Raw genomic sequence first — 55,109 nt, 5'->3', positions numbered from 1 at the left:
GTGCGGCGGGCGAGGGGTGAACCGCAGCTGCCAGCGCATCTCCTGCGGCGTGCGGTCGCTCTTCACGTTGTTGCAGCGCAGGCAGCAGGCCACGAGGTTCTCCCACGAGTCGGCGCCGCCGCGTGAGCGCGGGAGCACGTGGTCGATGGTGGATGCCGCCTTGCCGCAGTAGCCGCAGCGGTGGTTATCGCGGCGGAGCACGCCTCTCCTCGTCACCGGCACCCGTCTGCTCGTCGGCACCCGCACGTACCGCGAGAGGATGATGACCGCCGGGCGGTCGTACACGCCGTGGCTCCCCCAGACGGGGTCGTCTTCCACGCGTTCGATCACCGTCGCCTTGTCGTTCATCACGAGCACGAGCGCTCTTTTGAACGACACGATCGCCAACGGCTCGTATCCGGCATTCAGGACCAGTGTGCGCATTCGTCATCCTCTCGATCCGCCGGGACGGCTTCCCGGCACTCTCGACTCACACGAGGTCGTGCAGGCGGCAGAGCGTTCGCAGGGACGAAAAAAGGCGCTGTCTAAAGACAGCGCCTTTCGCGCACGGCAACGCCGTGGCATCCCTGCGGGCTATGCAGGAGGACGTGACGACCGAGGGCATCCATGGTTCGGATGCTCGATATTCGCTCCATCTGCCTCTCCCGCCAGTACGACAACGGGTTCAGGCTAACCCATCCAGCTGGATGGGAGGCGAAACGCCAGGTGAACGGACGGAAGCGTGTCCCGCGGATCAGCCGGCGTTCGCCGCGAGCCAGGAGTACGGCTCGACGATTCCGCCGTTGATCCACACCTCGAAGTGGAGGTGGTTCGCGGTGGAGCTTCCGGTGCTGCCGACGTAGCCGATCAGCTGTCCTGCGGAGACGGTCTGGCCTTCTTCCACCTGACGCGATCCGTAGGTCATGTGACCGTAGGTGCTCTGGACCTGCTGTCCGCCCACGACGCTGTCGATCATGACGCACACGCCGTAGCCGCCGATGCTCTCGGCCGACGCGCGGACGACGCCCGCCGCCGTGGCGTAGATCGGGGTGAGGGCCGGTGCCAGCATGTCGACGCCGTTGTGGCCGCCGCCGATCGTGCGGCCTTCCGTGTAGGAACCGGGAGGCAGCGGATAGCGCACCTCGCCGGATCCCGGCGAGACCAGGGCGTAGCCGGCGGTGTTGAAGTTCGCGGTCGCGGGCGAGGCTGCGGCGGCACGAGCGGCAGCAGCCGCCTCGGCCTTCTTCTTCTCGATCTCCTCAGGCGTCGTCGCCGTGAAGGTTCCGCGGTTGAGCGGCGCTGCGGTCGCCTGCGAGGCGACGACGAGCGACTGCGCATCGACGGCGGCCAGCTGCTGGACGGTCGTCGCGGCCTCGTCCGGCTTGCTCGCCGCATAGGCGGGAAGGGCGACGGCGGCGACCAGTGCACCGACGGCCGCGAAGATGGCGACGGATCGGAGTGGCTTGACGGCCTTTCGAGCCGTCACCCGCGCGCTGGTGCGGCGGGCGGGAACTCGGTCTTCAGATGTCTTCGCGGTCGGTTCGATGTCTGCGGCCAAAACTTTGTCCTCCTGGGCCCTCGCGCTTTCGGGTAGCGCTGGCTCGTCGGCACTCTCGTTCTCGTGGCACGAATGTAGCTCGGGTACTTTGTGCGTTCCTGCCGTGAAGACGACGAGCCTGGAAGGCGATCTTCGCGGGTCATCGCCAGCGGGCTTCTTCGCTGACGACTTGACCGAGGTTACCGGAAGATAACGATCATGTCACCCCGGGAACCTGGCAATCGACGCAGAGCCCCGGTTTTCCGCGTGGATCAGGCCGGCTCGCCGACCAGGAAGATGTGGGAGGCGAGCTCGACGGGCAGTTCCAGCCCGTCTTCCTTGCCGTCCATCTGGATCAGGACGTAGCCCTCGCTGAAGCGGAAGTCGCCGTGCGCGCCGGGCATGACACCGGCGTCGCGCAGCTGCTCCAGCAGCTCCGGATCGACCTGGGCGGGTTCGGCCAGACGCCGGACCGTCCCCTCGATGGGCTCGCCCGCCGCGTTCAGCTTCTGGACGAGGCCGATGACGCCCTCGTCGAAGGTGCGCGCCGGCAGGTCGCCGAGCTGGTCGAGGCCCGGGATCGGGTTCCCGTAAGGCGACTCGGTGGGGTGACCCAGGAGTTCGACGAGACGACGCTCCACCTGCTCGCTCATCACGTGCTCCCAGCGGCAGGCCTCTTCGTGCACGAACGCCCAGTCGAGCCCGATGACATCGGAGAGCAGGCGCTCGGCCAGACGGTGCTTGCGCATGACGTCGACCGCCTTGCGGCGCCCCGCGTCGGTGAGCTCGAGCGTGCGGTCTTCGGAGACGACGACCAGCCCATCGCGCTCCATGCGACCGACGGTCTGCGAGACCGTGGGGCCGGAGTGACCGAGGCGCTCGGAGATCCGCGCGCGCAGGGGCACGATGTTCTCCTCCTCGAGCTCGAGGATGGTGCGGAGATACATCTCCGTGGTGTCGATCAGATCGGTCATGTGCAGGCCCTCCGAGATTCTTAGGCAAGCCTACATTCCCGCACGGACATCGGATCCGCCCCCGGCGGGGAACGACACCGCGCGCCCCCTAGAATCGACCCATGGCGATCGAGATTCCCGGTGACCTCCTGCCCGCTGACGGTCGTTTCGGCTGCGGTCCCTCGAAGGTGCGCCCCGCGCAGCTCGAGGCGCTGCTCTCATCCGGCGCGACGATCCTCGGGACCTCGCACCGTCAGGCCCCGGTGAAGAACCTGGTCGGCAGCGTGCGCGAGCAGCTCGCCGCCCTGTTCCGCGTGCCGGAAGGGTACGAGATCCTCGTCGGCAACGGCGGCTCCACCGCGTTCTGGGATGCGGCCGCGTTCGGCCTCATCGAACGCCGCAGCCAGAATCTCGTCTTCGGCGAGTTCGGCGGCAAGTTCGCCGCGGCCGCAGGTGCCCCGTGGCTCGACGCCCCTGATGTGCGCAAGGCCGAGCCGGGATCGCGGGCCAGCGCCGAGATCGTCGACGGCGTCGACGTGTACGCCTGGCCGCACAACGAGACCTCGACCGGTGTCGCCGCTCCCGTGGAGCGCGTCCGTGCGGAGGGCGCCCTCACCGTCATCGATGCGACCAGCGCCGCGGGAGGCATCGACTTCGACGTCACTCAGGCCGACGTGTACTACTTCGCCCCGCAGAAGAACCTCGGGTCGGACGGCGGGCTGTGGTTCGCCGCGGTCTCCCCCGCCGCGATCGAGCGGATCGAGCGGATCGCGGCCTCCGGCCGCTACATCCCCGAGTTCCTCAGCCTGAAGAACGCGGTCGACAACTCGCGCCTGAACCAGACGCTCAACACCCCGGCTCTCACGACGCTCCACCTGCTGGACAGCCAGCTCAGCTGGATCCTCGGCAACGGCGGACTCGCGTGGGCCGCTGGCCGCACCTCCGAGTCGTCCTCGGCGCTGTACGACTGGGCAGAGGCGTCCGCGGTCGCGACGCCCTTCGTCGCGGATGCCGCGCACCGCTCGCCGGTGGTCGTCACGATCGACTTCGACGAGAGCATCGACGCGGCAGCGATCGCGAAGACGCTCCGAGCCAACGGCATCGTCGACACCGAGCCGTACCGCAAGCTCGGTCGCAACCAGCTGCGCGTGGCGACCTTCGTCTCGATCGAGCCGGACGACGTCCGCCAGCTGATCCGCTCGCTCGACTACGTGCTGGAGAAGCTGGGCGCCTGAGCGCCTGAGTCACTCCTCGTCGTCGGCGTCCTCGTCGTCGGAGTCGTCGTCGTCGGAGTCGTCGTCGTCGGAGTCGTCGTCATCCGAGTCGTCTTCCTCGTCGGAATCGTCCTCGTCGGAGTCGTCTTCGTCGGAGTCGTCTTCGGCGTCGTCCTCATCGTCGTCGAAGCCGTCGTCCGTCAGGTCCTCGTCGGACACGCTCGGGTCGAGCTCATCGATGTCGACGCCGTCGACGTCGCCGGCATGTAGAACGGTGGCCGGAGCGTCGTCGTCCTCATCGTCGTCGAGGTCGTCGTCCTCATCGAGGTCTTCGGCATCGTCATCGTCGATGTCATCGATGTCTTCCTCGACGACCTCGCCGGCCTCGGCCGCTTCGGCGGCCGCCTGCTCGGCGAGTTCGACCTGGTGCGCCCGGTAGTCCGCGAGACGCTCGGCCCACGGCACCCACTCCGGTGCGAGGAGGGCGCCGTCGCCGGGGAGGAGCTCGACCTCGAGCACGGTCGGGTCCTCGTCCTCGACACGTGCGACTGTCACGGTCCAGTACCAGCCGGGATAGCCGGGCAGCCGGTTCTCGAAGCGCAACGACACCGAGCCGTCATCTTCGAGGAGGTAGCCGGCAGCCGGGCCGATCGAGGTCGCGGGAGTGATCTCGCGGAGGGCATCCAGCGCGAGATCGTGGGCGTCGAGGAGACGCGCGTCGGCGTCAGGCTTCGAGGTCATCAGCGACCTTGCGCAGGACGGCCGCGATCTTGCGGCCGTGTCCGGAAGACGGATAGCGTCCGCGACGCAGGTCTCCGCCGATGGTGTCGAGGAGCTTCACGAGGTCCTCGACGATGATCGCCATGTCGTCGGCCGGGATCCGCTTGGCCTTCGACAGGCTCGGCGGCGCCTCGAGCACGCGTACCGAGAGCGCCTGGAGACCGCGCTTGCCGTCGGCCACTCCGAACTCCACGCGCGCTCCCGCCTTCACCGCGGTGCCCGTGGGCATCGCCGAGGCGTGCAGGAAGACGTCCTGGCCGTCATCGCTGGCGATGAAGCCGAAACCCTTGTCTTCGTCGTAGAACCTGACCTTGCCGGTGGGCATGGGAGAACCTCGCTGAAATCGGTATGCAGAAGAGTGCACACGCTGATGCGCGCACCCTCCCAGCCTACCGGTCGTCGGACCGGCGGAATCGAAGCCCCGGTACGAGTAGGGTGAGACGGATGAGCACGCAGAATTCGGAACCGGAGATTCCCGTCCGCCGGGTGGATCGCCTCCTCGCGTTCTCCGCGCTCGGAATCGCCGCGGCATCCGTGATCTGCTTCTTCGCGATCATCATCGGCACCGCGGTCGGCATGGATCAATCCGCTTTCGGCGAAGGACTGTGGCCGCTGATCGCCGCGATCCCGTTCTGGGGCCTGCCGATCGCCTTCGTGATGATCATCGCGCTGCTCGTGATGAGCTTCATCCGAAAGGGTCGCGCAGCGTCGCGTTCCTGAGGCAGCGCCCATGAGCACTCACGCACGACCGCTGGCGGATTGGCTGGCCGCGTCGAGCGATGATGCGCTGCAGCACCTGCTTTCATCCCGTGGGGTGCGGCCGGATGTCGCGTGGCAGGACTTCTTCGACGCCGCCGAGGCCCTGCTCGATCCGTCGGCGCTCACGAAGCTCCTCCCCTCCCTCACCGCTGCCGAGGCGGCGGCACTGCTCCGAGCGGCCGACGGCGGGGATCCCGGCGGCGAGCGCGAGACGCTCACGGCGCTCGCTCTGCTGCGCCCGGACGGCACCCCCTACGCACCGCTCGTGCCCGTGCTCGCCGGACGCTCCGTCACCGAGGTCGGCGACGCCGCTGCTCCCGGCCCCGCGGCGGAGACCGCGTCAGCACACGCTGCGGAACGCGCGTTCACCACGGTGGCGGTGCTCGCCGACGTGCTGCTCGTCGCCCGCGAAGCACCGTTCGCCCTGCTCGCCGGCGGCAGCATCAGCGCCGGCGAGAAGCGCCAGCTCGCGGATTCGGGGATCTCGGCCGACATCGTCGACACCCTGCTCGCGATCGCGATCGACGCCGGACTCGCCGTCGCCGCCAACCGCCGCCTGCGCACCACCGCATCCGCGGAGACCTGGCTGATCTCCTCCGTCGCGGATCGCTGGACGGTCCTGGTGACGAGCTTCCGCGCGTCGCTGCCGCGCGGCGTCCGATCCGCGGACGGCGGGTGGATTCCGCCCGAGTCCTGGCCGTTCGCGCATCCGTGGGACCCGTCCTGGCCGGAACGCTCCCGCATGCTGCGCGAGGGGGCACGCCTCCTGGGCCTGATCGCGGAGGACGGCACCGAACCGGAGTGGGCCGCGTCGGTGCGCCGCGGCGAGGACGCCGACCCGGACGCGCTCGTCCGGCTGCTGCCCGCCGAGGTCGACCGCATCTTCCTGCAGAACGATCTCACCGCGATCGCGCCGGGCCCGCTCGAACCGGCACTGGACGTGCGCCTTCGGGGCATCGCCGCTCGCGAGTCGGCCGCGCAGGCGTCGTCGTACCGGTTCACCGCGGAATCGATGGCGCACGCCTTCGTCGTCGGCGAGACCGAGGAGTCGATCCTCGAGTTCCTCGGCGGGATCTCTCTCACCGGGATCCCGCAGCCGCTGAGCTATCTGGTCGCCCAGACCGCGCAGCGACACGGCCTGGTGCGTGTCTCCACCGACGACGAGACCGGTCGCACGCGGATCGAGAGCACCGACCTCCACCTCATCCAGGCCATGGCCGTCGACCAGTCCCTGCGGCCCCTCGCGCTCGCGAAGCATGCCGAATCGCTCACCACCCGGGTCAGCCGGGAGACGGTCTACTGGGCACTCACGGACGCACGCTACCCGGCGACGTTGGTCGGAGCGGACGGCGCCATCCCGGTGCGGGAACGGCATCCCGCCCCGCCGGTCACCGCCCCCGACGTCGACGCCCCCGACCTCAGCGCACTGATCGCCCGCCTGCGCGACCACCAGGGCCCGGATGCCGACGCGGCATGGCTCGATCGGGAGCTGGAGGCCGCGGTCCGCGCCAAGGCCGTGCTCCAGGTCACCGTGGGCATGCCGGACGGATCGACGCGTGAGCTCCTGCTCGAGGCGACCGGGATCGGCGGTGGTCGCCTCCGCGGGCGCGATCGTGCGGCCGACGTCGAGCGCACCCTGCCCGTCTCGAGCATCCTGGCCGCATCGGTCGTCGCGCAGTAGGCCCCGAGCCTCCAGCGCCCGGTAAACTGGACAGCTATGTCTGATGGCCCCCTGATCGTCCAGAGCGATCGCACCGTGCTGCTCGAAGTCGCCCATGCCGACGCGGAGAGCGCCCGCCACGAACTCGCGATCTTCGCGGAGCTGGAGCGCGCCCCCGAGCACATCCACACGTATCGGATCACGCGGCTCGGGCTGTGGAACGCGCGCGCCGCCGGCCACACCGCCGAGGACATGCTCGAGACGCTGGACCGCTGGTCGCGTTTCCCGGTCCCGCCGTCCGTCGCGGTCGATCTGCGCGAGACCGTCAACCGCTACGGGCGACTCGTGATCGAACGAGACGACGAGGGGACGCTCATCCTGCGCTCCTCCGATCCCGCAGTGCTGACCCAGGTCGCGAACAACAAGCGCATCCAGCCGCTGCTGATCGGGCATCCGAACCCCGAGACGTTCGTCGTCGACGCCTGGGCGCGCGGGCAGATCAAGCAGGAGCTCCTGAAGATCGGCTGGCCGGCCGAGGACCTCGCCGGCTACACCCCCGGCACCCCACACGAGATCGACCTCGCCGAGGACGGCTGGCACATCCGTCCGTACCAGCAGGATGCCGTCGACGCGTTCTCGAAGGACGGTTCGGGCGTCGTGGTGCTCCCCTGCGGCGCGGGCAAGACGATCGTGGGCGCCGGTGCCATGGCCGCCACCAAGACGACCACGCTGATCCTGGTGACGAACACCGTCTCGGCCCGGCAGTGGCGCGACGAGCTGCTCAAGCGCACGAGCCTGACCGCCGAGGAGATCGGCGAGTACTCCGGCCAGGCCAAAGAGGTCAAGCCGGTCACGATCGCCACCTACCAGATCCTCACGGCCAAGCGGAAGGGCGAGTACGCGCATCTCGCGCTCCTCGATGCTCTCGACTGGGGCCTCATCGTCTACGACGAGGTCCACCTCCTCCCCGCCCCTGTCTTCAAGCTCACCGCGGACCTGCAGGCTCGGCGACGGATCGGACTCACCGCGACCCTCGTCCGTGAGGACGGGCGCGAGGGCGACGTGTTCAGCCTGATCGGCCCCAAGCGGTTCGATGCTCCCTGGAAGCAGATCGAGGCCCAGGGCTTCATCTCCCCCGCGGCCTGCTACGAGGTGCGCGTCGACCTTCCGCCGAGCGACCGGCTCGAGTACGCCGCGGCGACGGACGACGAGCGGTATCGGCTCGCGGCATCCGCTCCGGCCAAGGTCCAGGCCGTCCGCGAGCTGATCGCCAAGCACCCGGGCGAGCGCATCCTCGTGATCGGTCAGTACCTCGACCAGCTCGAGTCGCTGTCCGAAGCGCTGGACGCGCCGCAGATCACGGGGGCGACGCCGGTGGATGAGCGCGAAGAGCTCTACCGCGCCTTCCGCGAGGGCGACATCTCGCTGCTCGTGGTGTCGAAGGTGGCGAACTTCTCGATCGACCTGCCGGAGGCATCCGTCGCCATCCAGGTCTCCGGATCGTTCGGCTCCCGCCAGGAGGAGGCCCAGCGTCTCGGCCGTCTGCTGCGTCCGAAGCAGTCGGGGCACACGGCGAGCTTCTACACGCTCGTCGCCCGCGACACGATCGACCAGGACTACGCACAGAACCGCCAGCGGTTCCTCGCCGAGCAGGGCTACAGCTACACGATCATGGACGCGGACGCGATCGCGGCCTGATGCCGTCCACCCGCGCCTTGCGATTCAGCCGTAGAACACGGCGTCCAGGCGATGGGTCCCGTTCGCGCCGCCTGATGCCGCGACCGCCGCAGGCGCTGTGCGCACCACGCCGAGCCGGCGCGCCCACCGGTCGGCGAGCAGCGCGTAGACGACCATCGCCGCCGTGGAGCCCAGCAGGTCGATCGGCGTGCCGGACGTGGCGTTCGCGTCGACCATCCCCACGGATCCGAACAGGAAGATGAGCACGTTGTTGACGATGTGCAGCGAGATGGCGGCCTCGAGGCCGCCCGTCCGCCAGCACAGCCAGGCGGCGACGATCGCGAACACCCCGACGCTCGCGGCACCCCAGACGTCGTATCCATGGCCCAGCACGAAGAGCGGGACCGGCAGCAGGATCGCGAAGGCCGGATGCCGCAGCCAACCGCCGACGAGCTGCATCAGGTAGCCGCGAAAGACATACTCCTCGGCGGCTGCTTGGAAGGGGATCAGAAGCAGCACGAGCAGCACCATGATCCACAGGTTCGGATGCGCGAAGTCCGGGGCGATGTCCGAGCCGGTCGCCGCCGAGATCCCCAGGGAGACAGCGAAGTAGACCGCGAAGACGGCCAGCGCGAGCAGCAGACTCTTCCCGAGCCAGCCGAGACGCAGCCGGCCGGCGACCGACGACAGCAGCCCGACACCGCGCCCCTCGACGATGCGCGAGGCCAGCAGCAGCGGCGGGATCATGAGGATCAACGGCAGCACGAGGGCGACGAGGAGCCAGGGACGGTCGAGGTCGAAGTACTCCATCGTCACCAGGAGCGTCTGCAGCTCGATGCCCCATTCCGGCACCAGCACCGAGGCGACGCCCACCGGCACCATCACGATCAGCAGCAGCGCCACGTAGAACACGACGGCGAGGAGCCCGGTGAGCAGCATCCGCCACCAGCGGTACCGCGGACGCAGACGCGCGAGACGGTGGAAGGCGATCTGCGCGGCCGGTGCAGGGGCCGGCGCGGCGGCGACGGATGCGGTCATGGATGCGGGGGCGGCGATGTCGTCCTCGGTCGAGCTCATGCATCGATCCTTCCGGGTGCGCCTGTGGATCGCATCCGCCCACGGGAGGATTTCACCGCTCCACGACGGCGACACCGCGCCGTTCCGGACAATAGTCAGCATCCGCATTGCCGAAGTCACCATAATGGGGACATGACTGATGCGCGCATCCTGGTCGTCGATGACGAGCCCAACATCCGCGACCTGCTCTCCACGGGTCTCAGCTTCGCCGGATTCCAGGTGAAGACGGTGGCCAACGGTGCCGCCACGATCTCGGCCGTCCTCGAGGAGGAGCCCGACCTCATCATCCTCGACGTCATGCTCCCTGACATGAACGGCTTCAGCGTGACCAAGCGGCTCCGCGGCGCCGGATTCACGGCTCCGATCCTCTTCCTCACGGCGAAGGACGGCACCGAGGACAAGATCGAGGGGCTCAACGCAGGTGGCGACGACTATGTCACCAAGCCGTTCAGCCTCGACGAGATCGTCGCGCGGGCGCAGGCGATCCTGCGCCGCACCATGCAGGCCGACGAGGAGTCGATCATCCGTGCCGGCGAGCTGTCGATGGACCAGGACACGCACGATGTCCACGTCGGCAAGGAGGCGATCGAGCTCAGCCCCACCGAGTTCAAGCTGCTGCGCTACCTGATGCTCAACCCGAACCGGGTGCTGTCGAAGGCCCAGATCCTCGATCACGTCTGGGAGTACGACTTCAACGGCGACGCGGGCATCGTGGAGAGCTACATCTCGTACCTCCGCCGCAAGATCGACCCGCACACCGAGGAGTCGCTGATCCAGACCAAGCGCGGCTTCGGCTACATGCTCAAGGTCGGCAAGACGGTCTGACGACTGCACGAACTTCGACGCCGTTCTTCGGCGCAGACGCCGCACACGGGAGGACCGCATGGCGCACAAGCCCGATGCGGTCACCGGCTGGTGGCGGCGGACCAGCCTGAGGGCGAAGGTCACCGGCGTCACGGTCGCAGTGCTCGCCCTCGGTCTGCTCGTCGCGGGAATCGGCACGGTCCCGATCCTGCGCACCGCACTCATCGCGAACATCGATGCGCAACTGCCCGCTCTGGTCGCCAGCGACCTCGCCGATCGTTATTTCGAGTCCACCGCCGTCGAAGGCGGCACCGTCTACACCCCTCGCGATCAGCAGCCGCGTGACTTCGCCTTCGCGATCTACGATGTGGGCGGCGTCCTCCAGGCATCGACCGAGGGATCAGCCTCCGGAGGGCCGGTGTTCCCGGAGAGCTATCCGCTCGCGAAGGCGCAGTCGGAGGCGGACACGACCTTCGATCTTCCTGGTGCGGATGCGTCCGTGTACCGGGCTGCCGTCGCCACCGTGCCCGGCGACGGCGGTGAACTGCGCATCCAGGTCGTCGCCATGCCTCTGGCCGAGGTGGATCGCATCCTCAGCCAGTACTTCGGCATCTACATCACGATCGCGCTGATCACGATCCTCATCGCCGCCCTCCTCACCCGCGGCCTCGTCACGCTCACGTTCCGCCGACTCGGGCAGGTCGAGGCCACAGCCATGTCGATCGCCGCCGGAGACTTCCGGCAGCGTCTCACCGATCTCGAGCCGACCACCGAGGTGGGCCGCCTGAACAGCGCGATCAACACCATGCTGGATCGCGTCGACGGTTCTCTCGCTCAACGCGACCGCACGGTCCAGCACATGCGCCGGTTCATCGGGGATGCCAGCCACGAGCTGCGCACTCCTCTCGTGAGCGTGCGCGGTTACGCGGAGCTCTATCGGATGGGCGCCATCCAGGGCGAAGAGGACACGGCGCGCGCCATGGAGCGCATCGAGAAGGAGGCGATCCGGATGGGCGTCCTCGTGGAGGATCTCCTCGCACTCGCCCGCCTCGACGAGGAACGCGAACCCGAGATCGAACCCCTCGACCTGCGCCCCATCGCCCGCGACGCGGCACTCGATCTGCGGGCCGCCGCGCCCGGTCGCACGGTGACGGTCATCGACCGCACCGTGGAGGTGACGGACACCGCGACCGTGCGGATCGCCCCCGTGCCCGCCCCGGCCGCGGCTCCGCACACGCCGCGCGGCCTCTCCCGTGGCACGCTGGCTCGCCTGCGTCGTCGCCCGCGACAGCCGGAGCAGCTACCCGCGATCGACTTCACGGAGGTTGCGGACACCCCCGTGCGCACGCCGCCCATCGTCCTCGGCGAGGAGAACAAGGTGCGGCAGGTCGTCACCAACCTCCTCGGCAACGCCCGCCGGTTCTCCCCCGAAGACGGACCCATCGAGATCGTCGTCGACTCCGACCGGGTGCGCGGCACCGGGAGCATCGCGGTCGTCGATCACGGCGAGGGCATTCCCCCGCAGATCCGCGAGCAGATCTTCGAGCGTTTCTGGCGCGCCGACACCTCCCGCGCCAGGGAGACCGGCGGCTCCGGACTGGGGCTCGCGATCGTCGCCTCCATCGTGAAGGCTCTGCACGGCTCGGTCGCCGTGTCGGAGACCCCTGGCGGCGGAGCCACGTTCACCGTCACGCTGCCCCTGGCGCCCTCCCGCGCGACGCCCGCGCATCTGCTCGAGGATACCCAGCCCCTCGACCGCCTGGAGCTGTGAGAGCCCTGCACCTCCCCCGCTCGTGAGCGGTTGTGCACAGCCGTCGGCGGATGTCGCGATCGGGCGGGATGCCGCTTGACGCGCGCGCCTAGCGTCGGAACCCCAACGAGAAGGAGTTCCCATGTCTGTCTTCACCGTCGACACCGACGCCGTCGAGTCCGCGCACGCCACCACCCGAGGCACGATCGAGCGACTTCGAAGCGAGTCGACCACCCTCATGGCGCAGCTGCAGCAGCTGCAGTCGTCGTGGATGGGCGATGCCTCGAACGCGTTCCAGATCTGTGCCGAACAGTGGCAGGGCGCGCAGCTGCACGTGGAGCAGGTGCTCGATTCGATCGGCACCTCCCTCGGTTCGGCCGCCGCGCAGTACTCGGATGCCGACCGGTACTCGGCGAGCCTGTTCCGCTGAGGCACGCCCTCACCAGAGGAGCGAGAACGCAGAAACGCCCCGACCGAAGTCGGGACGTTTCTGCGTTCAGCGGTGGATCAGAAGTCCATGCCACCCGACGGGTCGCCCATCGGTGCCGAAGCCTTCTCGGGCTTGTCGGCGACGACGACCTCGGTCGTGAGGAAGAGTGCCGCGATCGAGGCTGCGTTCTGCAGAGCCGATCGGGTCACCTTCGCCGGGTCGATGATGCCGGCGGCGAACATGTCGACGTACTCACCGGTTGCCGCGTTCAGGCCCTGGCCCGAGGGGAGCTCGGAGACCTTGTTCGCGACGACGCCCGGCTCGAGACCGGCGTTCAGCGCGATCTGCTTCAGCGGGGCCTCGATCGCGACGCGCACGATGTTCGCACCGGTCGCCTCGTCGCCCGTGAGCGAGAGAGCGTCGAGAGCCTTCGTGCCCGACTGGATGAGCGCGACGCCACCACCGGGGACGATGCCCTCTTCCACGGCAGCCTTCGCGTTGCGGACGGCGTCCTCGATGCGGTGCTTGCGCTCCTTGAGCTCGACCTCGGTCGCCGCACCCGCCTTGATGACGGCGACGCCGCCGGCGAGCTTGGCGAGACGCTCCTGGAGCTTCTCGCGGTCGTAGTCGCTGTCGGTGTTCTCGATCTCGCGACGGATCTGCGTGACGCGACCCTCGATCTGGTCGGCCTCGCCGGCGCCCTCGACGATCGTGGTCTCGTCCTTCGTGACGATGACCTTGCGTGCGCGACCCAGCAGGTCGAGCGTGGCGTTCTCGAGCTTCAGGCCGACCTCTTCGGTGATGACCTGACCACCGGTGAGGATCGCGATGTCCTGCAGCTGCGCCTTGCGACGGTCGCCGAAGCCGGGAGCCTTGACGGCGACCGACTTGAAGATGCCCTTGAGCTTGTTGAGCACGAGAGTCGCGAGAGCCTCGCCCTCGACGTCCTCGGCGATGATGACGAGCTCCTTGCCGTCCTGGATCACCTTGTCGACGATGGGCAGAAGGTCCTTGATGTTGGAGATCTTCTGGTTCGCGATGAGGATGTACGCGTCTTCGAAGACGGCTTCCTGGCGGTCGGGGTCCGTGACGAAGTACGGGTTCAGGTAGCCCTTGTCGAAGCGCATGCCCTCGGTGAGCTCGAGCTCGGTGCCGAAGGTCTGCGACTCCTCGACGGTGACGACACCCTCCTTGCCGACCTTGTCGATCGCCTCGGCGATGAGCTCGCCGATCGCGGGGTCGGCAGCGGAGATGGAAGCGGTCGCAGCGATCTGCTCCTTGGAGTCGATCTCCTTGGCGCTGGCGAGCAGCTCCTCGGTGATGGCCGCGACGGCCTTCTCGATGCCGCGCTTCAGCGAGATCGGGTCAGCGCCGGCTGCGACGTTGCGCAGGCCTTCGCGGACGAGCGCCTGAGCCAGGACCGTGGCGGTCGTGGTGCCGTCGCCGGCGACGTCGTCGGTCTTCTTGGCGACCTCCTTGACGAGCTCCGCACCGATCTTCTCGTACGGGTCGTCGAGCTCGATCTCCTTGGCGATGGAGACACCGTCGTTCGTGATCGTGGGGGCGCCCCACTTCTTCTCGAGCACGACGTTGCGGCCACGCGGGCCGAGGGTCACCTTGACCGCGTCGGCGAGGATGTTCAGGCCGCGCTCGAGGCCGCGGCGGGCCTCCTCATCGAAAGCAATGATCTTTGCCATGAGTTTTTTCGTCCCTCCTGGACGTAGACGTTGGGTTTAGCACTCAGAGTGTGAGAGTGCTAACGCCATTCTGGCACTCGACACCACCGAGTGCAAGCCGCCCGAGCGGCGCGCATCCCGATGTCAGGACGCAGGAGTGTCCGCGGGAGTCTCGGGCACGGTCGTTGCCCGATCGAGACCGATGACGACCGTGATCTGCTTCGCGCCGGTGTCGTTCAACGCCGCATAGAAGTCGCTCTGCTGGACCTCGGCGCCGCCGATCACGCGCGCCAGACCGATCGCCGCGAGCTCGTCCTCGTCAGCGACGTAGTAGACCGTGGTGGTCTCGAAATCCTCGCTCGCGCTGTCGCTTGCGTAGACGCTGTCCGCGAGCCAGCCGCTGTTGATGAGCAGGTCGCGCATCTGGGTGTCGAGGCCCTCTTCGGGCGTCGCATTCAGGATCATCACCGAGATGGTGGTGTCGACGACTCCGGTCTCCTCGGGGGTGGGGACGGAGCTCGGCGCCGTCTCGGGGAACAGCGAGATGCGCCCCATGACGACCAGCGACCCGAAGATGCCGGCGATGATGAGCACCAGCGCGGCGACGAACGACCAGAGCAGTACGACCCAGCCGTTCATCCCGGGGGTCTCGGCGCGGTGCGCCCCTACGCGTCCGGAGGAGCGGGGGACGTCATCGAAGCGATCGCGGCTGGGCTTGGACACCCCTCGATGCTAGCGGCAGGTTCCTGTCAATCCGGTACGCGGCGCGGGCGGAGACCCGCCCCCCGGCAGGATCAGCCGACGAACCCCGGCATGCGCGCTGTGCGCCGGGCGGCCCTGGTGTCGCGGATCCTTCGCAGCCGACGCACCAGCATCGGGTCGTACTCGAGAGCGACGTCCGACTCGATCAGACGTCCGAGGAGCTGGTAGTAGCGCGCCGAGCTCATGCCGAGCTGGGCACGGATCACCTCTTCCTTCGCCCCGCCATGGCGCGGCCACGACGCCTCGAGGGCGAGGATCGCGCGATCGCGCTCCGTGAGGTCTCCGAGCATGGCTCCAGGTTAGGACGCATCCGCCGCGACAGCGGCGCGCCACTCCCACCAGCGCCCGAGCGGATCCGCGGCCGCGCGGACGCGACCGTCGAGCGCCACGACGAACCCGGGCCAGGCACCCGCATCGACGGGAGGTTCCCACACGTCGAGCAGACCGGGCGGATCGATGGTGATCCACCGCGCCTGCAGCCGGGAAATCCGTTCGACCAATGCGTTCCGCTCCGCTCGGGGGATGTGCACGAGGACGCCGGGCGTGGTGATGACGAGGGTCGCGTCGGCGGGGACCTCCGCCGCGAGCGCGTCGATCGACACCAGCGCATCTCCGGCCACGAGCCGCGGAGGATCGGATGCCGCGATGTCGAGCGCGGCGTCGATCCGCTCCTCTCGTCCGCTCTCCCCCGGCCAGACCAGCGCCCGCAGCCAGCTCCGATCCTTTTCATCCGCGGCATCCAGCGGCGCCAGGTCGATGCCGGCCCGCCACACGACCTCCGGCATCCGCAGCGGTGGCAGGACGCCGGTCACCCGACTCTCCAGGATCACGGCCGAGGGGCCGTCCTCGGGGTCGAGGGCCGCACGGAGCCGGTCGTCCTCGCCGACGAAGCGATAGGAGTAGCGGTCCGGATAGAGGCAGAGCCCCGCGGAGGCGCCGATCTCGAGCATCGCGACCGGCCCCTCGATCTCGGAGAGCACCGGCAGCAGCGCGGCGAGCCGCAGGGGCTCGTTGGTCTGGAGCTGTCGCGTCGAGCACTCGGCGACGACCTCGTCGGCGTGCCGCAGGACGAAGCGCCGCCACGCCGGGTAGCCGTCGAGCTCGGCGCCGAGCAGCCGCGTCACGGCGAACACCAGGGGCGGCTGCCGCCTGGTCTCCGGGATGCGCGCGAGGATCCGCTGCACCTCGCGGTCGTCCGCGACACCGGTCGCCCACTCCTCGTAGAGCGCGCTGCGACCGGGCGCCTCGTCCCGGGCGAAGCGCGCATAGCGCTGCTGGACAGCATCCGTCATCCGTCCATTCTGACTCGGCGCACCCGAGTCCCCGGCGCAGGAGGGAGAATGGAGGGGACTCAGGAGGACAGATGTCGTACAGCGTGGACAAGACCGAAGACGAGTGGCGCCGCGAGCTCGGCGATGAGCAGTACGCCGTGCTGCGCCAGGCCGCGACCGAACGCGCATGGACGGGCGAGCTGCTCGACGAGAAGCGCTCGGGCCTCTACACCTGCGGAGCGTGCGATGCAGAGCTCTTCAAGAGCGGCACCAAGTTCGATTCCGGCTGCGGCTGGCCGAGCTTCTACGAGTCGATCCGCCCGGAGGCGGTCGAGCTCATCGAGGACTCCAGCCTCGGCATGGTGCGCACCGAGGTGCGCTGCGCGAACTGCGGCTCCCACCTCGGCCATGTCTTCCCCGACGGGTTCGGCACGCCGACCGGCGACCGCTACTGCATGAACTCGATCGCGATGAACTTCACTCCCGACGAATCGTGAGCGCTCTCGAAGCCGTCCGCTCCCGGCAGTCCTGGTCGAAGGTCGATGACACCGCGCCGACGCGCGAGCAGCTGCTGACCTTCGTCGCCGCGGCCGGTCGCGTCGCCGACCACTCCTCGCTGCGTCCCTGGCGTCTGATCGAGCTGCGGGGCGCCGATCGTGAGGTGCTGGGCGCGGCGATCGCGAAGGCGGAGGGCGACAAGTCCCCGTCCACGAAGCCGCTCCGCGCGCCTCTTCTCATCGCGGTGGTCGCCAGCTACCGCAAGAGCGACAAGGTGCCGCGCTGGGAGCAGGAAGCCGTTGCTTCGGGCGTCGCCCACATGCTGAGCCTGCTGCTCGACGAGGCCGGATGGGGAGTCCTCTGGCGCACCGGGCACTACACGCGGACGAAGGCGGTGGCCAAGGCGCACGGCCTCGGCCCGAACGAGGAGCTGCTCGGTTGGCTGTACGTCGGCGCGAAGCCCGCCCGACGCAAGCCGGGCAGGCGCAAGGCCGTCGACGCCCGCAAGCTCGTGACCCGCATGCCGTCGAAGACCGAGCAGGTCGAGACGAAGGCGAAGAAGAAGAAGAAGAAATAGGCGTCAGCGCCGCGGCCTGATCCGCGCGACGACGACGGATGCCACGGCGACGATCACCATCGCGACGATCTGCCACAGCGCAGGACCTGCTGCCGTCGGCCAGAAGAGGTCGATCACGACCGAGGTCACGAGCTGCCCGAGCACGGAGCCCAGGCCCATCAGGAGCACGCCTGTGTGCGCGACGATGAATGCGCCGAGCAGGATGTACGCGGCGCCGAGGAATCCACCCAGGTACAGCCACGGCTCTGCCGGCGGCGCGTCGGGCATCCCGCGGACGGCGACGCTCACACCGGCGGCGGCCGCCAGCACGATCGTGCCGGCGATGAAGCTCATCAGCGTCGCGGCGATGGGCGACTCGACCCGCTGCGCGAGCCGTCCGTTGGTCGCCGCCTGCCACGCGATGCCGACCCCGGTCGCGAACGGCAGCAGCAGCATCCACAGCGGGGCGGAGGCGAGGACGTCGCCGGAGAGGGAGATGGCGACTGCGGCGAGCGCGAGCGCTCCCCCGGCCAGGCGGCCAGGGGTCACGGCGACCACGCCGGCCGGGCCGAAGCCGATCCGGTCGAGGACCAGACCGTTCAGCGTCTGACCGGCGACGACGCCGACCGTGAACAGCGAGACGCCCAGCACTCCCGCAGTCAGGCCCTGGGTGGACACGGTGAGGGCACCGCAGGCGCCGCCGAGCAGCATCCAGAACGGGATACGCCGCTGCCGGATCCCGCCGACGAGACGGACGACGCCGCGGCGCGCCGAGGGGATGCACGGGATGACGATCAGGAGCGCGAGGAGACCGACAGCGAACGAGATGAACCCCGCGACGACGCCGTCGTCGACCTTCACCCCGAGCACGCCGTTGATGCGGGCCTGGATCGCCGTCATCACGCCGATGGCGGCCGCTCCGCCGAGGGCCAGGGGCACAGGAAGCCGGCGGGTATCGGGCACCCGTCGACACTACCCGAGGAGCGGAGGGCCGGGCGGATGTCGGCGGCCACGGCTACGCTGACGGCATGTGCGCGAGCTATGGTCTCGATCCCCGGTTCTCCGACGCGGAGCTCCTCGCTGCCGCAGACGACGCGGTCCTGGAGGGGCTGCGCGTGTGGGCGGAGGAGAACGCGGGCGAGACCCTGCGTCCGACCGGGAAGAATCTTCGCAACCTCAATCCGATCGTCGTGCAGCCCGAGACCGCTCCGACGCTGGAGCCGGCCTGGTGGGGGTTCCTCGTGAACGGTGAACCCGCGAAGTTCCCATCGATCAACACGCGCTCAGAGCGTCTGCAGGACCGTCCCGGCGGGGCGAAGTCCCGAGCGATCGTCCCGGCGACGAGCTGGTACGAGATGCAGAAGCCGTCGCGGCAGTGGCACGAGTTCCTCGTGGACGACGGCGCCCTGTTCGGGATGGCGGCGGTGACCCAGCGGGGCAAGACCGCCGACGGCGCATGGTTCACGTGCTACTCGATCGTGATGCGACCGGCGCCCGAACACCTCGCCGGCGTGCACGATCGGATGCCGGTGCTCATTCCGACGTCGTTCGCCGAAGAGTGGCTGACGGCAAACACCGGCCGCGACGTCGTCGACGAGGCGCTGTTGGCGGCTGCCGACCTCGACGATCGCGTGCAGGTGAAGCCGCGCCGCGACGACAAGCGCGCCGAGCGGCTGTTCTGACCCGTGGACGCGCGTGAACTCACGTCGGCCGCGGCCGCGCGTGCGGATGAGCTGCCCGGTTCGGAGCGGGAGAACCCGTTCGGCCCGGAGTGGGATGTGTACAAGGTGCGAGGCCGCGTCTTCCTGCTGCTGCCCCTGGACGGCACAGGGCGCGTCACGCTCAAGTCGCAACCCGACGACGCGGAGGCTCTCCGAGAGACGTTCGCCGACATCGTCCCGGGGTACCACATGAACAAGAAGCACTGGATCACGCTCAACCCCGGCCCGTCGCTCGAGGAGGGCCTCGTCACGGAGCTCGTGACCGAGTCGTACCTGCTCGTCGTCGAGAAGCTCCCGAGGGCGCAGCGCCCGGTCGACCCGCAGACGTTCGGCCAGCCGGCGAGCTGACCTCCGCCCCCGAGCCGCCGGCATCCGTCACGGGAATGACGCGCGCGCCGAGGGAACGGTACCGAGGGAGGACGCGGAGCACCCCGGTCGCTCCGTAACGTGGACGGCATGATCACAGCAGAAGGCCTCACGAAGAGGTTCGGAGACAAGACGGCCGTCGACGACGTGTCGTTCACGATCCATCCGGGCAGCGTCACGGGCTTCCTCGGCCCCAACGGCGCCGGCAAGTCGACCACGATGCGGATGATCGTCGGACTCGACCGTCCGACGTCCGGCCGTGCCGCCGTCTCCGGGCGCGAATACCGCCAGCTCCGCGCACCGCTCACGGAGGTCGGCGTGCTGCTCGACGCCAAGGCCGTGCACACGGGCCGGACCGCTCGCAACCACCTCCGCGCGATGGCGGCGACGCACGGCATCCCGGCATCCCGCGTCGACGAGGTGATCGATCTCGCGGGTATCGGCCCCGTCGCCCGCAAGCGCGCCGGAAAGTTCTCGCTCGGCATGGGCCAGCGCCTCGGCATCGCCTCCGCTCTTCTCGGCGACCCGCACACGCTGATCCTCGACGAGCCGGTCAACGGCCTCGACCCCGAGGGCGTCCGCTGGGTGCGCCAGTTCGTCCGGCATGCCGCTTCGGAAGGACGCACCGTCCTGCTCTCGAGTCACCTCATGAGCGAGATGGCGCAGACCGCCGACCACGTCATCGTGATGGGCCGCGGCAAGGTCCTCGCCGATGCGCCGCTCGCCGAGCTCGTCCGCGCGTGGACGACCAACACCGTGCGCGTTCGCACCCCGCGGGCTGCGGACCTGGCAGCCGCCGTGGGCGGACCCGACGTCGAGATCGTGAGCTCGGCTCCCGACCTGCTCGACATCGTGGGGCTCCCCTCATCGCGGATCGGCGACCTCGCCGCCGCGCGTGGCATTCCGCTGCACGAGCTCACCCCGACCACCGGATCGCTGGAGGACGCGTACCTCGCCCTCACCGGCGACTCCGTCGAGTACCGGACCAAGGAGATCTCATGACCGTCCAGGCACCCGCTGTCTCCCCGCACCGCGTCGACACCCGCCACCGGCTGACGTTCGTCCGCGCGCTCCACGGCGAGTGGATCAAGCTCGCCACCCTGCGATCCACGTGGTGGTCGATCGGCATCACCGGTCTGCTCACGGTCGCCATCGCCGTCCTGATCGCGCAGAACGTGGTCGATCCCGGCTTCAACCCCGTCCAGGCGGTCGTATCGCCGTTCCAGTTCACGATGCTGCTCGCCGGCATCCTCGGCGCCATCTCGGTCACCGGCGAGTACTCGACCGGCATGATCCGTTCGACCCTCACCGCCAACCCGGTCCGAGGATCGGTCCTCGCCGCGAAGGCCGTGGTGCTCGCCGCCACGATGTTCGTGTCGTCGCTGGTCATCTTCGGGCTCGCCGCCGTCGCCGTCTCGGTGATCGTCGCGGGTCGGGATCAGAGCATCGACTGGTCGGATCCTTCCTCGTCGCTGCTCCCGATCGTCGTCGCCTCGCTGGCGATGGCCGTGTTCACGACCATCGGCGTCGCGTTCGGCTTCATCCTGCGCTCCGGCGCAGGTGCGATCGCGGCGACCGTCGGCCTGCTGTTCGTCCTGCCCATCGTCTTGAGCATGTTCGCGATGGTCGGCGAGGCGGGACGCTGGGTCATGGACGCCGCCGGGTACCTCCCCGCGGCGGCGGCACAGGCCGCCATCCTCCCCGGCGACGGGAGCGACGCACCCGTCGCCTATCTCACGCTCGCCTGCTGGGTCGCCGCCGGGATGCTGTCCGCATGGGCCGTGCTCCGCACCCGCGACGCGTAGAGTCGGCCCCGTGAGCAGAACGCGAAGCCGCAGCGACTCGATCCGCGAGGACGAGGAGCTGCGGCTTCCGCGCGCACCGGGACTGCTCCGACGCTTCTGGGCGCGGCATCCCGTCTTCGCCGACGTGCTGATCATGCTGATCTGCCTGGTTCTCACGCTGGGCGGCGCCGTCAGCATCGGCAGCACGAGCTACCCCCGGAGCAGGTGGTGGCCACCGTCCCCGAATCGGTCACGATCGTGCTCGCGGTGATCTCCACCGTCCTCGCCGTCGCCGGGTGCGCAGCACTCCTGTGGCGCCGACGCGCACCCCTCGTGCCGTTCGTCATCGCCTTCGCCCTCGAACTCGCGTTCCTGTCCGGCACGCGCCCCGGGGGCAGTCCGATCGTTCTCGTCGCCTGCTACTCACTCGCGGTCTACCGGTCATCACGTGCAGCCTGGGTGGGTCTCGCCATCGGGGCAGGCGCAGTGACCGCCGCAGCCCTGTCGTTGATGGGTCTCGGCGTGATCACGCTCCAAGGCGGCGTCGACGGCATCCTCAACGCGGTCGTCCTCGGGCTCATCGGGACACTCATCGGAGTCAACGTCGGCGAGCGCAAACGGTATCTCACCGCCATCATCGACCGCTCCCGCCAGCTCCTGATCGAACGCGATCAGCAGGCGCAGCTCGCCGCATCGGCTGAGCGGGCGCGCATCGCTCGAGAGATGCATGACATCGTCTCCCACTCGCTCACCGTGATCGTGGCGCTCTCCGAGGGAGCTGCCGCGACGGCAGATCCGGAGCAGGCACGAAGGGCAGCGTCGACGGCGGCGGAGACAGCCAGGGGGGCCCTCACCGAGATGCGCTCGATGCTCGGCGTGCTCCGAGACGAAGGTTCCCCTGCGCCCTTGGCGCCGATGGAGCCGACACCGCCACGCGACACGGTCACCGCCGCGCAGCGAGCCGGCTACCCGGTGACGCTCGCCGTCACCGGGAGCGCCGAGGTCGCTCCCGGTGTCGCGCACGCGATCGGCCGGATCGTCCAGGAGGGCATGACGAATGCGATGCGTCATGCGCCGACCGCGACGGCGATCGCCGTGCGGATCGCCTACACCGCGGAGACCGTGACGATCGAGATCGTCAACGACGGCGTGCGCGGCGTCATCGGGAACGACGGCTTCGGCCTCCGCGGCCTCGCCGAGCGCGCCGCCCACGTGAACGGAGACCTGCGTTCCGCCCCGGACGGCACCGGACGCTGGGTGCTGCACGCCGAGCTCCCGACGTCGGGGACAGCAGCCGCCGCACCATCATCACCGAACGAGGAGAACGCATGACAGAGACGATCAGGGTCCTCCTCGTCGACGACCAGGAGCTGATCCGCGTCGGGTTCCGGATGGTGCTCGAGGCCGAACCGGGCATCACCGTCGTCGGGGAGGCGGCCGACGGGCACGCCGCGATCGCCCAGGTCGCCGCTCTCGCGCCCGATCTGGTGCTGATGGACATCCGGATGCCGGGGCTCGACGGCATCGCGGCGACCGAGGCCATCGTGCGACAGCATCCGCAGACCCGCGTCCTCGTGCTCACGACCTTCGATCTCGACGAGTACGCCTTCGGCGCGATCCGTGCGGGGGCCAGCGGTTTCCTTCTGAAGGACGCGCAGCGCCACGAGATGATCTCGGCTGTCCGCGCCGTGCATCGCGGTGATGCGGCGCTCGCTCCCCGGATCACGCGGATGCTGCTGGAGCACGTCACTCCGCAGCTCGGAGCCGCGCGTGCGGAACCCGATCCGGCCGAATCCGCTCGGCTCGCGGAGCTCACCGATCGGGAGCGGGACGTGTTCCTGGCGATCGGCCGCGGTCTCACGAACGCCGAGATCGCGCAGTCGCTCTACGTCGGCGAATCCACCGTCAAGACCCATGTCGGGCGCGTCCTGGCGAAGCTCGGCGCGCGCGACCGCATCCACGCGGTGATCCTCGCGCATCGCCTCGGGCTCGTCGGGGACGACTGATACCCACTCCACCCGGACGGTCGGCGATCCCGGGAATCGGGCGGCGTGCGACTTCGGGGCGTGCCGATATACCGGTACCCTGGCTGTGCTCGGCAGTCCCGGCGCGCCGCGCCGGTTCTGCGAAGACTCGCACCGGAGGATCCCCCATGAACGAAGACTCCCCGTCCCCAACCCTGTCCCGCCGCGCTCTCGTCAAGGGCGCCGCATGGTCCGTCCCCGTCGTCGCTGTCGCGGTCGCGACCCCTCTCGCCGCTGCGTCCGTCCCGCCGCCCGCAGCATTCTGGGCAACCGGCGCCACGGTCAGCGTCGTGAGCGGCAACGCCACGAACTACACGCTCGAGGGAAGCGACTCCGAGGGGGAGCTCGCCTCGCTCCCCGTCGGAAGCTCCGTGACGATCACTCCCGACGCCGGCGTGACCCTCGCGTTCGTCAGCTCCCTGGGGATCACCGTCACCAGCAACCCGGATGGCACCATCACCGCGGTCATCACGGCGGCAGACACCACGAACGTCCGCATCCGCTTCCGTCCGACCGGCCCGTCCGGGTCGGGCTATACGATCACCACCAACGTGCCCATCGCGCCCTTCACCGAGACGATCGCTGTCACACTGACCTGATCCGATGAGAAAGCGGCCGCGAGGGATGACCTCGCGGCCGCTTTCTCATGAGCGCAGAATGCCCCGTCGCGGTCAGGCCTGAGCGGGTATCCACTCCGAGACGCGGTTCAGCTGCTCCACCTCGTCGACGGTGAGCTCGAGCCGCGCGCCCGCGAGAAGGTCCGGCACCTGCTCGACGGTGCGGGCGCTCGCGATCGGTGCGGCGACGGCTCGGCTGCGCGCGCAGCCAGGCGAGCGAGGTCGCAGCGATCGACGCACCGTGGTTCTGCCCGATCTCCTCGAGTGCGTCGATGATCCGCAGTCCCGCGTCGGTCGCGTACTTCACGGCGCCCTGCGCGCGCGGCGACTCCTGGCCCGCGGCATCCGTCGAGCGGTACTTGCCCGTGAGGAACCCGCTGGCGAGGGAGTAGTACGGGACGAGGCCGAGGCCGAACTCCTGCGCGACCGGGATGATCGTCTCCTCGACGACATTGCGATGCACGAGGTTGTAGTGCGGCTGGACGGCGACCGGGCGAACCACGCCGAGACGGTCGGCGATGCCGACCCATTCGCGGATGCGCTCCGCGGTGTAGTTCGACACGGCGACGTGGCGCACGAGGCCGTCGGTCACGAGCTGCCCGAAGGCGGCGACGGTCTCCTCCAGTGGCACCGACTCGTCGTCGAAGTGCGCGTAGTACAGGTCGATCGCATCGACGCCCAGTCGCGCGAGCGATGCCTCGGCGGCCTTGCGCACGTTCGCTCCCGAGAGCCCACGGAAGTCGGGGTGCTGGCTCACCTTGGTCGCCACGACCACATCGGACGGTCTGCGCGACGCGAGCCACTCGCCGATGATCGTCTCGCTCTCGCCGCCCGAATTGCCCGGAACCCAGGAGCTGTAGGAGTCGGCCGTGTCGAGGAAGTCGCCACCGCCGGCGATGAAGGCGTCGAGCACGGCGAAGGACGCGTCGCGGTCGGCCGTCCAGCCGAACACGTTGCCCCCGAGGGAGAGCGGGAAGACGTTGAGGTCACTGGTTCCGATACGAGTCATTCTCAGGACAACGGCGCGCTCCGAGGACGCATTCCCTCATGACGGCGTGTTGCGCGCGTCTAAGGATCGCTGATGTCGAAGGTCATCTGCTCCGGATCGGGGCCCCACGGGTCGAAGATGACATCCGGGTCCCACACGTCCAGCGGATGTTCGTCCATCGGTCCCCAGAAGCCGTCGCCATCCAGCGCCCGGAAGGTGAACCAGTACCAGCCCTGGGAATGCATGCGGAGTCGCTTGATCGCGTGTCCGGTGCTGTCCAGGGGGATCACAGCCGAGTGCCCCTCGATGCTCGTGATGTAGATCGACCCGTTCGCCGGACCCGTGGCGGCGATGACCAAGCCCGTGGTGCTCGCCTCCGTGACATCCATGTCCTCGGTGCCGGTGATGTTCTCGAAGCCTTCGATGACGATGGGGAGGATCGTGAAGCTGCCCGTCGCCGCGGGCGACTCACCTGTGTCGTCGAACGCCCAGGCCTGATAGTCGTGCGTGCCGGCGGGGAGCTGGAGGGCGCGCGGATCGAATGACCACGTGCCATCGGGGGCGATCGCCGGGGTGTAGCGCGCGCCCCCGACATCCACCGCGACCGTGGATCCCGGCGTCGCCGCCCCCGACAGGACCGGAGCCAGGTAGCCGGACGACGAGGTAGGTGTGAGGAGTCCCGGGCTCAGGCCCGAGCCTGATCCCGGGCCGGGTGTGGTTCCCGGTGCCGTCACCGGCGCCGTGGGGCTGAGCGGCCCGGCAGCCTCAGGGTCGTTGACCAGGTCGACCGAATCGATACCGGGGTCGTTGATCCAGCGCCCTGTGCGAGGGACCGGCTGCGGCCCGGTGACGATCGGCGCCACGTCCGTGCCGTCGGGCGCCTCGGCGCCGGTCACGGGATGCGCTGCGGCGGACGTGCTCTCGGTCGCGGCGAGAGGCGGCGAGGACTCGATCGGTGCCGTCGGGGGGAACAGGAAGGACCCGAGCAGAATGCCGCTGACGGTGAGTACGCCGATCCCGCCGACGAGCAGACTCGTGACGCCGACACCGGTGCCCGCCGCGACGATTGCCGCCGCGGCCGCGGCGGTGCCGGGTGCGAGCGCACCGGTGGATGGCAGCACCACCCCGAGGGCGCCGAATCCGACAGCAGACAGGGTGACGCCCTGAAGGCGACGAGCGTCGCTGCGCATGTCGAGGAGCAGCTCTCCGCATTCGCCGCACGATGCCACGTGATCAGTGACCTCTCGCGCCACCGTGTCGTCGAGCGGATCGGTGAGGTGTCGCGGGAAGAGGCGGGCGGCATGCGCCTCATCGTCGCGCAGGGGCAGAGGGATCTGCGTCGTGAGCCAGTGGAGCTTCAGTCCACTGCGGGCACGGCGCTGCAGGGCGGAGACGGCGTTCGGCTTGATGCCGAGCTCACGCGCGATCTCGGGGCGCGGGACATCGGCGACCTCGGTCAGCCACAGCACGCGCTGCCAGCGTTCGGGGAGCTCTTGAAACGCTCCGAGGAGCTGTTGCGCGTTCGACTCCCGCTCGACGAGGTGGAGGGCGTCGCGGAAGTGCGGACGATCGGCCTCGACGGTGTCGTCGATGCGGTCGGCCTCCTTCCGCCACCGGATCGCGGTGTTGCGGATCACGGCCTTGAGGTACGAGCGGAAGGCGAAGTCGGGTCCCGTGCTCGTCGTCGTCACCTGCTGGTAGACGGCGAGGAGCGCTTCAGAGGCGAGGTCCTCCGCATGCGAGGGGAACAGCCGATGCGCGTACCGCAGGGCGGCGCCGATGTGGCGTTCCCACAGGACCGCATACGCGCGCTGGTCGCCGTCCCGGAGCGCGCTGAGGAGTTCTCGATCGCTGCGAGAATCTTCCACGTCTTCCCTTTCCAGAGAAACGCCCGCTCGTCGTGGCCGCTGCCGAGCCGCCGCCGCCGAGCAGCCGACCGCGAGTCCAATCGCACGATCGATCCGAGTTTGAATAGCCATTCAATGGTAGCGCCGGACGGGGTGGGTTCGCGAGAGCCACCGCGAACCGAAAGTCGTGCCGACGGAACGCGGGCAGAGGAGCGGAGAAGGATCTCGCGCCTCTGCCCGCGCACGCTCACGGGTCAGGCGTCGACAGCGCGCCGCCTCACCCGCATCAGGATCACGCCGGCGAGAAGCGCGGCCAACGCCGCCGCCGTGATCATGGTCGGTGCCGGGGAACCGGTGGCGGCGAGGTTTCCGCCGCCCGGAGTCGGCACGGTGGGTGCACCGGGATTCGGTGTCGTAGGCCCACCCGGCGCCACGGCCTCGACGGTGACCGTCTGCGCCGCATCGTCGATGTCGGTGTGCCCGGCGATGGGCTCAACGTCGAGGTCAGAACCCAGGTAGAGCCATTCGAAGGCGACGAGCACGTCTCCCGCGAACCCCTCGGGTACGACGAAGCTGACGTCCACGGTGCCGTTCGCGCTCGTCGGCGTGAACGTCGTCGACCCCGTGATGCCGGTCGGCTGGCCGTCCGACTTGCGCATCAGCTCGCCGACGACCGTGTACTCGGTGCCCGGCACGAGGTTCTGGAAGGAGACGGTGTCGATCACCGTGCCTCCGTTCGCGCCCAGCACCCGGTCCCCGTCGGCGGCGTCGACCAGCGATGTCCCGATCACCGGCTCCGCCGCGCCGGGCAGAGCCGCCCAGTCCACTGCGGCCTCACCCGTCGTCTCTGCCGTGTCGGGCGCCACCAGGATCATCGACTGCGCGTGGTCCTCTGCCGTCGGCGTGCCCCCGGGCGCGTTCGGCACAGAGATCACGGCGCCGATGCCGGTCGAGCCCGCTGCCGTCACCCGCACGGTGGCGCTCCCCGCGGCCGTCGCCTCCCGCAGATCCAGATAGAGCTCCTGGCCATCGACCACCGCGCTCAGGTCCACAGGGGTCCCTGCGGCATCCGTCACCGTGACGGCGGGGTCCACGGAGACCACGACCGATGCCTGATCGGTGCTCACCGTGAAGGGTCCGACGAGACTCCCCGCGCTCTGGGCTGCGCTGGGCGCCGTCACCGAGGCCGTGACCTGGAGATCTCCCGGGGTCAGTCCCGGGCTGGCGTTCGCGCCGTCGAGGAGGTGCCAGTAGGCAGCCTCCGAGTCGGGCGTCTCCCATGCCCACGGGGCATCGAAGTCCAGCTCGGTGTACCGCCAGATCGCGTACTGGGTCGCCTCGATGGCATCATTCCGCGAGATGCCCGGAACCCCGGCCGCCGCACCGAAGTCTTCGAGACTCACGGCCGGGTAGCTGTTCGCGAGCACCCAGAGCACCTTCCCGGCGACGGCCGGATCTGTGAAGCGGTTCTGGCCGAGGTAGCTGTCGAGGTCGCCGGCCGTGCCGAGCAGTCCGGTCCTGGCCGCGACGTCGTGCTCGATGCAGTACGCCCAGTAGTCCGGCTCCCCCTCCTGGACCCCCGAGGACCAGATCGGGTAGATCCCGGTGCCGTCGTACCCCTCCTTGCTGCCGATGAAGACCGCATCCCCCGGGGCGACATCCGCCGCCATGGCCGCGCTGACGCCGCCGGGCGCCAGGACGACGGCGCCCAGTGCGAGCAGTGCACCGGCGAGCCAGCTTCCTGCGCGGCTCGCCCCTCTCGTCACCCCCGTGCCGCTCCGGCGGTTCATGCCGCGCAGACCGGGTTCAAGGCGGTGAACGTGAACGGGCCGACCCAGATGTTCTGGGGCGGCCGATCTCCCAGCGAACGCCCCGAGTTGTTGGCGACGAACGTGAGGTCGAATGCGCTGAGAGGCGGCGCGGTCACCTGGACGTTTCCGGCGGCGCTGGTGGCCGCGACCTCGGGGTTCGGCGAGCCGGTGAACGGCCGCCACGCGTTGGCGCTCGTTCCCTGGCCGCGGATCCAGTCGGTGTTGTACGTGCCGGTGCCCTCGGAGACATACACGCGCTCCGCACCGCCGAGGCCGTCCAGAGCCTGGAAGCCGTCGATGTCCTTGATCGTGTAGGCCAGATCCGCGACGGTGACCGTCACGCCACCCAGGGCGAAGCTGAACGTGACGCGCTGCCCTCCGCCGATGTTGCGGAGGTCGGCGGTGTCGAGCGCGAGATGCACGCTGGGCTGTGCTTCGCCACCCTGCGTCGTGGAGTCGAGACGGAGATTGTTCGTCTGGTTGATGGTCATGTTGTTCGCGCCGTTGGGCACCGCGCTGAGCGTCAGCGTCAGATCCTTGCCGTCCCCGAAGACGTCCACCCAGGTGAACACCGCGGAGGTGGCGCTCAGCCGCGTGTACGAGGCGGTGGTGGTGCTCAGGCCCGCCGTGCACGCCACGGACGCGGCCGCCAGCGGTGTGGCCACGGCAGCAGCGATCACCGGCAGCGCCCACGCCGCACCTTGCACGACCGTTCTCCGCGAAAGACCGCTCCTCGGGACCGCTACCTGTTGCTCGTTCATCTGATCTGACTCCCCTCGAATCGGACGACATTGTGTCGACACATTGGGAAGGAGTCGGAAACGCCTCAGGAGTGACGCGGGAATCAGAAATTCGTGGGAAATGCGGACGGATTCGTGATTCGGCGTCACTTCGGACGCCCAGACGACTCCTTCTTCGTGGTGCACGCAGCGATCACCGGTCACCGCGTGCGCCCGCACGAACACAGCAAAGAAATGGCTCCTCGGAGCCGGATAGGGAAGACAATGCCGGACAACCCCAACTCTCGCGACCTCTCGCGCCGCACCCTCGTCAAGGGTGCAGCGTGGTCGGTGCCGGTCGTGGCCGTCGCGGTCGCGACGCCGCTCGCCGCCGCGTCGGAGACACCACCCGCTGCGACCTTCTGGGCCACGGGCGCAACCGTCAGCGTCGTGAGCGGCAACGTGACGAACTTCACCGTCGAGGGCAGCGATGCGAACGGAAACCTCGCTCTGCTCCCCGCCGGCACCAGCGTCATGATCGTCCCGGATGCCGGCGTCACCCTGCAGGTCGTGAACGCCATCGGCATCGTCGTCACGACGAACCCCGACGGCTCGATCACCGGTGTGATCACCGCCAGCGACATCACGAATGTCCGTATCCAGTTCCGCCCGACCGGCCCGTCCGGATCTGGTTACGCGATCACGACCAACATCGACATCGACCCGTTCACGGAGACCATCGACGTCACGCTGCGCTGAGCGGAGCCAGAAGAATCTGATCGCCCCGGCAGGTCGATCCGCGTCACCTCCGTTCCGACGGGATGCGGTCGGGGCGAGCAGAAGAAGGGCAGGTGTCGCCAGGATTCGTCTTGACGACACCTGCCCGGATTATGGGCCGGATGGGACCGGCCCCCGGGAAAGGCCGCGTGGGGGCGGCGTGGGGACACCGAGAAGGCCCGCATCCCCGATGTCGATCAGGGATGCGGGCCTTCGTGCACGGAGCCGACTACGGGACTCGAACCCGTAACCCCCGTATTACAAGTACGGTGCGCTACCAATTGCGCCAAGTCGGCGGACGCCACCAGCTTACCGATGGCATCGTCTCCACTCCGAGCTACGGTGTGGGGGTCGCAGTGGGGCTGGGCGTCGGTGTCGGCGTCTCGGTCGACTGCTGGGAGGCGTCGTTGTCGATCGTGAGCATGAAGTTCGAGAACTCCGCCGGGTCGTCGAGCGCTCCGACGTACGCCTCGCCGTTCGCGACGATCATGGGAGCGGACGAGAGCACGAGGTCGTCGGAACCGGCGAGGGGTCCGTCGAGGGCGCGAGTCGTCGCTTCCTTCGCCCAGGTCACGAAATCGCCGTCGACGATGCAGGACCGGACGGCCTTGGGGTTGTCGACCCCGACCGCCTGGGCGGCATCAGCCAGCTGAGCGTCCGAGAATCCGTCGCTGCCCACCTTGGGCTGGTTGTCGAGCAGGTCGTGGTTGAACGCGTAGAACTGCTCGGGCGAGTGCGTTGCGACGCATGCCGCCGCAGCGGCCGCGCGCAGCGAGTACTTCGTGCCGTTGGAGCTGGCGGTGAGCAGGGCGACCGGGTGGTAGCTGACGGTCACAGCACCTTCGGTGATCCAGTTGGCGAGCTGGCGCGAGTTGGCCCGCTCGAACTCCCCCGCGTCGGGCGACAGGTAGTCCACGTAGACGTGGATCTCGACGCGCTCGGGCGCGCTCGGCTCCGTGGTCGGAGCATCCGTCGCGCCGGCCTCGGTCGGCTCGGGACTCGGCGTCGTGAGCGTCTCATCGGACGCGGCGACGGCGGAGATGTCGTTCACGACGACGCCGTCCGACTCCATGCCCGTCGGGGTGAGCTGCGGCTTGGACACCTGCGCCGACACCGCGAGGGTGACGGCGGTGCCGATCGCGCCGACGGCGATGACCGCGACAGCGCCGATGATGATCCGTCGCATGAGACGCGCCCTGGACTGCTGCGCATGCACCTGCTGTGCCTTCTCCCGCACGGCCTCGCGGGAATTGCTCGGCGTGGGGACGTTCGGCGTTTCGTCGCTCGACATCGTTCCTCTTGAAAGTCTGAGGGGGTCCGGGTTGGCCCCGACCATCGCTCGGAGCGACGATCGCCGCGTGACGCGGCCAGGTTCGATGTTAACCAGCCAGGCTGAGAAATACCCAGGTGCCATGGTTCATGTCATACTGATCCCGACCCAAAGACGGGTCATGGCGGTTCATTCCGCCACTTCCATCACTACGGATCGTCCGGCACGTACCTGCCGGTGAGGAGAAACAATAATGGCATCTGTCACTTTCGACGACGCAACCCGCCTGTACCCCGGCGGCACCCGCCCCGCAGTCGACAAGCTCAACCTCGAGGTCGGAGACGGCGAGTTCCTCGTCCTGGTCGGCCCCTCGGGTTGCGGTAAGTCCACCTCGCTCCGCATGCTCGCAGGCCTCGAAGAGGTCAACGCCGGCCGCATCCTCATCGGTGACCGCGATGTCACCGATGTGCCGCCGAAGGACCGCGACATCGCGATGGTGTTCCAGAACTACGCGCTGTACCCGCACATGACGGTCGCCGAGAACATGGGCTTCGCGCTCAAGATCGCCGGCGTCAACAAGGAAGAGCGCGCCACCCGCGTTCTCGAGGCCGCGAAGCTCCTCGACCTCGAGGACTACCTGACCCGCAAGCCGAAGGCCCTCTCGGGTGGTCAGCGTCAGCGCGTCGCGATGGGTCGCGCGATCGTCCGTCAGCCGCAGGTCTTCCTCATGGACGAGCCGCTGTCGAACCTCGACGCCAAGCTCCGTGTGCAGACGCGTACGCAGATCGCGTCGCTCCAGCGTCGTCTCGGCGTCACCACGGTCTACGTCACGCACGACCAGACCGAGGCTCTGACCATGGGTGACCGCATCGCGGTCCTCAAGGACGGCCTGCTCCAGCAGGTGGGAACGCCGCGCGACCTGTACGAGAAGCCGAACAACGTGTTCGTCGCCGGCTTCATCGGCTCCCCGGCCATGAACCTGTTCTCGGCCGACCTCGCCGAGGGCGGCATCCGCTTCGGCACCGAGGTCGTCCCGCTCGACCGCGACACCGTGGGCCGTGCGAACGGTTCGCAGGTCACGGTCGGCGTCCGTCCGGAGGACATCGTCGTCGGCCCCGCCGACGGCAAGGGCCTCTCGGTCACGGTCGACCTCGTCGAGGAGCTCGGCGCCGACGGCTACCTCTACGGCCACACCGAGATCAACGGCAAGCGCACCGACCTCGTCGCTCGCGTCGACGGCCGCAGCCACCCGAACGCGGGTGAGACCGTCACGCTCGCCGCGACCGCCGGTCACGTGCACGCGTTCGACATCGAGTCCGGCGAGCGTCTGAACGACAAGCCGGTCGTCTCGGCCTCGTAATTCCACTGGACGCGGCGCGGGTCGACCTTCGGGTCGCCCGCGCCGCGTCTGTTTTCCCGACTCCCCTGGAGCGCCATGCAGGATTCGCTGCGGATCACCGCCAGCTCGGTCGACCCGGGCCTTCTATCCCTGCCCTGGTCGACGACGCTCGCGAAATGGCCCTCTGAGCAGATCGTGTCGCTCCCGAAGGGGCTCTCCCGCCACCTCGTGCGCTTCGCCGACCTCTCCGGACGCGTCGTCGCCGTGAAGGAGACGACCGCCGAGATGGCGCAGCGGGAGTACGACATGCTCGGCAACCTGGCCCGCCTCGACGTCCCCTGCGTCGACCGTGTGGCCGTGATCGCCGGACGGACGGATGCCGCAGGCGAGCCGCTTCCCGCGGCTCTCGTCACCTCGCACCTGCGCTTCTCGATGCCCTACCGGGCGCTGTTCACCCGCGTGCTGCGGCCGGACACGGCCACGCGCCTCGTCGACGCGCTGGCGCTGCTGCTCGTGCGCCTGCACAACGTGGGCTTCTACTGGGGCGACGTCTCGCTCTCGAACACCCTGTTCCGTCGCGATGCCGGCGCCTTCGCCGCTTACCTGGTGGATGCCGAGACCGGCGAGTTGCACGAAGAGGGCCTGACCGAGGGCCAGCGCGCGTACGATCTCGACCTCGCCCGCACGAACATCGCCGGCGAGATCATGGACCTCGCCGCGGGTGGGCGGCTGGAGCACGGCGTCGATGCGGTGGCGATCGCCGACGGCATCGTGTCGTCGTACCGGTCGCTGTGGGCCGAGCTGACGGCGCAGGAGTCGTTCTCGGCCGCCGAGACCTGGCGCATCACCGAGCGGGTCGAGCGCCTCAACGCCCTGGGCTTCGACATCGACGAGATGTCGATGTCGACCACCGCCGACGGCACGGTCGTCGAGATCCAGCCCAAGGTCGTCGATGCCGGGCACCACCAGCGCCGCCTCATCCGTCTCACCGGGCTCGACGTCGAGGAGAACCAGGCCCGACGCCTGCTCAACGACCTCGACGAGTTCCGCGCCCGCTCGACCAAGCAGTGGTCCGACGAGGAGATGTACGCGCACGAGTGGCTGACTCGCGTGTTCGAGCCCGTGGTCCGTGCCATCCCCTACGAGCTGCGCACCAAGCTCGAGCCCGCCGAGGTGTTCCACCAGGTACTCGAGCACCGCTGGTACCTGTCGCAGGCGCAGGGGCGATCCGTGCCGCTCGCCGAGGTCCTGACGAGCTATATCAACGAGGTACTGCGCCACCGACGCGATGAGGCCACGATCATGGGCCCGCCGACCGAGACCATGAGCCTGCCCGTGATCACCGGCAACCTGTCACTCGCCGACGACGAGGACGAGGTCGACTGGCGCGACCTGGTCTGACCTCCGCCCGTCTCAGTAGCCGACGGTGAACCGTCCGCGGTGATGGTTGCCCTGTTCGATCTCGTCGACCATCGCGACGGCGAAATCGGCGCCGGAGATCCACGACTTCCCCTCGGCATCCCGCACGATGACATCGCCACCGTCGCGGTAGTGCCCCGTGCGCTCGCCCTCGGCCCACGGGCCGAATTCCTCCGCGGGGTGCACGAAGAACCAGTCGAGTCCGGCATCCGTGCTCTGCAGGAAGGCGAGCGAGTCGATGCCGACCTGCGCCTCGGCCTTGTACTCCTCGGGGAAGCCCTGGTCGAACAGCCGGGGACCACCGGGAGCGACGAGGCTGCCACCGGCACCGCCGATCACGCCGAGCCGGGTCTCGGTCCCCGTGAGCGAGGTGGCGACGCCCTTCAGCGCGCCGAGCACCTTGTCCGCCATGTCGCCGCGCGGGGACAGCGCCCAGACCACCGCATCCGCGCCGTCGAAGGTCGCCGCGACCGACTCGCCGTCGAGCACCGACCGCTGCACGTACGCGGCACCCGCCACCGGGTCGGTGGGCTCGGAACGCGAGACCGCGATCACCGCGTGCCCGCGGGCGACGGCCTCCGCGACGATGTGCCGACCGGCGTAGCCGGTTCCTCCGAGGACGACGATGCGCGCCATGGGGTTCCCTTCTAGGACTTCTTCTTCGCGCCGCGGACGGTCGCGACCTGATAGAGCGCGACGGAGGTCGCGATCCCGGCGTTCAGCGACTCGGTGGACGCGGAGATCGGGATCGAGACGATCTGGTCGCACGTCTCACGCACGAGGCGGGAGAGACCCTTGCCCTCGGAGCCCGCGACGATGACGACCGGGCGGTCGGCGAGCTGCAGGTCGGGCAGCGAGATGTCGCCGTCGCCCGCGAGACCGAGGATGAACACGCCCTGCTTCTTGAACTCCTTGAGCTGCGTGGTGAGGTTCGTCGCGAGGGCGACGGGCGTGCGCGCTACCGCACCGGCGCTCGTCTTCCACACCGCGGAGTTGACGCCGGCCGAGCGGCGCTGCGGCAGGATGACGCCGTGGGCGCCGAAAGCGGCCGCCGAGCGGATGACAGCACCGAGATTGCGCGGATCGGTGATGCCGTCGAGGGCGACGAACAGCGGCACCTGGCCACGATCGATCGCCTTCTCGAGCAGGTCCTGCGGGTGCGAGTACTCGTAGGGCGGCACCTTGATGGCGACGCCCTGGTGCACGCCGTCGAACCCGGCCATCCGGTCGAGCTCCTGGCGGGTGACCTCCAGGACGGGGATGCCGCGGTGGGTCGCGATCGAGAGCATCTCCTTGACCCGGTCGTCCATCTCCACGCGCTGCGCGATGTGGAAAGCGGTCGCCGGGATCTTGGCCCGGAGCGCCTCGAGCACCGAGTTACGACCGGTGACCGTCTCCGCCTCGGACGTGTTGTCCTTCGCCCGCGCTGAACGGTTCGGGTTGCCACCCGATGCCTGGCGCTGGTTCGGCTTGCCCTTGCCACCGGAAGCCGCGTAGCGCTCGGCCGCGGCCTTGCGCTTGCCGGCGGGGTGCCAGGCGCGATCCTCCGCCTTCGGGGTCGGTCCGCGGCCCTCGAGCGCCTTGCGTCCGAGTCCGCCGGTGCCCTTGGTCGGGCCCTTCTTGTTTCCCTTGTTCGCGCCGGGGCGCTGTGGCTTAGCCATCGATACTCCAATGAGTTCCGGCCGGAGTGTCCTCCAGCGTGATTCCTGCGGCGGCGATCGCGTCACGGATGCGATCGGCCGCCGCCCAGTCCTTGTCTGCACGCGCCTGGGCGCGCTGCGTGATCATCGTCTGCACGAGGGCGTCGAGAGCGGATGCCGAGGCGTCGCCGCCGTCCGCGCCGTCGCGCCACTGCGTCGAGCCGGGGTCGATGCCCAGGATGCCGGTCATCTCGCGCACCTGCCACGCAGCGATCCATGCCGCAGCGTCGTCACCGGCATCCAGCGCGCCGTTGCCCCGACGCACGGTGTCGTGGATGACAGCAAGCGCCTGCGGGACCGCGAGGTCGTCGTCGAGCGCATCACCGAAGGCCGCGGGAAGGACGAACACGCCCTCCGCTTCGCCGTCATGGTGGCGCTCGGCCTCCTGCGCCGGCCTCTCGGCCGACCACGTGAAGGGACTCTCGAGGCGCCCCGCGCGCTCGAGGAACGATCGGATGCGACCAAGCGCGGCATCCGCCTCGACGAACGACGACTCGGTCAGGTCGAGGCTCGACCGATAGTGCGCTGCGGCGAGGGCGTAGCGCACCACGAGCGGGTCGAACTCCTCGAGCACGTCCGCCGCCGGCGTGAAGTTGCCCAGCGATTTCGACATCTTCTGGCCGTTCACGGTCACCAGGCCGTTGTGCACCCAGTAGCGCGCGAACGCGTCACCGGCCGCCGTCGACTGGGCGAGTTCGTTCTCGTGGTGCGGGAAGCGCAGGTCGAGACCGCCGCCGTGGATGTCGAACTCGGCGCCGAGATAGCGCTTCGACATCGCGGAGCACTCGATGTGCCACCCCGGTCGGCCGGGGCCCCAGGGTGAGGACCAGGTGGCGTCGGCCGGCTCCTCGGGCTTGGCGCCCTTCCAGAGGGCGAAGTCCTGCGGGTTGCGCTTGCCGCGAGGGTCCGCGTCCTCCGCTGCCTCCATGGCGTCGACGGACTGATGCGTGAGCGCACCGTACTCGGACCACGAGCGCACGTCGAAGTACACGTCGCCGGAACCGTCCGGAGCCGGGTACGCGTGACCCCGCTCGATCAGGCGGTCGATGAGCTCCTGCATCTGGGGGACGGATGCCGTCGCCCGCGGCTCGTACGTCGGCGCGAGGATGCCCACTCCGGCATATGCCGCCGTGAACTCCTGCTCCATCCGGTAGGCCAGAGCCCACCACGGCTCGGCATCCGTCGCGTTCGCGAGCACCTTGTCGTCGATGTCGGTGACGTTCCGGACGAATGTCACACGACCGAACCGGTGCGCGAGCCAGCGGCGCAGCAGGTCGAAGCTCAAAGCCGCTCGGACATGGCCGATGTGCGGGCCGGACTGCACGGTGGGTCCGCAGACGTACATCGTGATGTTCTCGGGATCGAGAGGCACGAAGTCGCGCAGCTGGGCAGCGCGGGTGTCGTAGAGGCGGAGTGTCACCGCTCAAGCCTACTCGGGCACGGCTGAACGCCCGCCGCCGTGCGACGATTCGCGGATCATGTGACGAATCGCGGACGGATCGGGGGAATCGAGCCGCGAAACGTCACACTCTCCGCGAAACGTCTGGCAGCAGCAGAGCCATCGCCGTGACGGAGATGCCCTCTCCGCGTCCGGGGAACCCGAGCCCGTCGGTCGTGGTGGCCGTGACCGAGACGGAAGCGCCGCCCAGGGCTGCCGAGAGCACGGCCTCGGCCTCCGCTCGACGGGCGCTGAAACGCGGCCGGTTCCCCTGGAACTGCACCGAGACGTTGCCGATCACGAAGCCGGCATCCGCCAGCAGCTCCCGCGTGCGGGCGAGGAACACCGCGGCGTGCGCTCCGGCGTACTCGGGATGCGCCGTGCCGAAGTGCTCGCCGATGTCGCCGAGTCCCGCGGCACCCAGCAGCGCATCGACGATCGCGTGAGCGACCGCATCGCCGTCGGAGTGCCCGGACAGCGCCGGCTCCCCCGGCCACTGCAGCCCGGCCAGCCAGAGGTCGCCCTCGCCTCCGAACGCGTGCACATCGGTGCCGACGCCGACGCGCGGCGCACCGGCGCCGATCGCCGGACGGGGCGCCGTGGTCGGGGCCGCCGCCAGCAGGTGCCGCGCCCGCTCGAGGTCGGCGGGCGTCGTGATCTTGAAAGCGCGGGCGGAACCGTCGACGTGTCGCACCGCATGACCGGATGCCGCGAACAGCGCGGCATCGTCGGTGTAGTCGACGCCCGACGCGAGCGCACGGGCGTATGCCTCCTCGAGAAGCGCACGAGGGAAACCCTGCGGGGTCTGCGCGGCCGCGAGCTCCGAGCGGTCGACCGGGCCGACGACCGTGTCGGCATCGACCCGCTTGAGCGTGTCGACCACGGGGAGCGCGGGGATGACGCCCGTGTCCGCGGTCACCGCGGCGGACACGGCATCGATCTGCGCGGACGGAGTGAGCGCGCGGGCCGCATCGTGCACGAGCACGGTCGTCACATCGCCCCACAGCGCGGAGAGCCCCGCGGCGACGGAGAGCTGACGGGTCGCGCCGCCGGCGACGACCCGACCGAGGTCGCGGCGCTCGCCCGCTGCAGCATCCAGCTCGGCCTCCGCATCGCCCTCGTAGCCCGGAGGCGCGACGACGATCACCTGCGCGGGAGCCGCGGCGAAGACGCCGTCGAGGGCGTGACGCAGGATCGAGTGCGCATCGATGCCCACCAGGGCCTTCGGCGCTCCGGCGTCCAGCCGGGTGCCGGAGCCTGCGGCGACGACGATGATCGCGGTGTCGGGGACGGGGAGCAGAGTCACCGTCTCACGCTACCGCGTGGGTGGGGACGCCGAAGGGGCGGATGCGAGATGCATCCGCCCCTTCGGAGACGTACTCAGGCGTGCGACGCCTCAGGACGCGAGGACCTCGTCGAGCAGTGCGCCCGCCTTGTCCTCGTCGGTCTTCTCGGCGAGCGCGAGCTCGGAGATGAGGATCTGACGCGCCTTGGCCAGCATCCGCTTCTCTCCTGCGGAGAGTCCGCGGTCCTGGTCACGACGCCACAGGTCGCGGACGACCTCGCTGACCTTGATGACATCGCCGGAGGCGAGCTTCTCGAGGTTCGCCTTGTAACGACGCGACCAGTTGGTCGGCTCCTCCGTGAACGGGGCTCGCAGCACCTCGAACACATGATCGAGGCCCTCCTTGCCGATCACGTCGCGAACGCCGACCAGGTCGACATTCTCAGCCGGAACCTCGATGATGAGGTCTCCCTGCGTGACGTTGAGCTTCAGATATTTCTTCGCCTCACCCTTGATGATGCGTTCCTTGACCTCGATGATGGTCGCAGCGCCATGGTGCGGATAGACGACGGTCTCGCCAACCTCAAAAAGCATAAAAACGTGTCCTTTCGGCAACCTCAAGGATACCACAGGGAATATGCGCTAAGGTTCGCGCCTCGGCGTCCCTGAGGCTGTGCCCGCATACCCGTAGAATGGTTGCGGATACCCCGCCGGACCTCAGGAGGACCCGTGAAATCGCGCCTTGTTGCGTCTGCCGCCCTCAGCGCCGTCGTTCTTCTCGGCGCGACGGGATGCACGTTCATCTCGCCCCAGGCGACGAAGATCGAGTACGCCGCGTCGGACGGCGTGAACGTCTCCGACCCCGACGCTCCGATCGACGTCCGCAACGTGTTCGTCGTCGCGACGGAAGACGGCTCGGTCGGCAACCTCATCGCCGCGATCGTGAACCCGACCGACGAGAAGGCCACGCTCACGATCACCCTCGAGGGCATCGACCCGTTCACGGTCACGGTCCCCGCGGGGAAGACCGTCAGCCTCGGCGCCGACGAGGAGCCCCTCCGCATCGTCGACCTCGACACCAAGCCGGGCGCGACCGTCGAGATCCACTTCCAGTCGGGCGATTCCACCGGCGTCAAGACCGCGGTGCCCGTCCTCGACGGCGCCCTCCCCTACTACGCGGACCTGGTCCCGGACGTCACCGAGCGTGCGCCGCAGCCGACTCCCGTCCCCACCGACACCGCCGCGCCCGCTCCGGCGGAGTGATCCTCCGCTGACGCAGACACACGAGAGAGGCCGGTCACCCTGGGGTGACCGGCCTCTCTCGTCGTCCGGGGCTCAGCCCTCGAAGCGGTAGCCCAGCCCGCGCACGGTCACGAGCATGACGGGTTCGCTCGGGTTCTCCTCGATGCGCGAACGGATGCGCTTGATGTGCACGTCGAGCGTCTTGGTGTCGCCGAAGTAGTCGCTCCCCCAGACTCGGTCGATGAGCTGACCGCGTGTGAGCACGCGGCCCGAGTTGCGCATCAGGACCTCGAGCAGCTCGAATTCCTTGAGCGGCATGTTGATCTGGTCACCGGCGACGGAGACGGTGTGCCGGTCGATGTCCAGCGAGACACGTCCGCCGTCGAGCACGCGCTCGTCGAGCTCGCTCTCAGCCTGGACGACCCGGCGGAGCACGGCGCGCATGCGCGCGAGCAGCTCGCGCGAGGAGTAGGGCTTGGTGATGTAGTCGTCGGCGCCCAGCTCGAGGCCCACCACGATGTCGACCTCGGAGTCCTTCGCCGTGAGCATGATGATCGGCACGGCCGACGTCGACCGGATCTGGCGGCACACCTCGGTGCCCGGCATCCCCGGCAGCATCAGATCGAGCAGCACGATGTCGGCACCGCGCTCGCGGAAGGCCGTGAGCGCGCCAGGGCCGTCCTCGGCGATCTCCACCTCGTACCCCTCGCGACGAAGCAGATAGGCGAGGGGGTCGGCGAGGTCGGGCTCGTCCTCGACCAGAAGGATGCGGGTCATGCTCTCTCTCCGTTTCGAACGCGGGCGGATGCGGCTTTGGCCGCTTTGCGCGCGCGCTTCTTCTTGCTCTTCTTGTCCGAGTCGATATGCCCGGGGGTGTCGATCCGGGGAAGCCGGATCGTGAAGGTGGAGCCGCGCCCCGGGCGGGACCACAGGCGCACCTCGCCGCCGTGCCGCTGGGTCGCGTGCTTGACGATCGACAGTCCGAGGCCCGTGCCGCCGGTGCGGCGCGAGCGCGCCTCATCCGCGCGGTAGAAACGCTCGAAGATGCGCTCCCGATCGGCTTCGGCGATGCCGATGCCCTGATCGGAGACCGCGATCTCGACGATCTCGGCGTCGGCCTTAACGCCGACGCCGACGCGCGATCCCCGGGGCGAGTACACGATGGCGTTCGCGATGAGGTTGCCGACCGCCTCGACCAGGATCTGCGCGTCGCCGCGCACCCAGATTCCACGGTCGCCACCGCGGGCGAGTTCCACGCCGGCGGAGTCGGCCTGGACGACGTGGGCCTCGATCGATGAGGCGATCACCTCGTCGATGGAGACCGATGCGACCTCGGTGAGCCCGCCCTCGGCCTGCAGCCGCGACAGGCTCATGATGCGGCCGGTGAGCTGGCCGAGTCGGCCGGCCTCTGCGGAGATCCGCGCGGCGAAGATGCGCACCTGCGCCGGGTCGTCCGCGGCGGACTCGATGGCTTCGGCGAGGAGGCTGACGGCGCCGACCGGCGTCTTGAGCTCGTGACTGGTGTTGGCCACGAAGTCGCGACGCATCTGGTCGAGGCGCTCCTGCTCCGTCACATCGCGGATGATCAGGAGGACCAGTCGCGTGCCGATCACGCTCGCGCGGGCCGAGACGAGCCGCGGGTCGAGGCTCAACCCGCCGCGGGTGATCCGGAACGACTCGGTGGTCGAGCCGCCCGTGGTCTTCGCGGCGCGCACGAGCTGGCGGAGTTCGGGGTTGTCGAGCGTGGAGCCGACCTCGATGCCGAAGCGGGTCGCGGCGTGCGAGACCGCGAGCACCAGACCGGAGGAGTCCACCACGCACGCGGCGTCGTCCATGCTGCCGAGCACGTCGGTGATCCCGGCCGGGATCTCGAGCGATGTCTCCTCCTCGGCCCGCGCTCGGGCGCGGTACGCCCACACCACGAGGAGGGAGAGGCCGATGCCGATCACCAGCCCGATGGCGAGCGAAGACAGCGCGAGCTGCGGCAGGGTCATGACACCAGCGTAGAGTGCGTTCACCGTCCGAACGGCGGGTTTCTGCGCCCTGACGGCAACGCGAGAAGTACTATTCACGTGCTGGGCACCGTTCGTTAACCTTCGGAGCACACAATCTCCTCGGGCCTGTGCGGGAGCGCAGACCTGCCCCCGTGCGGACGAACCGCCGTCTCGCGCCGTGCACACAGCCGAGATCCGAATGAAAGGTTGCGCCCCACCATGCGCGAAGTCTTCCACCAGTCCCTCGAGGACCTGCAGGCCCGCCTCGTCGAGATCGCGGACCTCGTCACCGTCGCGATCGACAAGGCGACCCGCGCTTTCGCCACCAGCGACGTAGCCTTGGCGGAGGAGGTCATCGCCGACGACGCCAAGATCGACGCGCTGGCGATCACCCTCGACGAGCAGGCCATCGAGATCCTCGCCCGCCAGCAGCCCGTCGCCCGCGACCTGCGCATCGTCGTCACGGCGCTGCGGGTGAGCGCCTCGATCGAGCGCATGGGCGACATGGCCGAGCACATCGCCCAGCTCGCTCGCCTCCGGTTCCCGGAGCGCGCCATCCCGAAGGGCCTCAAGGGCACGTTCGTGAAGATGGGCGAGCTCGACGTCGAGATCTCTCGCACGCTGTCGGAGCTGCTCCGCACCGGCGACCTGCGCTTCGCCGACACGATCCGCAATGCGGACGACGACGTCGACGAACTGCACGCCACCGTCTTCGAGAAGGTGCTCAGCGACAACTGGAAGGGCGAGGCGACGGCGACCGTCGATGCCACGCTCGCCAGCCGGTACCACGAGCGCTTCGCCGACCACGCGGTCGCCGTCGCCAAGAAGATGGTCTACCTCGCCACGGGCGACTGGCAGGTCTCCGAGGCCGAGATCGCTCTCGCCGTCGAGCAGCAGCAGGAGCTCGGGCACGCCTGACGCGTACACACGAGAGGAGGGGCGGATGCTGTCAGCATCCGCCCCTCCTCTTGTACGTGGCGTTACTTCTTGCCCTGCGCGGCGACCGCGGCGGCACCGGCGGCAGCGGCCTCGGGGTCGAGGTAGCGGCCGGGCCCGGTGGGGACGTTGTTCTCATCGAGCTCGTAGACCAGCGGGATGCCGGTGGGGATGTTCAGCTCGGCGATGTCGGCGTCGCTGATGCCCTCCAGGTGCTTGACCAGACCGCGCAGCGAGTTGCCGTGCGCCGTCACGAGAACGGTCTTGCCGGCTTCGAGGTCGGGGACGATCGCGCTCTCCCAGTACGGCAGCAGACGGTCGATCACGAGCTTGAGCGACTCGGTGCGCGGCACCTCGCCGTCGATCCCGGCGTAGCGCGGGTCGTTCACCTGGCTGAACTCGCTCGCGTCGTCGAGCACGGGCGGCGGCACGTCGAAGGAGCGGCGCCACAGCTGGAACTGCTCGGGGCCGAACTCCTCGAGGGTCTGCGCCTTGTCCTTGCCCTGCAGCGCACCGTAGTGGCGCTCGTTCAGCCGCCACGAGCGGGTCACCGGGATCCAGAGCCGGTCGGCGGCGTCGAGCGCGATGTTCGCGGTCTGGATCGCCCGGCTCAGCAGCGAGGTGTGCAGCACGTCGGGCAGGATGCCGGACTCGGCGAGCAGCTCGCCGCCTCGGCGGGCCTCCTTCTCCCCCTGCTCGTTCAGGCGGACGTCCACCCAGCCGGTGAAGAGGTTCCGTTCGTTCCACTCGCTCCGGCCGTGGCGGAGCAGGATCAGGGTGCGCGTCGCAGTCATGCGGCCAGTTTATCCGCGACGGCCGCTCCGGATTGGTCCGCAGACGCATCGAGGGGGAGGATTGACTCATGGCGTCATCTCCCGTCGGCCGGCCGACGCGCGGCACGACCGGGACGAACCGGCTGCGCCGCAACGACCGCTGGATCGCTGCGAGCCCCGCGTTCCGCCGTGCCGCCGATCCGCTGGTGATCGATCTCGGTTACGGCGCGAGCGGTGTCACCGCGTTCGAGCTCGCGGCACGGCTGCGCGCAGTCAGGCCGGATGCCGAGGTGCGCGGCCTCGAGATCGACCCGGCGCGGGTGGCGACCGCCGACGCTCAGCTCGCCGGGATCCGTGCCGGCCGCACGAGTTTCCCGGATGATCTCCGCGTCTCGTTCGCACGCGGCGGCTTCGAGATCCCGCTCCCCGACGACCGGCGACCCGCCGTCATCCGGGCGATGAACGTGCTGCGCCAGTACGACGAGGCCGACGTGCCGGCGGCCTGGCGGACGACCGCCGCGAGGCTGGCTCCGGACGGGCTCCTCATCGAGGGCACGTGCGACGAGATCGGCCGCGTGGCGAGCTGGGCCGATGTGCAGCCCGACGGATCTCCCGTGCGCTTCACGATCTCGCTGCGTCTGGCCGGGCTCGAGCACCCGAGCATCGTCGCCGAACGGCTGCCCAAGGCTCTGATCCACCGCAACGTCCCCGGGGAGCGGATCCACGCCCTCCTGGTCGACCTCGATCGCGAGTGGGATCGAGCGGCCGCTCTCACGACATTCGGCGCCACCCAGCGGTTCCTGGCGACGGTCACGGCCCTGCGGGATCAGGGCTGGCCGGTGCTCGGCGGACGCACCCGCTGGCGTCTGGGCGAGCTCACGCTGCCCTGGGATGCGGTCGCGCCGCTCGACGCGTCTCGCGCCTAGATCGCGGCGCGGGGATCCGGCGCCGCGGGACGACGCGAGAGCCGGGTGAGCCGGGGGATGTCGGCGGTGGCGCCGGCATCCGCCGGCACGATCACCTGCTGCGAGGCGGCGATGTCGATGCCGTCGGCGCGCACCACGAGGTCGCCGATCGGGGCGCGTCGTGCCAGGATCGCGAGCGCGATCGGACCGTCTTCATGATGACGGGCGACCGAGGTGACGTGGCCGACCTCGTCGTCGCCGGCGAAGACGGGAGACCCCGGCTCAGGGAGCACGGCATCGCTGCCGTCGAGCTGGAGCGCGGCGAGACGACGCGGCGGGTGCCCGAGGTTGTGGACCTTGGCGACGGTCTCCTGCCCCCGGTAGCAGCCCTTGTTCAGGTGCACGGCGGTGCGGATCCAGTCCGACTCGTGCGGGAGCGACCTGTCGTCGACCTCGGCCGCCCACCGCGGACGCCATGCCGCGATGCGGAGCGCCTCGGCCGCCAGGAGACCCGCGGCGGCTTCGTGGTCGATCGTCGCGGCCAGCTCGCCCGCGGCATCCGGAGAGAGCAGGGCGATGCGCCACGCGAGCGAGGCGCCGGGGTGATCGACGACCTCGGCGTACTGGTGGCCGCCGAGCGCCACGTGCTGCCAGGGGTCTTCCCAGACGAGCGGGATGCGGTCGCCTGCCGCCGCTGCGGCGTGCACGGCCAGCGCGGCGGATCCTCCGTCGACGAAGCCGAGCAGCACCAGGTCCGCCCGCACGTCGACGGTCGCCTGGGTGCGGAACTTCATGCGCGTCAGCCAGGTCGCGAGAGCATCGGCATCCGCTGCGTCGGCGATCAGCCAGGTCGAAGTGCCGTCGTCGACGACGCCGGCGGCGTGCTCGACGCGGCCCTGCGGGTCGAGCACCAGGAGCTCCGTGCTGTCGCCCGCGTTCAGATGTCCGACGGACTGCGAGGTGATCGAGTCGAGCCAGCCGAGACGCTCAGGGCCGGCGACCTCGATGACGGTGCGATCGTCGAGCGCGACCACCGCGTCGCCCGCGGCGAGACGACGCTGTTCGCGGAACGGGTCGCCGAAGTGCGCGATGCCGGCATCGCCGGCGACGGCCCCCGGGAAGCTCTCGAACACGCTCATGTCAGACGCCGTCCGTCTCAGACCTTGGCCAGCCGCGCGGACGCGTGCGCGCGCAGCGGCGTGCCGAGGGCCGCGATGTCCCACGCCCACAGCATGTGACCGTCGACGAGGCCGTACATGCGCGATGCCGCGCCGTAGTCCTTGGTGCCGGCCGCCCGGACGACCGCGTCCGAGGCGATGTCGACCCGCGGACCGTTGATCTCGCCGAGATAGAGCTCCAGGATGCCGTCGGAGTGTGCGAGCGAGACCTCGATCGGGAACGCGCCGTTCTCCCCGCGCAGGCTCTCGACGTCGTCGACCGTGCGGGTGATGACGTCGGCCTGCGGAGGCAGCAGCGCCGGACCGGGATCCGCAGCGGCCGCCGGACGCGAGAGGCGCCAGAATCCGGTCTCGGCGATCAGCGGGATCGACAGCGCCTGGTCCTCGCCGGTGAACGTCGCGGTCGCCGAATAGTTGAGGTACGGGCCGCCGTCATGACTGAAGCTGACCCGGTGGGTGAAATCGCCCTGCAGGCGCTCCTCCCCGACGGGGTAGTCGATGATACCGGTTCCCTCCCACACGCCGATCAGCCACGCGAGCGGGGCGAGGTCGGCGGGGAGGTCGGTGGGCAGATCGAGCACGATGCGTCAGCGCTGGCCGCGGAAGAGGTTACGCAGAACCACTGCCGAGACGAAGACGATAGCGAGGCTCGCGAGGCCCAGGAGGCCGATGAAGAAGATTTCGAGCGCCATGAGATCCATGTCTCCACCTTACCGCGCGGCGGGACGCCGAGATCAGGTGGGCAGCAGCGCGGCGATGCCGAAGCCGACCGAGATCAGTCCCATCAGCACGAGCGCGCCCGTGACGCTGCCTGCCACCCGGAAGATGAACCCCTGGGTGCGGCCGTACCAGAGCTGCACGGCGAACGAGAGCAGCACGATGCCGCCGAAGGCGACCAGCATCCACGGGACGCGCCATTCCTCCGGCACGAAGATCCCGACGGCCACGGTCGCGACGAATGCGATGACCCACACGGCGACGACGCCGACGAGGGCATTTCGCGGTGCGAGCGCTGGTTCGGACATGACACCATTGTTGCGCATCCGGTGCCGGTATCATGGCGGCACGGCGTCGACCCCCGCGCCGGTGAGGAGTGCGCGTGGCCCTGGTGCTGGTTCTGACCAACGCTCCGCTGTCGGAGCAGGTGCTTCCCGCGCTCGAGCTGCTCAGCCACCGCGTCCGGCAGATCCCCGCCGAACCGGCTCAGCTGGTCAGCGCGCCCGATTACGACGTCGTCGTCGTCGACGGCCGTCACGATCTGGTCGGCGCGAAATCGCTGTGCCGTCTGCTCCGCGCCACAGGGCAGGACGCACCGCTCCTCCTCGTCGTCACGGAGGGCGGCATGAGCGCCCTTTCCGGCGACTGGGGCATCGACGACGTCCTGCTCGCGACCGCCGGCCCCGCCGAGATCGATGCGCGCGTCCGACTCGGACTCGCCCGCCGCGACGAGGTCGCCGAGCCCTCCCGGGTGCAGGCCTCCGGTGTCACGATCGACGAGCAGTCCTATTCCGCGAAACTGCGCGGCAAGCCGCTGGACCTCACCTACAAGGAGTTCCAGCTGCTGCACTTCCTCGCCACGCACCCGTCGCGCGTCTTCACACGCGAGCAGCTGCTCAGCGAGGTGTGGGGATACGACTACTTCGGCGGCACCCGCACCGTCGACGTGCACGTGCGCCGCCTCCGCGCGAAGCTGGGCGACCAGGAGCAGATCATCGGAACGGTGCGCAACGTCGGCTACCGGTTCAACGTGTACGAGGACGAGACCCTGGCGGCGACGGCGGCAGCCCGGTAACGGATCGGGTCCGTTCACACGCGCGTCACCTCGCGGTGATTAGATGTACCCCATGATCGATCCCGCACTCACCGACGCCGGCCTCGGTGACGCCGAAGACGACGACTTCGACGCCGTCGAGTCGCCCGACGCCCTGCTCCCCGACCACCGGTACCTCGACCGGGAGCTGAGCTGGCTGGCCTTCAACCAGCGCGTGCTGGAGCTCGCCGAGGATCCGTCGCTGCCCGAGCTCGAGCGGGCGAACTTCCTCGCGATCTTCGCGAGCAACCTCGACGAGTTCTTCATGGTCCGCGTGGCGGGGCTGAAGCGGCGCATCATGACCGGTCTCGCCGTTCCGACGAACATCGGCCGCTCCCCCGTCGACGCCCTCGCCGACATCTCGCGAGAGGCGCACGATCTGCAGCTGCGCCACGCCGCGGCATGGACCGACCTGGTGCGCCCCGCCCTCGCGGATGCCGGGATCGAGATCACCGACTGGTCCGAGCTCACCGAGGAGGAGCGCTCCGCGCTCTCGGACTACTTCGGCGCGCAGGTCTTCCCCGTGCTGATGCCGTTGGCCGTGGACCCCGCTCACCCGTTCCCGTACATCTCCGGCCTGTCGCTGAACCTCGCGATCCGCATCCGCAACGCCCGCACGGGCCGCCAGGAGTTCGCGCGCCTCAAGGTGCCGCCGATGCTCCCCCGCTTCGTCGAGGTGCCGGGTCACGGTGAGATCAAGCGCTTCCTGCGCCTGGAGGAGCTGATCGCGAACCACCTGGGCGACCTCTTCCCCGGCATGGAGGTGCTCGACCACCACGCGTTCCGGCTCACCCGCAACGAAGACGTGGAGATCGAGGAGGACGAGAGCGAGAACCTCATCCAGGCGCTCGAAGCGGAGCTCCTCCGCCGTCGCTTCGGCCCGCCGATCCGTCTCGAGATCACCGACGACATGGACGAGGTCACCATGGACCTGCTGGTCCGCGAGCTCGACATCACGGATCTCGAGGTCTACCGCCTTCCCGGTCTTCTCGACCTGCGCGGCCTCTTCGACCTCTCGCGCATCGACCGGCCCGACCTGCGCTACCCGCCCCACCTGCCGACCACCGCCGTCGCCTTCCAGCCGACCGGGTCGAACAGCCGCGCCGACATCTTCAAGGCGATCCGCAAGTCGGACGTGCTGGTGCACCACCCGTATGAGTCGTTCACGACCAGCGTGCAGGCGTTCCTCGAGCAGGCCGCCCGCGACCCGCACGTGCTGGCCATCAAGCAGACGCTGTACCGCACCTCCGGCGACAGCCCGATCGTCCAGGCGCTCATCGACGCCGCCGAGTCAGGCAAGCAGGTGCTCGCGCTGGTCGAGGTGAAGGCGCGCTTCGACGAGGCGAACAACATCGTCTGGGCGCGCAAGCTCGAGAAGGCCGGCGTGCACGTCGTCTACGGACTCGTCGGGCTGAAGACCCACTGCAAGCTCGCCCTCGTGATCCGCGAGGAAGACGGCAAACTGCAGCACTACTCGCACGTCGGCACCGGCAACTACAACCCGAAGACCAGCCGTATCTACGAGGACTTCGGGCTGTTCACGGCCGATGCGCAGGTCGGCAAGGACCTCACGCGCCTGTTCAACGAGCTCAGCGGCTACGCGATCGAGAAGAAGTTCAAGCGCCTGCTGGTCGCGCCGCTCCACCTGCGCAAGGGTCTGGTGCGCCAGATCGACGCCGAGCGCAAGAACGCGGAGGCGGGCAAGCCCGCGCACATCCGCATCAAGGTGAACTCGATGGTCGACGAGGAGATCATCGACGCCCTGTACCGCGCCAGCGCCGCCGGCGTGAAGGTCGAGGTGTGGGTGCGCGGCATCTGCAGTCTGCGCACGGACCTCGACGGGATCAGCGACAACATCACGGTGCGCAGCATCCTGGGCCGATACCTCGAGCACTCCCGCATCTTCGCCTTCGAGAACGACGGCGACCCGCAGGTGTACATCGGCAGCGCCGACATGATGCACCGCAACCTCGACCGCCGTGTCGAGGCGCTGGTGCGCGTGTCCGACCCCGCCCATCTCAAGGAGCTGCTGTCGTTCTTCGACCTCGCCATGGACGAAGGCACCACGTCGTGGCACCTCGGCGCGGACGGCGTGTGGACGCGGCACGCCGAGGATGCCGACGGCAAGCCGCTCATCGACCTGCAGGATAAGACCATGGGGTTGATCCAGCGGCGGCGCCGCGCACGGGCAGTGCGATGACGGTCGGGCAGGAGCAGAGCGCCCGGGCCGCGAGGACGCCGCCACCGGCGTCGAAGTGGACCGACAAGGCGGTGTACGCGGCGGGCGCCGTCGTCTGGCGCATCGTCGACGGCAAGCTCCGCATCCTGCTGATCCACCGCACGAAGTACCGGGACGTCACTCTTCCCAAGGGCAAGGTCGACCCGGGCGAGATGCTCGCCGAGACCGCCGTCCGGGAGGTCCACGAGGAGACCGGCATCCGGGTGTCCCTGGGCGTGCCGGTGGGCGTGAGCCGCTATCACCTCGCTTCGCAGAAGCAGAAGGTCGTGCACTACTGGGCCGCCGAGGCCACCGACGACGCGATCCGCGAATCGACCTTCGTGCCGAATCGCGAGATCGCCGCAGTCGAGTGGGTGAGCGCCAAGAAGGCGCGGGAGCGGCTCAGCTACCCCGTCGACCTCGAGATCCTCGACTTCTTCACCAACCTCGTCGAAGACGGTGTGCTGCGCACGTTCCCCGTGATCGCCCTGCGGCACGCGAAGGCCCTCTCGCGGTCGGAGTGGGACGGCGCGGATGCCGCGCGTCCGCTGACCGAACGAGGACGGAAGCAGGCGGCCTCGATCGTTGGGCCGCTGCGCGCATTCGGTGCGCGCAAGATCGTCACCAGCGATGCCGTGCGGTGCATCGAGACGGTCAGGCCGCTCGCGACAGCCCTCGATCGCAAGATCGTGAAGACCGAGAAGATCAGCCAGGACGCGTGGGAGGACGGCACGTCCGATCTCCGCGCCGTCGTCGGTCGCCGTGTCCGCTCCGGCAAGCCGGCCGTGCTCTGCAGCCACGGTCCCGTGCTTCCCGGCCTGCTCGCGGAGATCGCTCTCGCCACCGGCACCATCCAGGGGTCCTATCTCAGCAGTGCGGCCGACCTCGACCCCGGGGCCTTCTCGGTCGTGCATCTCTCCGCCACGAACCCCGGCTCCGGCATCATCTCGATCGAGACGCACATTCCGAAGGTCTGACGACTTCGCGCGTCTCCAGCAACCGCCTGGGGCCGCCCCAGAGAGTCGCTCGCCGTTCACCTGCCGTTCACCTGCGCGGGAGAGTCTCGTTAACCGCCGCACTTAGCGTCACTGTGTGCCCTGCACCGGGCCCCACCCTCCAAGATCGAAGGATCCACAGTGAAGATCTCCCGAATCGCACGAATCGGCGCCATCGGCGCCGTCGCCGCTCTCGCACTCGCCGGCTGTGCCGCGAACGAAGCCGGCACCGGCGGCTCCAGCGACGAGCCCTCGGAGTCCACGCTCTCCGGCACCATCGACGCGACCGGCGCGTCCTCGCAGACCGCAGCCCAGGAGGCCTGGGTCGCCGCGTTCCAGACCGCGAACCCCGACGTCACGGTCAACTACGAGCCCACCGGCTCCGGCACGGGTCGTGAGAACTTCCTCGAAGGCGGCAGCAACTTCATCGGCTCCGACCGCGCGTTCAACGACGAAGAGATCGCCGCCGGCGGCTTCGGTGCCTGCACGACCGACGACATCGTCGAGGTCCCGCTCTACATCTCCCCCGTCGCGGTCGCGTTCAACCTCGAGGGCGTCGACACCCTGAACCTGGATGCCGCCACCATCGCGGGCATCTTCGCCGGCACGATCACCAACTGGAACGCTCCGGAGATCGCCGCCCTGAACGACGGCGTCAAGCTCCCCGACCTGGCCATCTCGCCGGTCCACCGCTCCGACCCCTCCGGCACGCAGGAGACCTTCACCAAGTACCTCAGCGCCACCGCGGGTGACGTCTGGACCTACGAGCCGGCCGACGTCTGGCCGATCCAGGGCGGCGAGGCCGCTCAGGGCACCTCGGGTGTCGTCCAGGCCATCGGCGCCGGCAACGGTGCGATCGGCTTCGCCGACGCGTCGCAGGTCGGCGACCTCGGCCAGGTCCACGTGGGCGTCGGCGAGGACTTCGTCGCCTACTCGTCCGAGGCCGCCGCGAAGCTCGTCGAGGGCTCGCCGCTGGTCGAGGGCCGCGGCAAGGCCGACCTCGTCTTCGACGTCGACCCGGCATCCGCCGCGGACGGCGCCTACCCGATCGCGCTGGTCAGCTACCTCATCGGCTGCGAGCAGTACGAGGACACCAACGTCGCCGAGCTCGTGAAGGAGTACTTCACCTACATCGCGAGCGAGGACGGTCAGAACGCCGCTGCCGACAACGCCGGCAGCGCACCGATCTCGGAGGGTCTGCGCGAGCAGGTGCTCGCCGCGATCGACCTGATCCAGGTCGGCTGATCCCGCCCACCCGCTGATGGCGGTGCCCCCGCGTCCCGATCGGACGCGGGGGCTCCGCCGGGTCAGCACCCGCTCCATCTCGACCCGGCCCGAAACAGGGAGATCATGAGCACGACCGCGCAGGCGCCGACTCCGGCACCGACCAAGGCGCCGCCCGCACCGATCAAGGCCAAGCAGCGACTCGGCGACCGGGTCTTCTCCGGCACCGCGCTCGGGGCGGGGGTGGTCATCCTCATCGTCCTGGTGCTCGTCGCCGCCTTCCTCGTCATCCAGAGCATCCCCGCGTTCCAGCTCGACACGAGCGACAACCACATCCTTCGCGGCGAGTCCTTCTGGACCTACGTGGGGCCGCTCGTCTTCGGCACGCTGTGGGCCTCGTTCATCGCGCTGCTCATCGCCGCGCCGATCGCGATCGGCATCGCGCTGTTCATCTCGCACTACGCCCACCGGCGTCTGGCCGCGTTCCTCGGCTACATCATCGACCTGCTCGCCGCCGTCCCCTCCGTGGTCTTCGGCCTCTGGGGCGGTCTGGTGCTCGCGCCGCTCCTGCAGCCGATCTACGCCTGGCTGAACACGAACGCCGCCTGGGTCCCGTTCTTCCAGGGCCAGGTCTCCTCGACCGGCAAGACCATCCTCACCGCGGCGCTCGTGCTCGCCGTGATGTGCATCCCGATCATGACCGCGATCTGCCGTGAGGTCTTCCTGCAGACTCCGAAGCTGCACGAGGAGGCCGCGCTCGCGCTCGGATCCACGCGCTGGGAGATGGTGCGGATGGCGGTCCTGCCGTTCGCCCGCGGCGGCATGGTCTCCGCAGCGATGCTCGCCCTCGGACGTGCACTCGGCGAGACCATGGCCGTGACCATGGTCCTCTCCCCCTCCGCGGTCGTCAGCTTCCTCGTCCTCACCTCGACGAACCCGACGCCCATCCCCGCGAACATCGCGCTCGCCTTCCCCGAGGCCCACGACACGGGCGTCAACACCCTCATCGCCACCGGCCTCATCCTCTTCGTCGTGACCTTCGCGGTCAATGCGCTGGCGCGCTGGATCGTCGCCCGCCGCGCCGAGTTCTCGGGAGCGAACTGACATGACCACCCTCACTGCTGCTCCTGTCACACCGCACACCGCGGTCCTCACCTCCGGCCGACTGCCGAAGTGGGCGCCGCGGGCGCTCCTCGGGGGGTCCTTCGTCATCTCGGCCGCCGTCTTCGGCGTGGCCGCCGCGGGCGCGGATCTGGCGGACTTCAACATCGCCGGCACCGTGATCGTCGGCATCCTGCTCTACATGGTGATCATCACCGTGATCTCCTCGATCGTCGAGAGCCGCCGCAAGGCGGTCGACCGCCTGATGACCGCCCTGGTCGCCACCGCGTTCCTGATCGCACTGCTGCCGCTGATCTCGCTGCTGTGGACCGTCGTCGCGAACGGCATCGAGCGGTTCGACGCCGAGTTCTTCAGCTACTCGATGCGCAACGTGATCGGCGACGGCGGCGGCATCGTGCACGCCATCTGGGGAACGGTGCTGATCACGCTCACCGCGACGGTCATCTCGGTGCCGATCGGACTCATGACCTCGATCTACCTGGTCGAGTACGGGCGCGGGAAGCTCGCCAAGGGCATCACCTTCTTCGTCGACGTGATGACCGGCATCCCCTCGATCGTCGCCGGTCTGTTCATCTACGCCGTGTTCGCCGTGCTGATCGGTCCCGGCATCTCGATGGGATTCATGGGTGCGCTCGCCCTGGCCGTGCTGATGACCCCGGTCGTCGTGCGCGGCAGCGAGGAGCTGCTGAAGATCGTCCCGAATGAGCTGCGCGAGGCGTCGTACGCCCTGGGTGTGCCGAAATGGCTCACGATCCTCAAGGTGGTGCTGCCGACGTCGATCGCCGGCATCACGACCTCGATCATGCTGGCCATCTCCCGAGTCATCGGCGAGACCGCCCCCTTGCTGCTCACCGCCGGCTTCACCCAGAGCATGAACACGAACATCTTCGACGGTCAGATGATGACCCTCCCGGTGTTCGCCTACAACCAGTACATGAACCAGGGCACGAACCCGGATGCGGCCGTCGCCCGCGCCTGGGCCGCCGCGCTCACCCTCATCCTCATCGTCATGGTGCTGAACCTGCTCGCGCGTCTCATCGCGAAGCTGTTCGCACCGAAGATGTCCGGCCGCTGAGCGCCCGACCACTCAGAACAGGAACCCACGTGTCCAAGAGCATCGAAGTCAACGACCTCAACGTCTACTACAGCAGCTTCCTCGCGGTCGAAGGGGTGTCGCTCGACATCCAGCCCCGCAGCGTGACCGCATTCATCGGCCCCTCCGGCTGCGGCAAGTCCACCTTCCTCCGCACGCTCAACCGCATGCACGAGGTCATCCCCGGCGCCCGCGTCGAGGGCGAGGTCCTCCTCGACGGCAAGGACCTCTACGGTCCCGGTGTCGACCCCGTGCTCGTGCGCCGGCAGGTCGGCATGGTCTTCCAGCGTCCGAACCCCTTCCCCACGATGTCGATCAAGGAGAACGTGCTGGCGGGCGTGAAGCTCAACAACAGCCGCATGTCGAAGAGCGACCAGGACGCGCTCGTCGAGAAGTCGCTCACCGGCGCGAACCTCTGGAATGAAGTCAAGGACCGTCTCGACCGACCCGGCTCCGGTCTGTCCGGCGGCCAGCAGCAGCGACTGTGCATCGCACGCGCCATCGCCGTGTCGCCCGAGGTGCTGCTGATGGATGAGCCCTGCTCGGCGCTCGACCCGATCTCGACCTACGCGATCGAGGAGCTGATCGGCGAGCTGAAGAACGAGTTCACGATCGTCATCGTCACGCACAACATGCAGCAGGCTTCGCGGGTCTCGGACAAGACCGCGTTCTTCAACATCGCCGGCACCGGCAAGCCGGGCAAGCTCATCGAGTACGACGACACCACGTCGATCTTCACCACCCCGACCGTGCAGGCGACCGAGGACTACGTCTCGGGCCGCTTCGGGTGAACTGAGACGTCAACCGTGACGAGGGCCCGGGGACTTCGGTCTCCGGGCCCTCGCGTTTCCACTTCGGGTGCGTGGTCCGCTCTGGCCCCGCACGACTTCGGAGTTTCGAGATGACACCCCGGTAGCTGCATCCGTTCTGCGGGGTTTCGTGCACGGATCTCCGAAGTCGTGCCCGAGATGACTCGGTCTGCACCGCGGCGACGTACGTGAAGTTCTCCGCAGATCGCGGATGGGCGGCAGAGACGGATGCTGCGCGCCAGGCATCCTCGATCGATGTGCACGGTGGACGGCGACCAGGTATGGACCTACGGCGAACTACGTCAGACGATGAGGCGAAGCG

The 55,109-nt window shown here is 69.1% G+C and carries 56 protein-coding genes, 1 tRNA gene and 1 pseudogene (1 of these 58 cut by a window edge); 30 read left to right on the top strand and 28 right to left on the bottom strand.

The window, feature by feature from the left end; translation table 11 throughout:
• The 3 genes from ABS642_RS20720 to ABS642_RS20710 all read right to left on the bottom strand — a co-directional run.
• Positions 1–423: the 5' portion of an HNH endonuclease gene (locus ABS642_RS20720; protein WP_282216424.1), read on the bottom strand. The gene continues 75 nt to the left of window position 1, outside the view; only the first 423 of its 498 coding nucleotides appear in the window; its start codon is at positions 421–423; the stop codon falls past the left edge of the window.
• Positions 424–733: 310 nt separating this feature from the next.
• Complete coding sequence (locus tag ABS642_RS20715) at positions 734–1,465, bottom strand: M23 family metallopeptidase (RefSeq protein ID WP_282216423.1); 732 nt, start codon at positions 1,463–1,465, stop codon at positions 734–736.
• Positions 1,466–1,788: 323 nt separating this feature from the next.
• Positions 1,789–2,490 carry a metal-dependent transcriptional regulator gene (locus tag ABS642_RS20710; RefSeq protein WP_282216422.1) on the bottom strand — a complete coding sequence of 234 codons (702 nt, stop codon included), beginning with the start codon at positions 2,488–2,490 and terminating at the stop codon, positions 1,789–1,791.
• Between the two features lie 101 nt (positions 2,491–2,591).
• Here ABS642_RS20710 and serC point away from each other — a divergent pair, with 101 nt between their 5' ends.
• A complete protein-coding gene (gene serC, locus ABS642_RS20705; protein ID WP_350351573.1) occupies positions 2,592–3,704 on the top strand; it encodes a phosphoserine transaminase in 1,113 nt (370 codons plus the stop codon).
• 9 nt (positions 3,705–3,713) lie between these two features.
• Here serC and ABS642_RS20700 read toward each other — a convergent pair whose 3' ends face one another.
• Positions 3,714–4,424 (bottom strand): DUF3027 domain-containing protein, encoded by a 711-nt coding sequence (locus ABS642_RS20700; RefSeq protein WP_350351572.1) that lies wholly within the window; start codon positions 4,422–4,424, stop codon positions 3,714–3,716.
• A complete protein-coding gene (locus ABS642_RS20695) occupies positions 4,408–4,788 on the bottom strand; it encodes a cold shock domain-containing protein (protein WP_116635891.1) in 381 nt (126 codons plus the stop codon). The genes ABS642_RS20700 and ABS642_RS20695 overlap by 17 nt, the downstream gene beginning before the upstream one ends.
• Positions 4,789–4,907: 119 nt before the next feature.
• Here ABS642_RS20695 and ABS642_RS20690 point away from each other — a divergent pair, with 119 nt between their 5' ends.
• From ABS642_RS20690 to ABS642_RS20680, 3 genes are read left to right on the top strand one after another with little or no spacing between them, the layout of a single operon-like run.
• Positions 4,908–5,183 (top strand): multidrug ABC transporter ATPase, encoded by a 276-nt coding sequence (locus ABS642_RS20690; RefSeq protein WP_282216419.1) that lies wholly within the window; start codon positions 4,908–4,910, stop codon positions 5,181–5,183.
• 10 nt (positions 5,184–5,193) lie between these two features.
• Positions 5,194–6,903, top strand: a complete 1,710-nt coding sequence (locus tag ABS642_RS20685) for a helicase-associated domain-containing protein (RefSeq protein WP_350351571.1) — start codon at positions 5,194–5,196, stop codon at positions 6,901–6,903.
• A gap of 36 nt (positions 6,904–6,939) precedes the next feature.
• Entirely contained in the window at positions 6,940–8,580 is a 1,641-nt protein-coding gene (locus tag ABS642_RS20680; protein WP_282216417.1) for a DNA repair helicase XPB, read from the top strand.
• 24 nt (positions 8,581–8,604) lie between these two features.
• Here ABS642_RS20680 and ABS642_RS20675 read toward each other — a convergent pair whose 3' ends face one another.
• Positions 8,605–9,636 (bottom strand): type II CAAX endopeptidase family protein, encoded by a 1,032-nt coding sequence (locus tag ABS642_RS20675; protein WP_350351570.1) that lies wholly within the window; start codon positions 9,634–9,636, stop codon positions 8,605–8,607.
• 132 nt (positions 9,637–9,768) lie between these two features.
• Here ABS642_RS20675 and ABS642_RS20670 point away from each other — a divergent pair, with 132 nt between their 5' ends.
• The 3 genes from ABS642_RS20670 to ABS642_RS20660 all read left to right on the top strand — a co-directional run bounded on the left by ABS642_RS20670 (position 9,769) and on the right by ABS642_RS20660 (position 12,620).
• Positions 9,769–10,461 carry a response regulator transcription factor gene (locus ABS642_RS20670; protein ID WP_116635886.1) on the top strand — a complete coding sequence of 231 codons (693 nt, stop codon included), beginning with the start codon at positions 9,769–9,771 and terminating at the stop codon, positions 10,459–10,461.
• Between the two features lie 58 nt (positions 10,462–10,519).
• On the top strand, positions 10,520–12,211 hold the full coding sequence (locus ABS642_RS20665; RefSeq protein WP_282216415.1) for a HAMP domain-containing sensor histidine kinase: 1,692 nt from the start codon (positions 10,520–10,522) through the stop codon (positions 12,209–12,211).
• A 121-nt stretch (positions 12,212–12,332) separates the two neighbouring features.
• The gene (locus ABS642_RS20660; RefSeq protein WP_282216414.1) at positions 12,333–12,620 is read left to right on the top strand and encodes a WXG100 family type VII secretion target; all 288 of its coding nucleotides are present in this window, start codon (positions 12,333–12,335) and stop codon (positions 12,618–12,620) included.
• Between the two features lie 77 nt (positions 12,621–12,697).
• On the opposite strand, the gene groL is transcribed toward ABS642_RS20660, so the two are convergent.
• The 4 genes from groL to ABS642_RS20640 form a co-directional block, all read right to left on the bottom strand.
• The gene (gene groL / locus ABS642_RS20655; RefSeq protein ID WP_282216413.1) at positions 12,698–14,317 is read right to left on the bottom strand and encodes a chaperonin GroEL; all 1,620 of its coding nucleotides are present in this window, start codon (positions 14,315–14,317) and stop codon (positions 12,698–12,700) included.
• Positions 14,318–14,440: 123 nt separating this feature from the next.
• Positions 14,441–15,019 (bottom strand): LytR C-terminal domain-containing protein, encoded by a 579-nt coding sequence (locus tag ABS642_RS20650; protein ID WP_350351569.1) that lies wholly within the window; start codon positions 15,017–15,019, stop codon positions 14,441–14,443.
• Between the two features lie 71 nt (positions 15,020–15,090).
• A complete protein-coding gene (locus ABS642_RS20645) occupies positions 15,091–15,348 on the bottom strand; it encodes a DUF3263 domain-containing protein (RefSeq protein WP_282216411.1) in 258 nt (85 codons plus the stop codon).
• Positions 15,349–15,357: 9 nt separating this feature from the next.
• On the bottom strand, positions 15,358–16,350 hold the full coding sequence (locus ABS642_RS20640) for a DUF2332 domain-containing protein (protein WP_350351568.1): 993 nt from the start codon (positions 16,348–16,350) through the stop codon (positions 15,358–15,360).
• 71 nt (positions 16,351–16,421) lie between these two features.
• On the opposite strand from ABS642_RS20640, the gene msrB reads away from it, so the two are divergent.
• Complete coding sequence (gene msrB, locus ABS642_RS20635; RefSeq protein ID WP_116635880.1) at positions 16,422–16,826, top strand: peptide-methionine (R)-S-oxide reductase MsrB; 405 nt, start codon at positions 16,422–16,424, stop codon at positions 16,824–16,826.
• Positions 16,823–17,404, top strand: coding sequence for a nitroreductase family protein (locus tag ABS642_RS20630; RefSeq protein WP_350351567.1), 582 nt, complete (start codon positions 16,823–16,825; stop codon positions 17,402–17,404). Before msrB ends, ABS642_RS20630 begins: the two co-directional genes overlap by 4 nt.
• Before the next feature lie 3 nt (positions 17,405–17,407).
• Here the strand turns inward: ABS642_RS20630 and ABS642_RS20625 are convergent, their stop codons facing one another.
• Positions 17,408–18,346, bottom strand: a complete 939-nt coding sequence (locus ABS642_RS20625) for a DMT family transporter (protein WP_350351566.1) — start codon at positions 18,344–18,346, stop codon at positions 17,408–17,410.
• A 65-nt stretch (positions 18,347–18,411) separates the two neighbouring features.
• On the opposite strand from ABS642_RS20625, the gene ABS642_RS20620 reads away from it, so the two are divergent.
• From ABS642_RS20620 to ABS642_RS20585, 8 genes are all read left to right on the top strand, one after another.
• Complete coding sequence (locus tag ABS642_RS20620) at positions 18,412–19,065, top strand: SOS response-associated peptidase family protein (protein ID WP_350351565.1); 654 nt, start codon at positions 18,412–18,414, stop codon at positions 19,063–19,065.
• Positions 19,066–19,068: 3 nt separating this feature from the next.
• The gene (locus ABS642_RS20615) at positions 19,069–19,452 is read left to right on the top strand and encodes an MmcQ/YjbR family DNA-binding protein (protein WP_350351564.1); all 384 of its coding nucleotides are present in this window, start codon (positions 19,069–19,071) and stop codon (positions 19,450–19,452) included.
• A 108-nt stretch (positions 19,453–19,560) separates the two neighbouring features.
• Positions 19,561–20,472, top strand: a complete 912-nt coding sequence (locus ABS642_RS20610; protein ID WP_350351563.1) for an ATP-binding cassette domain-containing protein — start codon at positions 19,561–19,563, stop codon at positions 20,470–20,472.
• Positions 20,469–21,275: an ABC transporter permease subunit gene (locus tag ABS642_RS20605; protein WP_350351562.1), complete on the top strand. Its 807-nt coding sequence runs from the start codon at positions 20,469–20,471 to the stop codon at positions 21,273–21,275. The genes ABS642_RS20610 and ABS642_RS20605 overlap by 4 nt, the downstream gene beginning before the upstream one ends.
• 10 nt (positions 21,276–21,285) lie before the next feature.
• Positions 21,286–21,525, top strand: a complete 240-nt coding sequence (locus ABS642_RS20600) for a hypothetical protein (RefSeq protein WP_350351561.1) — start codon at positions 21,286–21,288, stop codon at positions 21,523–21,525.
• Between the two features lie 239 nt (positions 21,526–21,764).
• Positions 21,765–22,586: a histidine kinase gene (locus ABS642_RS20595; protein WP_350353475.1), complete on the top strand. Its 822-nt coding sequence runs from the start codon at positions 21,765–21,767 to the stop codon at positions 22,584–22,586.
• On the top strand, positions 22,583–23,260 hold the full coding sequence (locus tag ABS642_RS20590; RefSeq protein WP_350351560.1) for a response regulator transcription factor: 678 nt from the start codon (positions 22,583–22,585) through the stop codon (positions 23,258–23,260). The genes ABS642_RS20595 and ABS642_RS20590 overlap by 4 nt, the downstream gene beginning before the upstream one ends.
• A 146-nt stretch (positions 23,261–23,406) precedes the next feature.
• Positions 23,407–23,877, top strand: coding sequence for a hypothetical protein (locus tag ABS642_RS20585; RefSeq protein WP_350351559.1), 471 nt, complete (start codon positions 23,407–23,409; stop codon positions 23,875–23,877).
• 72 nt (positions 23,878–23,949) lie between these two features.
• Here ABS642_RS20585 and ABS642_RS20580 read toward each other — a convergent pair.
• The 4 genes and pseudogenes from ABS642_RS20580 to ABS642_RS20565 all read right to left on the bottom strand — a co-directional run bounded on the left by ABS642_RS20580 (position 23,950) and on the right by ABS642_RS20565 (position 29,248).
• Positions 23,950–24,904, bottom strand: a pseudogene (locus ABS642_RS20580) (aldo/keto reductase).
• A 59-nt stretch (positions 24,905–24,963) separates the two neighbouring features.
• Positions 24,964–26,751, bottom strand: coding sequence for a sigma-70 family RNA polymerase sigma factor (locus ABS642_RS20575; protein ID WP_350351558.1), 1,788 nt, complete (start codon positions 26,749–26,751; stop codon positions 24,964–24,966).
• Positions 26,752–26,984: 233 nt separating this feature from the next.
• Complete coding sequence (locus tag ABS642_RS20570) at positions 26,985–28,520, bottom strand: VaFE repeat-containing surface-anchored protein (protein ID WP_350351557.1); 1,536 nt, start codon at positions 28,518–28,520, stop codon at positions 26,985–26,987.
• The gene (locus ABS642_RS20565) at positions 28,517–29,248 is read right to left on the bottom strand and encodes a hypothetical protein (protein WP_350351556.1); all 732 of its coding nucleotides are present in this window, start codon (positions 29,246–29,248) and stop codon (positions 28,517–28,519) included. The genes ABS642_RS20570 and ABS642_RS20565 overlap by 4 nt, the downstream gene beginning before the upstream one ends.
• Positions 29,249–29,545: 297 nt before the next feature.
• On the opposite strand from ABS642_RS20565, the gene ABS642_RS20560 reads away from it, so the two are divergent.
• Positions 29,546–30,019, top strand: coding sequence for a hypothetical protein (locus ABS642_RS20560; RefSeq protein ID WP_282216398.1), 474 nt, complete (start codon positions 29,546–29,548; stop codon positions 30,017–30,019).
• Between the two features lie 241 nt (positions 30,020–30,260).
• On the opposite strand, the gene ABS642_RS20555 is transcribed toward ABS642_RS20560, so the two are convergent.
• Positions 30,261–30,333: transfer RNA gene (locus ABS642_RS20555), tRNA-Thr, on the bottom strand.
• 41 nt (positions 30,334–30,374) lie between these two features.
• Positions 30,375–31,328, bottom strand: coding sequence for a thioredoxin domain-containing protein (locus ABS642_RS20550; protein WP_282216366.1), 954 nt, complete (start codon positions 31,326–31,328; stop codon positions 30,375–30,377).
• A 232-nt stretch (positions 31,329–31,560) separates the two neighbouring features.
• On the opposite strand from ABS642_RS20550, the gene ugpC reads away from it, so the two are divergent.
• Positions 31,561–32,667 (top strand): sn-glycerol-3-phosphate ABC transporter ATP-binding protein UgpC, encoded by a 1,107-nt coding sequence (ugpC, locus tag ABS642_RS20545; RefSeq protein WP_282216365.1) that lies wholly within the window; start codon positions 31,561–31,563, stop codon positions 32,665–32,667.
• Between the two features lie 75 nt (positions 32,668–32,742).
• On the top strand, positions 32,743–34,047 hold the full coding sequence (locus tag ABS642_RS20540; protein ID WP_350351555.1) for a DUF4032 domain-containing protein: 1,305 nt from the start codon (positions 32,743–32,745) through the stop codon (positions 34,045–34,047).
• A gap of 12 nt (positions 34,048–34,059) precedes the next feature.
• On the opposite strand, the gene ABS642_RS20535 is transcribed toward ABS642_RS20540, so the two are convergent.
• From ABS642_RS20535 to ABS642_RS20515, 5 genes are all read right to left on the bottom strand, one after another.
• Entirely contained in the window at positions 34,060–34,701 is a 642-nt protein-coding gene (locus ABS642_RS20535) for an NAD(P)H-binding protein (protein ID WP_350351554.1), read from the bottom strand.
• 11 nt (positions 34,702–34,712) lie between these two features.
• Complete coding sequence (rlmB, locus tag ABS642_RS20530; RefSeq protein WP_282216362.1) at positions 34,713–35,726, bottom strand: 23S rRNA (guanosine(2251)-2'-O)-methyltransferase RlmB; 1,014 nt, start codon at positions 35,724–35,726, stop codon at positions 34,713–34,715.
• Entirely contained in the window at positions 35,719–37,185 is a 1,467-nt protein-coding gene (gene cysS / locus ABS642_RS20525; protein ID WP_350351553.1) for a cysteine--tRNA ligase, read from the bottom strand. The genes rlmB and cysS overlap by 8 nt, the downstream gene beginning before the upstream one ends.
• Before the next feature lie 103 nt (positions 37,186–37,288).
• Complete coding sequence (gene ispD, locus ABS642_RS20520; protein WP_350351552.1) at positions 37,289–38,509, bottom strand: 2-C-methyl-D-erythritol 4-phosphate cytidylyltransferase; 1,221 nt, start codon at positions 38,507–38,509, stop codon at positions 37,289–37,291.
• Positions 38,510–38,599: 90 nt separating this feature from the next.
• Positions 38,600–39,082: a CarD family transcriptional regulator gene (locus ABS642_RS20515; RefSeq protein WP_017201416.1), complete on the bottom strand. Its 483-nt coding sequence runs from the start codon at positions 39,080–39,082 to the stop codon at positions 38,600–38,602.
• Between the two features lie 135 nt (positions 39,083–39,217).
• Between ABS642_RS20515 and ABS642_RS20510 the strand changes: the two genes are divergently transcribed.
• Positions 39,218–39,751: a DNA modification methylase gene (locus tag ABS642_RS20510; protein ID WP_282216359.1), complete on the top strand. Its 534-nt coding sequence runs from the start codon at positions 39,218–39,220 to the stop codon at positions 39,749–39,751.
• 72 nt (positions 39,752–39,823) lie between these two features.
• On the opposite strand, the gene ABS642_RS20505 is transcribed toward ABS642_RS20510, so the two are convergent.
• Both ABS642_RS20505 and ABS642_RS20500 read right to left on the bottom strand, forming a co-directional pair.
• A complete protein-coding gene (locus ABS642_RS20505; protein WP_282216358.1) occupies positions 39,824–40,507 on the bottom strand; it encodes a response regulator transcription factor in 684 nt (227 codons plus the stop codon).
• The gene (locus ABS642_RS20500; RefSeq protein ID WP_282216357.1) at positions 40,504–41,724 is read right to left on the bottom strand and encodes an ATP-binding protein; all 1,221 of its coding nucleotides are present in this window, start codon (positions 41,722–41,724) and stop codon (positions 40,504–40,506) included. Before ABS642_RS20500 ends, ABS642_RS20505 begins: the two co-directional genes overlap by 4 nt.
• Positions 41,725–41,943: 219 nt before the next feature.
• On the opposite strand from ABS642_RS20500, the gene phoU reads away from it, so the two are divergent.
• Positions 41,944–42,642 carry a phosphate signaling complex protein PhoU gene (phoU, locus tag ABS642_RS20495; protein WP_282216356.1) on the top strand — a complete coding sequence of 233 codons (699 nt, stop codon included), beginning with the start codon at positions 41,944–41,946 and terminating at the stop codon, positions 42,640–42,642.
• A gap of 62 nt (positions 42,643–42,704) precedes the next feature.
• Here phoU and ABS642_RS20490 read toward each other — a convergent pair whose 3' ends face one another.
• Positions 42,705–43,454: a phosphoglyceromutase gene (locus ABS642_RS20490; RefSeq protein WP_116635810.1), complete on the bottom strand. Its 750-nt coding sequence runs from the start codon at positions 43,452–43,454 to the stop codon at positions 42,705–42,707.
• Between the two features lie 68 nt (positions 43,455–43,522).
• Here ABS642_RS20490 and ABS642_RS20485 point away from each other — a divergent pair, with 68 nt between their 5' ends.
• On the top strand, positions 43,523–44,359 hold the full coding sequence (locus ABS642_RS20485) for a class I SAM-dependent methyltransferase (RefSeq protein ID WP_350351551.1): 837 nt from the start codon (positions 43,523–43,525) through the stop codon (positions 44,357–44,359).
• On the opposite strand, the gene ABS642_RS20480 is transcribed toward ABS642_RS20485, so the two are convergent.
• The 3 genes from ABS642_RS20480 to ABS642_RS20470 all read right to left on the bottom strand — a co-directional run bounded on the left by ABS642_RS20480 (position 44,356) and on the right by ABS642_RS20470 (position 46,541).
• The gene (locus tag ABS642_RS20480; protein ID WP_350351550.1) at positions 44,356–45,477 is read right to left on the bottom strand and encodes a glycine cleavage T C-terminal barrel domain-containing protein; all 1,122 of its coding nucleotides are present in this window, start codon (positions 45,475–45,477) and stop codon (positions 44,356–44,358) included. The two genes, ABS642_RS20485 and ABS642_RS20480, sit on opposite strands and share 4 nt — an antisense overlap.
• A gap of 17 nt (positions 45,478–45,494) precedes the next feature.
• Positions 45,495–46,097 carry an FABP family protein gene (locus ABS642_RS20475; RefSeq protein WP_350351549.1) on the bottom strand — a complete coding sequence of 201 codons (603 nt, stop codon included), beginning with the start codon at positions 46,095–46,097 and terminating at the stop codon, positions 45,495–45,497.
• A 153-nt stretch (positions 46,098–46,250) separates the two neighbouring features.
• Complete coding sequence (locus ABS642_RS20470) at positions 46,251–46,541, bottom strand: hypothetical protein (RefSeq protein ID WP_282216352.1); 291 nt, start codon at positions 46,539–46,541, stop codon at positions 46,251–46,253.
• A gap of 74 nt (positions 46,542–46,615) precedes the next feature.
• Between ABS642_RS20470 and ABS642_RS20465 the strand changes: the two genes are divergently transcribed.
• The 7 genes from ABS642_RS20465 to pstB all read left to right on the top strand — a co-directional run bounded on the left by ABS642_RS20465 (position 46,616) and on the right by pstB (position 54,769).
• A complete protein-coding gene (locus ABS642_RS20465; protein WP_282216351.1) occupies positions 46,616–47,308 on the top strand; it encodes a response regulator transcription factor in 693 nt (230 codons plus the stop codon).
• Between the two features lie 52 nt (positions 47,309–47,360).
• Positions 47,361–49,526, top strand: coding sequence for an RNA degradosome polyphosphate kinase (locus ABS642_RS20460; RefSeq protein ID WP_350351548.1), 2,166 nt, complete (start codon positions 47,361–47,363; stop codon positions 49,524–49,526).
• Positions 49,523–50,521 (top strand): NUDIX domain-containing protein, encoded by a 999-nt coding sequence (locus ABS642_RS20455; protein ID WP_350351547.1) that lies wholly within the window; start codon positions 49,523–49,525, stop codon positions 50,519–50,521. Before ABS642_RS20460 ends, ABS642_RS20455 begins: the two co-directional genes overlap by 4 nt.
• A gap of 159 nt (positions 50,522–50,680) precedes the next feature.
• Positions 50,681–51,784 carry a phosphate ABC transporter substrate-binding protein PstS gene (locus ABS642_RS20450; protein ID WP_350351546.1) on the top strand — a complete coding sequence of 368 codons (1,104 nt, stop codon included), beginning with the start codon at positions 50,681–50,683 and terminating at the stop codon, positions 51,782–51,784.
• Between the two features lie 105 nt (positions 51,785–51,889).
• Positions 51,890–52,867, top strand: a complete 978-nt coding sequence (gene pstC, locus ABS642_RS20445) for a phosphate ABC transporter permease subunit PstC (RefSeq protein WP_282216347.1) — start codon at positions 51,890–51,892, stop codon at positions 52,865–52,867.
• 1 nt (position 52,868) lies between these two features.
• On the top strand, positions 52,869–53,960 hold the full coding sequence (pstA, locus tag ABS642_RS20440; RefSeq protein ID WP_350351545.1) for a phosphate ABC transporter permease PstA: 1,092 nt from the start codon (positions 52,869–52,871) through the stop codon (positions 53,958–53,960).
• Between the two features lie 29 nt (positions 53,961–53,989).
• Entirely contained in the window at positions 53,990–54,769 is a 780-nt protein-coding gene (gene pstB / locus ABS642_RS20435) for a phosphate ABC transporter ATP-binding protein PstB (protein ID WP_282216345.1), read from the top strand.
• Positions 54,770–55,109: the final 340 nt, after the last annotated feature.

This window comes from Microbacterium sp. A8/3-1 (assembly GCF_040267695.1).
GTDB classification, from domain to species: Bacteria; Actinomycetota; Actinomycetes; order Actinomycetales; family Microbacteriaceae; genus Microbacterium; species Microbacterium luteolum.
Note: the sequence above shows the minus strand (reverse complement) of the source record. Positions and strands in the feature narration are given on the sequence as shown.

What these genes read in the sequence shown, in the direction of transcription:
- ABS642_RS20710 (WP_282216422.1), bottom strand. Translation starts at nt 2,490, where the DNA reads ATGACCGATCTGATCGACACCACGGAGATGTATCTCCGCACCATCCTC.
- serC (WP_350351573.1), top strand. Translation starts at nt 2,592, where the DNA reads ATGGCGATCGAGATTCCCGGTGACCTCCTGCCCGCTGACGGTCGTTTC.
- ABS642_RS20700 (WP_350351572.1), bottom strand. Translation starts at nt 4,424, where the DNA reads ATGACCTCGAAGCCTGACGCCGACGCGCGTCTCCTCGACGCCCACGAT.
- ABS642_RS20695 (WP_116635891.1), bottom strand. Translation starts at nt 4,788, where the DNA reads ATGCCCACCGGCAAGGTCAGGTTCTACGACGAAGACAAGGGTTTCGGC.
- ABS642_RS20690 (WP_282216419.1), top strand. Translation starts at nt 4,908, where the DNA reads ATGAGCACGCAGAATTCGGAACCGGAGATTCCCGTCCGCCGGGTGGAT.
- ABS642_RS20685 (WP_350351571.1), top strand. Translation starts at nt 5,194, where the DNA reads ATGAGCACTCACGCACGACCGCTGGCGGATTGGCTGGCCGCGTCGAGC.
- ABS642_RS20680 (WP_282216417.1), top strand. Translation starts at nt 6,940, where the DNA reads ATGTCTGATGGCCCCCTGATCGTCCAGAGCGATCGCACCGTGCTGCTC.
- ABS642_RS20675 (WP_350351570.1), bottom strand. Translation starts at nt 9,636, where the DNA reads ATGAGCTCGACCGAGGACGACATCGCCGCCCCCGCATCCATGACCGCA.
- ABS642_RS20670 (WP_116635886.1), top strand. Translation starts at nt 9,769, where the DNA reads ATGACTGATGCGCGCATCCTGGTCGTCGATGACGAGCCCAACATCCGC.
- ABS642_RS20665 (WP_282216415.1), top strand. Translation starts at nt 10,520, where the DNA reads ATGGCGCACAAGCCCGATGCGGTCACCGGCTGGTGGCGGCGGACCAGC.
- ABS642_RS20660 (WP_282216414.1), top strand. Translation starts at nt 12,333, where the DNA reads ATGTCTGTCTTCACCGTCGACACCGACGCCGTCGAGTCCGCGCACGCC.
- groL (WP_282216413.1), bottom strand. Translation starts at nt 14,317, where the DNA reads ATGGCAAAGATCATTGCTTTCGATGAGGAGGCCCGCCGCGGCCTCGAG.
- ABS642_RS20645 (WP_282216411.1), bottom strand. Translation starts at nt 15,348, where the DNA reads ATGCTCGGAGACCTCACGGAGCGCGATCGCGCGATCCTCGCCCTCGAG.
- ABS642_RS20640 (WP_350351568.1), bottom strand. Translation starts at nt 16,350, where the DNA reads ATGACGGATGCTGTCCAGCAGCGCTATGCGCGCTTCGCCCGGGACGAG.
- msrB (WP_116635880.1), top strand. Translation starts at nt 16,422, where the DNA reads ATGTCGTACAGCGTGGACAAGACCGAAGACGAGTGGCGCCGCGAGCTC.
- ABS642_RS20620 (WP_350351565.1), top strand. Translation starts at nt 18,412, where the DNA reads ATGTGCGCGAGCTATGGTCTCGATCCCCGGTTCTCCGACGCGGAGCTC.
- ABS642_RS20610 (WP_350351563.1), top strand. Translation starts at nt 19,561, where the DNA reads ATGATCACAGCAGAAGGCCTCACGAAGAGGTTCGGAGACAAGACGGCC.
- ABS642_RS20605 (WP_350351562.1), top strand. Translation starts at nt 20,469, where the DNA reads ATGACCGTCCAGGCACCCGCTGTCTCCCCGCACCGCGTCGACACCCGC.
- ABS642_RS20595 (WP_350353475.1), top strand. Translation starts at nt 21,765, where the DNA reads ATGGGTCTCGGCGTGATCACGCTCCAAGGCGGCGTCGACGGCATCCTC.
- ABS642_RS20590 (WP_350351560.1), top strand. Translation starts at nt 22,583, where the DNA reads ATGACAGAGACGATCAGGGTCCTCCTCGTCGACGACCAGGAGCTGATC.
- ABS642_RS20585 (WP_350351559.1), top strand. Translation starts at nt 23,407, where the DNA reads ATGAACGAAGACTCCCCGTCCCCAACCCTGTCCCGCCGCGCTCTCGTC.
- ABS642_RS20570 (WP_350351557.1), bottom strand. Translation starts at nt 28,520, where the DNA reads ATGAACCGCCGGAGCGGCACGGGGGTGACGAGAGGGGCGAGCCGCGCA.
- ABS642_RS20560 (WP_282216398.1), top strand. Translation starts at nt 29,546, where the DNA reads ATGCCGGACAACCCCAACTCTCGCGACCTCTCGCGCCGCACCCTCGTC.
- ABS642_RS20550 (WP_282216366.1), bottom strand. Translation starts at nt 31,328, where the DNA reads ATGTCGAGCGACGAAACGCCGAACGTCCCCACGCCGAGCAATTCCCGC.
- ugpC (WP_282216365.1), top strand. Translation starts at nt 31,561, where the DNA reads ATGGCATCTGTCACTTTCGACGACGCAACCCGCCTGTACCCCGGCGGC.
- ABS642_RS20540 (WP_350351555.1), top strand. Translation starts at nt 32,743, where the DNA reads ATGCAGGATTCGCTGCGGATCACCGCCAGCTCGGTCGACCCGGGCCTT.
- ABS642_RS20535 (WP_350351554.1), bottom strand. Translation starts at nt 34,701, where the DNA reads ATGGCGCGCATCGTCGTCCTCGGAGGAACCGGCTACGCCGGTCGGCAC.
- rlmB (WP_282216362.1), bottom strand. Translation starts at nt 35,726, where the DNA reads ATGGCTAAGCCACAGCGCCCCGGCGCGAACAAGGGAAACAAGAAGGGC.
- ABS642_RS20515 (WP_017201416.1), bottom strand. Translation starts at nt 39,082, where the DNA reads ATGCTTTTTGAGGTTGGCGAGACCGTCGTCTATCCGCACCATGGCGCT.
- ABS642_RS20505 (WP_282216358.1), bottom strand. Translation starts at nt 40,507, where the DNA reads ATGACCCGCATCCTTCTGGTCGAGGACGAGCCCGACCTCGCCGACCCC.
- ABS642_RS20500 (WP_282216357.1), bottom strand. Translation starts at nt 41,724, where the DNA reads ATGACCCTGCCGCAGCTCGCGCTGTCTTCGCTCGCCATCGGGCTGGTG.
- phoU (WP_282216356.1), top strand. Translation starts at nt 41,944, where the DNA reads ATGCGCGAAGTCTTCCACCAGTCCCTCGAGGACCTGCAGGCCCGCCTC.
- ABS642_RS20490 (WP_116635810.1), bottom strand. Translation starts at nt 43,454, where the DNA reads ATGACTGCGACGCGCACCCTGATCCTGCTCCGCCACGGCCGGAGCGAG.
- ABS642_RS20485 (WP_350351551.1), top strand. Translation starts at nt 43,523, where the DNA reads ATGGCGTCATCTCCCGTCGGCCGGCCGACGCGCGGCACGACCGGGACG.
- ABS642_RS20480 (WP_350351550.1), bottom strand. Translation starts at nt 45,477, where the DNA reads ATGAGCGTGTTCGAGAGCTTCCCGGGGGCCGTCGCCGGCGATGCCGGC.
- ABS642_RS20470 (WP_282216352.1), bottom strand. Translation starts at nt 46,541, where the DNA reads ATGTCCGAACCAGCGCTCGCACCGCGAAATGCCCTCGTCGGCGTCGTC.
- ABS642_RS20460 (WP_350351548.1), top strand. Translation starts at nt 47,361, where the DNA reads ATGATCGATCCCGCACTCACCGACGCCGGCCTCGGTGACGCCGAAGAC.
- ABS642_RS20455 (WP_350351547.1), top strand. Translation starts at nt 49,523, where the DNA reads ATGACGGTCGGGCAGGAGCAGAGCGCCCGGGCCGCGAGGACGCCGCCA.
- pstC (WP_282216347.1), top strand. Translation starts at nt 51,890, where the DNA reads ATGAGCACGACCGCGCAGGCGCCGACTCCGGCACCGACCAAGGCGCCG.
- pstA (WP_350351545.1), top strand. Translation starts at nt 52,869, where the DNA reads ATGACCACCCTCACTGCTGCTCCTGTCACACCGCACACCGCGGTCCTC.